Origin of the sequence: Bacteroides sp. BFG-606, from assembly GCF_024788145.1 — a bacterium.
Classification (GTDB): domain Bacteria; phylum Bacteroidota; class Bacteroidia; order Bacteroidales; family Bacteroidaceae; genus Bacteroides; species Bacteroides vicugnae.
Genome location: NZ_JANUIL010000001.1, coordinates 6344815 through 6402485, shown reverse-complemented (window position 1 = coordinate 6402485; position 57671 = coordinate 6344815). Strand labels below are relative to the sequence as shown.

Sequence of the window (57671 nt, the reverse complement as noted above, 5' to 3'; positions counted from 1 at the left end):
TGCTTACGGATGTTCGGAATGGAGAAATGGATGTACTTTCCGGAAAAATTTCTAATATAAAAGGGGGAAGATAATTGGGAGTAAAAAGACCGTCATATCACGAAGAGAGTGAGAGATGGAGGTTCTGCAATTAACAGGTTAGATTTAATCTGCATTATATGAATGCGGCCTCTTTATTATGCTGCATTGAAACAAATTAAGTGTGTTTGCAGTCCAGACAAATTTCCTACCTTACTATTGCTTTTTACTGATTTATTTTGTATCTTTAGTGGTTTCATCCTTTCAGAGATAGATGGTCACCTTATAGAATGATTAATATCACCTTATAAAGTGACATTAGTCATTCTATAAGGTGACCATTGTCCCGTTGTAACGTGACAACTACTCGAGTACATAAAAGATTCTAGTTTTCTGCATAGAAAATCTTAAATCTATGCATTGAATAATCTTAAATACAATAAAGGTTATGGAGATATTACTTTATGGAAGTAGAATATCTTACTTGATCTTTATACGAATTTTATTTCGTTCCATAGCTGTTATCTTGTGATTAATGTCTTCTTGCACTGGTGAATTTCATTTTATATGCTGCCATACGATGACAAGGTAAAGTACACTGCTGAAAATAGTTAAGTGAAAAGCTACCTGGTTTGTTGAAAAATACTATATTTGTACACAACTCTAAATGTTCTATTTATGAAACACGACTGTCAACCAAAACCCATTGATACGGATTATATGGTATTGGTGCATGATATGATACGATTATCAGGACAAATAGCTCGAAATGTACACAATATGGGCAGAACCTGTATGTTTTGCCATCAATAAGTTATAAGCATGAACCGTTTTATAAACTACTACAAGAAGATATTCTCACAAGAGTATATGGATCGCACCATTTCGGGGGGTATCAAGTCGCAGCTCACCCTGTTACTCGTTACTATTGCTACGGTGCTGGCTATCTTCTTTATCATCGTGATGTTCTTCTCTATCCAATTTTATGGACATGAGGAATGGGGCGAAAGGCTCTGGGTGGTGTACAACAACTTTGTGGATCCTGGTAACCAAATGAACGAGACAGCTTGGTCCAGCAGGCTATTGCTGGGAATTGTTAGCTTTTCGGGATCCATTTTATTGGGCGGTGTGCTCATCTCTACCATTTCTAACATTATAGAGCGGCGTGTGGATGTGGTAAACACGGGGCGAATGACTTACTGCAATATAACTCAACACTATGTATTGATAGGCTTCAATGAACTATCTATCAATATGATACGCGAACTATATAACGAATGTCCTTCGGCACGTATCTTGCTGATGAGCGGTATAGAGGCAGCAACGGTGCGCCATCGCATACAGTCTGCCTTGCCCATCGAAATAGAGCGGCAGGTGCTTGTTTACTTTGGCAACATTGAGTCGGTCGAAGAACTTCAGCGGTTGAACATAGTGAGCGCGAGTGAAGTGTATGTATTGGGTGATGAAGAACGTTGCGGACGTGATGCTAAAAATATAGCGATTGTGCATTTGGTGAGTGCTTTGCGTGGCAAATGCCCCGATGGCAAGGTGATGCCTGTGTATGTACAGTTCGACAGCATCCCTTCGTACTCTAACATACAGAAAATGAATCTGCCGCCGGAGGTGTTTTGCATTGAGGGGAAACCTAATATCTTTTTCCGTCCCTTTAACCTCCACGAGAATCTGGCCCGGCAACTATGGAGTCTCTATGCTGCCGATAGTGAAAGATATTATGATCCGCTAGACTATCGCCCCATAAGCATAACGCAACAACCTGATGGAAGCTGGAGTGCTACTAGTCAAGACTATGTGCATCTGGTTATTGTGGGATTCAACCGGATGGGACGCTCGCTGTTGCTTGAAGCACTACGTATCTGCCATTATGCCAATTACGATGACCGTCTGCCGGCAGATGAACGCATACGTACCCGCATCACTTTAGTAGATCGAGAGATGGAGTCACAGAAAGACTACTTCAAAGCTCAATTTCCTTATATAGAGAGTCAGATAGACGATATTGAGGTAGAATATTGCCATGACGACATTTGTAGTACTGCTATGCGCACCCGTCTACAACAATGGGCACAAAATAAACACTGTATGCTTACAGTGGCTATTTGTGTGCATGATCCCGATTTGAGTCTCTCATTAGGACTCAATTTACCGCATGAGGTTTATCAGCATCAATGTCGTGTACTTATCCGTCAGGATTTCAATAACGATTTGTCGTCGATAGTGGATGATGAGCAAGGGCGTTATCGTTATGTCAAGGTGTTCGGCATGGTAGATAGGGGGATGAAGAAAAACATCTTGCAGGATAAACTCGCTTTGTATGTGAATTACCTCTACGATTGTTGCTATACGGATGAAAGCCTCAAGCAGAAAGAGGTGTTGAAGAAGATGTATGAATCTTATAGCAGCCACTCTGCCGACTTCATTTTGATGAATCACCAGGCACACTATCTGTGGAATAAATTGAGCGAGCCGTTACGTTGGGCTAACCGCTATCAACTGGATGCCTATAGTGTGTTTTGTCGCACGTTAGGCTACGGTATTAAGCGGAGCGACCGTTCGCCGGCGCGTATATCCGTATCTATGTTCAATGAGAATCTACCGTCTCAAGTTTTGTATCTGTTGGTGCGCATGGAGAAATACCGATGGAATGCCGAGCGTACGGTGGCTGGCTGGAGACGTGCCGAGGTGAAAGATAAAGTTTTCTTGCAACACCCTCTCATTATGCCTTTCAACGAATTGTTGCAAAAGTACCCCGAAGAGGTGGAGAAGGATGCCGACGTTATTCTTAATCTGCCCTATGTACTGGCATTGGGAGGATATGAACTTTATAAACTGGCGTAACCCTTATACGTTGAAAACCTAAAATTTCTTCCTGCATTGAATAAATGCCTTTTTTTCATTAAAATCATCTTTCTTTTGAGGAATAATTGTGGTGCATTTGTTCTTATTATAAATAAGAAGATCAATTATTTAAATAGAATGAATATGAAGAAAAAATTAGCAGGAGTTGCATTGGTGTTGGCTACCGTCTCTTTGATGAGTATACAGCCTGTAGAAGCATGTACGCGTGCGGTGTATATAGGCCCTGACCAGATGGTGGTAACGGGACGTACAATGGACTGGAAAGAAGATATCATGACGAATATCTATGTATTTCCGCGTGGCATCCAACGTATGGGACATAATAAGGAAAAAACAGTGAACTGGACTTCCAAATATGGAAGTGTGATTGCTACAGGATATGATATAGGTACTTGTGACGGAATGAACGAGAAAGGATTAGTAGCTAGCCTGCTTTTCTTGCCGGAATCCATTTATTCTCTTCCCGGCGATACCCGTCCGGCAATGGGCATCAGCATTTGGACACAGTATGTGCTTGATAACTTTGCCACAGTACGCGAAGCGGTGGATGAATTGAAAAAGGAGACTTTCCGCATTGATGCTCCCCGTATGCCGAATGGAGGACCGGAGTCTACCTTGCATCTGGCTATCACTGATGAAACAGGCAATACGGCCGTATTGGAATATCTGGATGGGAAATTGAGCATTCACGAAGGAAAAGAATACCGGGTAATGACAAATTCTCCTCGATATGAATATCAGTTGGCCATTAATGATTACTGGAAAGAAATCGGTGGCTTGCAGATGTTGCCGGGAACTAACCGGGCAAGCGACCGTTTTGTACGGGCTTCATTTTACATTCATGCCATTCCGCAGATTGCGGATGCAAAGATTGCAGTTCCCAGCGTATTGAGTGTGATGCGTAATGTTTCCGTGCCATTTGGTATTAATACACCGGAGAAGCCTTATATATCTTCTACCCGTTGGCGTTCCGTATCCGATCAGAAGAATAAGGTATATTATTTCGAATCTACCCTGACTCCGAATTTGTTTTGGCTGGACTTGAAGAAAATTGATTTTAGTCCGAAAGCCGGTATTAAGAAACTGTCTCTGACAAAGGGCGAAATTTATGCAGGTGATGCAGTGAAGGATTTGAAAGACAGCCAATCATTTACCTTCCTTTTCGAGACTCCGGTCATGTAATTTGTCAGTGTGATAGATATATAAAAGAGTGGTGGACAAATGCTTGTAATCAAGCTTGTCCACCACTCTTTTATATGTATCGTTTATAACTTGATTGTTATTTATCCGCTTTATCGTCTGGCATATTCCTGATGAAACTCTATGACTGCCTCTATCCCTTTCCGGAAGATCTCCAATGAGCAATTCTCATTTGGAGAATGAATCGCATTCGATTCGAGTCCAAATCCCATCAATACGGTTTTGATTCCCAATACCTGTTCGAAAATAGAGATGATGGGGATACTTCCGCCACGGCGTACCGCCAACGGCTTTTTCCCGAAAGCGATTTCGAAACCTTTCTCTGCTGCCTGATAGGCAGGAAGTGAAATCGGGCACACATATCCTTGTCCTCCGTGCATGGGAGTCACTTTCACCTGTACTGTATCAGGAGCGATACTAAGAATATAATCTGCGAACATTTGCGAAATCTTATGGTGATCCTGATGCGGCACTAACCGGCAAGAGACTTTAGCATAAGCCTTTGAAGGCAGTACGGTTTTAGAACCTTCTCCTGTATATCCGCCCCAAATGCCACATACGTCAAAAGACGGACGGCAACTGTTACGTTCCAATGTGCTATATCCTTTTTCTCCGAAAAGCTCTTTTACACCGATTGCTTCTTTGTATTTCTTTTCGTCAAAGGGAATATGGGCTATCATTTCCCGTTCGGCTTGCGGCACTTCTTCCACATCATCGTAGAATCCGGGAACAGTGATACGTCCGTCGGCATCCGTTACTTTGCTGATAATCTGGCAAAGCACGTTGATCGGATTGGCTACCGCACCTCCGAAATGTCCGGAATGCAAGTCACGATTCGGTCCCGTCACTTCTATTTCCCAATAAGCCAGCCCGCGCAGACCAGTAGTCAATGAGGGAAGTTCGGCTCCTAGCATACTCGTATCCGACACTAGAATAACGTCTGCTTTCAGCAATTCTTTATGTTCTTCGCAGAAAGCTTCCAAGCTGGGCGAACCTATTTCTTCTTCACCCTCGAAGATGAACTTCACATTATTCTTCAGTAATCCGTTTTTGACGAGATATTCAAATGCTTTCACCTGAATGAACGATTGTCCTTTGTCATCATCCGCTCCACGTGCCCAGATATGTCCGTCACGTATTTCCGGTTCAAACGGTTCGCTTTTCCAGAGTTCCAATGGTTCGGCCGGCATCACATCGTAATGAGCGTAGATTAATACAGTCTTTGCATCCGGGTCTACGATCTTTTGAGCGAAAACAACCGGATTGCCCTGTGAGGGCATTACCAATGCTTCGTCCACACCTGCTTCCAATAACAGCTGTGCCCAGCGTTCCGCACAAGCCAGCATATCGTCGTGGTGCTCCGGCAAAGCACTGATGCTGGGGATGCGGATGAGGCTGAACAAGTCATCCATCATCTTAGGTTCGTGTGCCGCTATGTATTTCTGAATCTCGTTCATTAGAGTTGCGTCGTTTTATCCAGTAAGTAATAATCGAGTATAGTCATGGCGGCCATTGCTTCTACGATAGGTACGGCACGAGGTAATACGCAAGCGTCATGACGTCCGCGTGCTTTCAGAGTGGTGTCGACGCCATCAATGTTGACAGTTTCCTGTTCCATCAGCAGCGTGGCAATCGGTTTGAACACTACACGGAAATAAATATCCTGACCATTACTCAATCCTCCCTGAATACCTCCGGAGTGATTGGTGTGCGTCTCGATCCGTCCGTTATTGTTATAGAAAACATCGTTCTGTTCGGAACCTTTCATTTTCAATCCCTTGAATCCTTCGCCGTATTCGAATGCTTTGGCAGCGTTGATGCTTAACATGGCGTTACCCAAGGCAGCATGAAGTTTACCGAAAACAGGTTGTCCCAATCCGATGGGGCATCCCTTAATGACACAGGTCAGTGTACCTCCGATGGTATCGCCTTCACCTTTTACCTTATAGATAAGGTCTGCCATTTCTTTTGCTTTTTCAGGGTCCGGACAACGTACATCGTTGGTTTCTATCAGGTCGAAATTATAGTCCGAGTAAGTACCCTCAAGCTTGATAGGACCTACCTGCGAGGTATAGGCAGTGATGTTGACTCCCAGTTGGCGGAGTGCCAGCTTAGCCAATGCACCGGCTACAACGCGCGAAATCGTTTCGCGTGCAGAGGAACGTCCGCCGCCGCGATGGTCACGGATTCCATACTTCACCGTGTATGTGTAATCAGCGTGTGAAGGACGATATACATTTTTCAGATTGTTGTAGTCATTGGGGTGTTGGTTTTCATTCCAAACGATAAAACCGATAGGACACCCGGTTGATTTCCCCTCAAAAATACCTGAAAGAAACTCTACTTTATCAGCTTCTTTGCGTGGGGTGGTAAGGATTGATTGTCCCGGACGACGGCGATTTAGTTCTTGTTGTACAAATTCTTCGTCGATGGTAATTCCTGATGGGAATCCGTCAATCACTCCTCCAATTCCTTTTCCATGAGACTCACCGAAACTTGTGAGTCGAAAGATATTGCCAAATGAATTAAACATAGTTGTGGCTTTTTAAAAATTACTATATGCAAATATAACAAAGTTTTCGGTAAGAAAGTTGCGAACTCGAAATAACTTCGAAAAAGGAAGCATATTGAACCTTTTTTCTTCTTTTTAGTTTATAAAGGACGAATTTATTGTAATAACTAAACCAAAGACGTATGAAAAAGAATCTATTGTATTTATTGGCATTGGTATGTGCTCTAACTTTCTTTGCTGCTTGTAGCAGTGACGATGACAACAGTGATAACAGGAATAACGAGAATCCTCCCGAAGAGGAAGCTGTGATAACGGCTCCGGATGTAATCGGAACGTATTGGGGAAATCTGGATATATCCATGATACCGGATGGTTCTGACCAGGAAATTGTCATCGGCGACGGAATAGAGAAGTTTATCACGCTCTCGCAGGTCAGCAATACGGAAGTGAAGATTGAACTGAAAGATTTTGAATTGTTCATCAATCAGCAGATACTAAAGTTTGGAGATATTGTCATTGATAAATGTGAAGTGAAGAAGGGGGAAGGTGTGTCTACATTCACCGGACAGCAAGACCTTACGTTTGAAGGAGATGCCGCCTCTTTGGGTACTTGCCCTGTGACAGTTACGGGAACTGTAGAAGATGGAAATGCAGACATGACTATTAATGTGAAAGTGCCTGCATTGCAACAGACGGTGAAAGTAACCTACTCCGGAGTGAAGCAGGTGGCAGAGCCTAGTGGGACTTAAAAAGCATACCCGAAACCTATATTCAAGTAGATGGGGTACATGGCAAAAGTGATCGTATTAAAATCGTTTTTAAATATATCATTCAATCCCCAGGTAAGATCGGCGTACACATTGAGGTGTTTGAAGGCTCGCCATCCGGCTCCTACTTGTAGTCCCCATTGGAAATGTCTCAAATCGTCAGAGAAATCGTATGTTGCAATTTTGCCGTCGGTAAACTCTACTTTCGGACCGGTGGGATTATCTTCCCGCAAATATCCTTCGTATACGTGACCTGAAAATTCTCTTGAAAGCAGATAGGAGAAATAAGGCCCGGCTTTGATGTTCCACCGGTTGGTTAGTTTGTAGGTAGCCATTAGAGGTATTGTCAGTCCGGCGGTATGTACTTTGGTTTTTACTCCGCCTGTCCATACTCCGCTGATTCTTTCACCTCCTTGCCCGAGAATCTCCATATTATAATTCTTCACAGTGGCTTCGGTAGTCATTGCTTTGTTTTCAAGCCGCAATCCGACTATAATTCCGAGCTTGTTCTGAACGGCAATCCATTTGGTCACTTCACCTCCTATACTGATAGCTAATGTCGGGTTATATCCGTCAATGGAACGGATTTCCACCGGAAGAGGAAGCGGGGCTGTGCCGCCAATGCTGAAACCTGCTTTTATCTCATATTCCAGTCCGTGAAGGGCGGAACGGATCAGTGTTTCATTTCGATCAACCTGTGCATAGCCGGGGAGGGCTATTCCTATACAGGTTAGTAAGCTGAATATATACGGATAGATTTTCATCGTTCTTGTTGTTATAAAGTTATTTAGTTTTACTAATTTTCCGAGTGATAGATTAACTCGGCCTCGTCAATGAGCAACGTACTTCCGATTGCTCCGTTAAAATGATCTCCTTCCAGACTTGAGGTGAACACTATGGCTATATTATATTTTCCATCCCTTAGCTTTTCCTTATCTATGAATTTGCCGGGGAGAGTGGTGAAAGGCAGCTTAAAGTAAGTCCATTCATTTGTTTCTTTGGCATTATCAATCCGTGCTGTTGAAATTAGATTTGGGCTGGTAAACGCGTTCGTCCCATCAAGAGTTGGAACAGATTCGCTGGTTTCGTACATGATGGCATATATGTCACAGATATCCCGTTTCCCATTTACAGGTTTGCCTCCTTCTGTAAACTGATCTCCTGCTTTATATTTATAATAACCTGCCAGATAAGTAGGTACATGCCGGAAAGGAAGACCGAATTTAGTTGCTTTAAGCGGATTACTCATCGCATTGTTTACATCGAAGGAACCGATAAACAGATTTCCTGCCGCAATGGGCATTCCTGCTAACTGTCCGAAGAATCCGGTACTGCGTGTCACTAAAGAAAGGCATTTGCCGGCTTTTCCGTCCGTTATTTGGAAAGTAGGATAATCATCAGCTGTTTTAGCTACGCCGGTCATGGCATAGCCCGCATTTCCGCTGGCCCATTCCATAACGACTTTATCTCCTTCGCGTTCTACAAATATGTAGTACTTCTTTCCGCCAAGCGTATCTTCGAAATTATAGTTCGTGGCAAGTTCGGTGTCGATAACCGATACGATATACGTTTTCTTCCAAACACCATCGGCGGCTGTAACAGTATATTCTTGTGGAGTATTGAAATTTCGCTCCGTACCGCTAAGGGGACTAATTGTAGCTCCCGGAGTCAATGTAAATTCAGGTGTAAGTTCTGAAATATCAGTTCCCGGACCGACGAAGATAGTGATGGAATTATTGTTAATAATAGGACTGGTTGTCATGGCTACTCCCGGTAGTATGCAACTTAATATGTCTGCTTCTGCATTGAGAGCTTCTTCGCGGATACAAGAAGAGGAAACAATAGCCAGCAGCAAATAGAGAATCACGTGTTTTGCTTTCATATTTCTATCAATTCATTCTGTTAAAGTTTGGTATATGGAAGGTTTTATAACAATATGAGATTTTATTTGTTCATTATAGAATGCTGGAAAAGAAAGAATTTCTTATTTTTGTGGAACTAAAACTTATAAGTCCATGACTGAATCAGAAAGAAGGCAAATTATAGAATTGATTAAGAAAGAAGTCATTCCGGCTATTGGATGTACGGAACCTATCGCAGTAGCGCTTTGTGTAGCTAAGGCTGCTGAAACGCTGGGAGTGAAACCGGAGAAGATAGACGTCTTGTTAAGTGCTAATATATTAAAGAATGCCATGGGAGTCGGAATCCCGGGGACGGGTATGGTAGGGCTTCCCATAGCTGTAGCTTTAGGTGCGTTGATTGGCAAATCAGACTACCAGTTGGAAGTGTTGAGGGACTGTACGCCGGAAGCGGTGGAGCAGGGAAAACTGTTTATTGCAGAAAAACGGATTTGTATTTCTCTGAAAGAAGATATTACGGAAAAGCTTTATATCGAGGTGAACTGTAAAGCGGGAGATAAAACAGCTAAAGCTATCATTGCCGGTGGACATACCACCTTTATATATATAGCCAAGGGTGAACAGATATTGCTCGACAAGCAACATACAGTCAGCGAGGAAGAGGAAGATGCTTCGCTCGAATTAAACTTGCGTAAAGTCTATGACTTTGCACTGACTGCTCCGCTGGATGAGATCCGTTTTATCCTTGATACAGCCCGTTTGAATAAAGCTGCTGCCGAGCAAGCCTTTAAAGGTAACTACGGACATTCTCTAGGTAAAATGCTTCGAGGAACTTACGAACATAAAGTGATGGGTGACAGCGTATTTTCTCATATTCTCTCTTATACATCAGCTGCTTGCGACGCCCGGATGGCGGGTGCAATGATTCCTGTCATGAGTAATTCCGGCAGTGGTAATCAGGGGATATCCGCTACACTCCCTGTCGTTGTCTTTGCCGAAGAGAACGGAAAGAGCGAAGAAGAACTTATCCGTGCTTTAATGCTAAGCCATCTTACTGTTATATACATCAAACAAAGTTTAGGACGTCTGTCCGCTTTATGTGGCTGTGTGGTAGCTGCCACCGGATCCAGTTGTGGAATCACCTGGTTGATGGGGGGAAACTACAATCAGGTTGCCTTCGCCGTTCAAAACATGATTGCTAATCTGACAGGAATGATTTGTGACGGTGCAAAACCGAGTTGTGCTTTGAAAGTAACTACCGGAGTTTCGACAGCTGTATTATCTGCAATGATGGCAATGGAAGACCGTTGTGTGACTTCCGTAGAGGGAATTATCGACGAAGATGTAGATCAAAGTATCCGCAACCTGACAAGAATCGGCTCGCAAGCCATGAACGAAACGGATAAAATGGTGCTTGACATCATGACGCATAAAGGATGCTGATTTCAAGTATTAAGTATTAGCTCAAATAACGGCATAAAAAAAGTATTAAGTATTAAAGCCCGGCTGTGTCCGCACGGAATTAATACTTAATACTTTATATTTAATACTTTATTTAGTGACAGTGTCCGCCTTCGCAACCGCAGTCGTCTCCGCAGCCATCACCGCAGCTGTCGCATCCGCAACCGCAGCCATCACCACCACTCATCATTTTCACAAGTTCCTGAATTTCTTCGTTCGTAGCAGGACGGCTTTCCAGTATTTCACCTTCAAAGATCAGGTCGGCACCAGCCAACGGGTGGTTGAGGTCGACTACTACAATATCCGGTTTGATTTCTACTACGCTGGCATTTACGCGTTGACCGTCACCAGTCATCAAAGGCACGATGTTACCCTCTTTAATACGTTCACTGTCAAATTTGCCATCTATTTCAAAGATATTTTTGGGGAGGTCAATAACGTGTTGTTCGTCATATTGTCCGTAAGCCTTATCTGCCGGAATGGTAAAGTCAAATTTATCACCTTTAGAAAGAGCAGTTATCTGATTTTCGAAATCTTCGAGTGTTGTTCCTAATCCTGAAATGAATTGAAAGGGATGTTCTGCTTTTGCTTCTTCGAACAACTCTTTTTCACCATCTTCCATTGTATATAGTTTGTATGCAACGGTAATGTACTTGTTTTCTACTGTTTCCATCTGATATTTTTTGTTTCTGATTAATAATTCCCGGTAATCCGGGTCGACAAAGATACGAATTATTTGCTTTTACTCCGGTATAGGGAGGGTAAATTTCAGATTATTAAGTGCTTTTGTCAGAAAAGAAAAGTAGGACACATCCTTTGATAATAGTTGTAAATTCAACCTTTAAGTGATAAAATAGAGAAATAACACCACTCTTCTCTTACAATTATTAGCTTTTAAGTGATTTTTTTCTTCGATTTGTTTGGAGTTAATAAAAAAGCCCTTACCTTTGCAGCACGAAAATAAAGAAAAGAAGATATGAATATGTTACATACATCTATTAACCTAGCAGTCCTGCATATTATTCGCGTCGTGGTGGTCCCATCAAGAGCGTGAGAAAGGTTTTTGTGTTGTATGTGTTCGTACCATAAAAGATAGAATTTAGAGCCTTTCTCACTTGTGTGAGGAAGGCTCTTTAATTAAAAGATAGATTGAAATGAAAAAGCAATTACGCAGTTCGTTTAGTACACAAGGCCGTCGGATGGCGGGAGCCCGTGCATTATGGGCAGCCAACGGTATGAAGAAGAATCAGATGGGTAAACCCATTATCGCTATCGTCAATTCGTTCACACAGTTTGTTCCGGGACATGTGCATCTGCATGAAATCGGTCAGCTGGTGAAGGCAGAGATTGAGAAGCTGGGATGCTTCGCTGCGGAATTCAATACAATAGCTATCGACGACGGTATAGCAATGGGACATGACGGTATGCTTTACTCGCTTCCTTCACGTGACATCATTGCAGACAGTGTAGAGTATATGGTTAATGCGCACAAGGCAGATGCAATGGTATGTATCAGCAATTGCGATAAGATCACTCCCGGAATGTTGATGGCAGCTATGCGTCTGAATATTCCTGCCGTATTTGTATCGGGCGGTCCGATGGAAGCCGGAGAATGGAATGGTCAGCACCTGGATTTGATCGATGCGATGATTAAATCGGCCGATGAAAGTGTCAGCGATCAGGAAGTAGCGAATATCGAGCAAAATGCTTGTCCTACTTGCGGATGTTGTTCCGGTATGTTTACCGCCAACTCAATGAACTGCCTGAATGAAGCAATCGGACTGGCTCTTCCCGGAAACGGAACCATCGTAGCTACACACGAGAATCGTACGCAGCTTTTCAAAGATGCAGCAGAACTGATCGTGAAAAATGCAAAGTTATATTATGAAGAAGGAGACGAAAGCGTACTTCCCCGTAGTATTGCTACCCGTCAGGCTTTTTTGAATGCCATGACGCTGGATATAGCGATGGGGGGATCGACCAATACAGTTCTTCACCTGTTGGCTATTGCTCATGAAGCAGAGGTAGACTTCAAGATGGACGATATCGACATGCTTTCCCGCAAGGCTCCTTGTCTCTGCAAGGTGGCTCCCAATACACAGAAATATCATATTCAGGATGTAAACCGTGCCGGTGGTATCATTGCTATCATGGATGAACTGGCAAAAGGAGGTCTGATAGATACATCCGTTCGACGGGTAGACGGAATGTCATTGGCGGAAGCTATTAATGAATATTCAATCACCAGTCCGAATGTAAGTGAAAAAGCAATTAAGAAATATTCGAGCGCAGCCGGAAATAGATTCAATCTCGTACTTGGTTCACAGGGTATGTACTATAAGGATTTGGATAAAGACCGTGCAACCGGATGTATCCGCGATTTGGAGCATGCTTATAGCAAAGACGGTGGATTGGCCGTGTTGAAAGGTAACATTGCGCAAGACGGTTGTGTAGTAAAAACAGCAGGTGTAGACGAAAGTATCTGGAAGTTTACCGGACCTGCCAAAGTATTTGATTCGCAAGAAGCAGCCTGTGAAGGCATTCTCGGAGGCCGAGTCGTCAGTGGCGATGTCGTCGTCATTACGCACGAAGGTCCGAAGGGTGGTCCTGGTATGCAGGAAATGCTTTATCCTACCTCTTATATTAAATCTCGTCATCTCGGAAAAGAATGTGCTTTGATTACCGACGGACGTTTCAGTGGCGGAACTTCCGGATTGAGTATCGGACATATTTCTCCTGGAAGCGGCAGCTGGAGGCAATATCGGAAAAATTGTAGACGGAGACATCATAGAAATCGATATTCCGGCCCGGAAGATTAACGTGCGACTGACGGATGAAGAATTGGCAGCCCGTCCGATGACTCCTGTCACTCGTGACCGTTATGTGCCGAAGAGTCTGAAGGCTTATGCCAGCATGGTAAGTTCTGCCGATAAGGGAGCAGTGAGATTAATCTGATATAGTTCATTTATCAACTATCAACTAATATGAAAGATTTAATAACAGGTGCAGAGGCTATGATGCGCTCTTTGGAACATCAGGGAGTGACTACCATCTTCGGTTACCCCGGTGGTTCCATAATGCCGGTGTTTGATGCCTTGTACGATCATCGAAATATATTGAACCATATTTTGGTTCGTCACGAGCAGGGAGCTGCCCATGCGGCACAAGGTTATGCCCGTGTATCAGGAGAAGTGGGCGTTTGCCTGGTGACGAGCGGTCCCGGAGCAACTAATACGGTAACAGGTATTGCAGATGCGATGATCGATAGTACACCTATCGTAGTGATTGCCGGACAGGTAGGAACAGGGTTTCTTGGAACAGATGCTTTTCAGGAAGTTGACTTGGTAGGTATTACGCAACCAATCGCCAAATGGAGCTATCAGATCCGTCGTGCGGAAGATGTGGCCTGGGCGGTCGCACGTGCGTTTTATATTGCCCGTAGTGGTCGTCCCGGTCCGGTGGTACTGGACTTTGCCAAGAATGCGCAAGTAGAAAAAACGAAATATGAACCGACGAAAGTCGATTTTATCCGCAGTTATGTTCCTGTTCCCGATACGGACGAGGAGTCTGTAAAGGCAGCTGCCGAACTGATTAATAACGCCGAACGTCCGCTTGTATTGGTAGGACAGGGTGTTGAATTGGGAAATGCACAGAACGAATTGCGTGAATTTATCGAAAAGGCGGATATGCCTGCAGGCTGTACGCTGCTCGGACTGTCTGCTTTGCCGACAGAACATCCGTTGAATAAAGGAATGTTGGGTATGCACGGTAATTTGGGGCCGAATATCAATACCAATAAATGCGATGTGCTGATTGCCGTTGGTATGCGCTTTGACGACCGTGTGACTGGCAATCTGGCTACTTACGCCAAACAAGCGAAAGTGATTCATTTTGATATTGATCCTGCGGAAGTGAATAAGAATGTAAAGGTAGATGTAGCTGTTTTGGGAGATTGCAAGGAGACTTTGGCTTCTGTGACTAAACTCCTGAAAAAGAGAACTCATACCGAATGGATTGATAGTTTCAAAGAATATGAGAAGGTAGAGGAAGAAAAAGTAATCCGCCCTGAACTTCACCCTGCAACAAACTCTTTGAGTATGGGAGAAGTGGTACGTGCGGTAAGCAATGCTACTCATCATGAAGCAGTTTTGGTAACAGATGTAGGTCAAAATCAAATGATGTCTGCACGTTACTTCAAATATACGAAAGAACGCAGTATCATCACTTCCGGAGGACTTGGAACTATGGGCTTCGGTCTTCCCGCAGCTATCGGGGCAACTTTTGGAGCACCGGAACGTACCGTATGCGTATTTATGGGAGATGGCGGACTGCAAATGAATATTCAGGAACTGGGTACAATTATGGAGCAGAAAGCTCCGGTGAAAATTATCTGCCTGAATAATAATTACCTTGGAAACGTACGCCAGTGGCAAGCTATGTTCTTCAATCGCCGCTATTCGTTTACTCCGATGTTGAATCCGGATTACATGAAGGTTGCTTCGGCTTATGATATTCCTTCCAAACGTGCTTTTACCCGTGAAGAACTGAAAGAAGCCATTGCAGAAATGCTGGCGACGGATGGTCCGTTCCTGCTCGAAGCGTGCGTAGTGGAAGAAGGCAATGTTCTGCCGATGACTCCTCCGGGTGGTTCGGTCAATCAGATGCTGTTGGAATGCTAGGAGAAGTTGAATATTGAGAATGGAAGATTGAAAGTTCGCAATTAAAATTTAGGATTATGAGTGACAAGACATTATATACGATAATAGTTCATTCCGAAAATATAGCCGGATTGCTGAATCAGGTAACTGCTGTATTTACTCGTCGGCAAATCAACATCGAGAGTCTGAATGTATCTGCTTCTTCTATTAAAGGTGTACACAAGTATACGATTACAGCCTTGACAGATAAGGACACCATTGAGAAGGTGGTGAAACAGATCGAGAAGAAGATCGATGTGATTCAGGCACATTATTTCACCGAGGATGAAATATACTTCCATGAGATTGCACTTTATAAGGTATCTACCCCTGCTTTTCAGGAAACTCCGGAAGCATCCAAGTTGATCCGCAGATACAATGCCCGTGTAGTGGAAGTCAATCCGGTATTTTCTATTGTTGAGAAAAATGGCATGAGCGAAGATATAACCTCACTCTACGGTGAACTGAAGGCTTTAAATTGTGTTTTGCAGTTTGTTCGTTCGGGACGCGTAGCGATTACTACCAGTTGCTTTGAACGGGTGAACGAGTTTCTCGATGGACGGGAAGCCATGTATAACCAGAGTAAAAACCAACAAGAATAATGAGTGAAGAAAATAAAATAGGAACTTATCAGTTTGTGGCAGAACCGTTTCATGTTGACTTTAACGGACGTCTGACTATGGGCGTACTGGGAAATCATCTGTTGAATTGTGCAGGTTTTCACGCAAGTGACCGTGGCTTTGGTATTGCAACACTGAACGAGGATAATTACACTTGGGTACTTTCGCGTCTAGCTGTTGAGTTGGATGAAATGCCTTATCAATATGAGAACTTTTCAGTTCAAACATGGGTGGAAAATGTCTACCGCTTGTTTACTGACCGTAACTTTGCTATTATTGATAAGGATGGGAAAAAGATTGGTTATGCGCGTTCCGTATGGGCAATGATTAATCTCAATACCCGCAAACCGGCCGATCTATTGACCTTGCACGGAGGAAGTATCGTAGATTATGTCTGTGACGAACCTTGTCCTATTGAAAAACCTTCACGTATCAAAGTGACAAGCGATCAGTCAATGGCTACCCTGACGGCAAAATACAGTGATATTGATATTAACGGTCATGTGAACAGCATCCGTTACATTGAGCATATCCTTGATTTGTTCCCGATAGAGTTGTACAAGACCAAACGTATCCGCCGTTTCGAGATGGCGTACGTGGCCGAAAGTTACTTTGGTGATGAGCTCTCTTTCTTCTGCGACGAAGTGAATGCAAACGAGTTTCACGTAGAAGTAAAGAAGAATGGCAGCGAAGTTGTTTGCCGTTCGAAAGTGATATTTGAATAAATGTGAGAATACAAAATTAATTAATAACGGATGACGTAAGTCATCAAAAACTAAAAACAAAAAGAAAATGGCACAGTTGAATTTTGGAGGTACTACTGAAACTGTAGTAATCCGTGACGAATTTCCATTGGAAAAAGCTCGTGAAGTATTGAAAAATGAAACAATTGCTGTAATCGGTTATGGCGTACAGGGACCTGGACAGGCACTGAACTTGCGTGATAACGGTTTCAATGTAATCGTTGGTCAACGTGAAGGAAAAACATACGATAAAGCAGTAGCAGACGGATGGGTTCCGGGCGAAACTTTGTTCGGCATTGAAGAAGCTTGCGAGAAAGGTACTATTGTAATGTGCCTGTTGTCTGACGCAGCAGTAATGTCTGTATGGCCTACTATCAAACCTTACTTGACTGCCGGAAAAGCTCTTTATTTCTCACACGGTTTTGCTATCACTTGGAATGACCGTACAGGTGTAGTTCCTCCTACTGATATCGACGTTATCATGGTTGCTCCTAAAGGTTCGGGTACCTCTTTGCGTACTATGTTCCTCGAAGGACGTGGCTTGAACTCTTCTTATGCTATCTATCAGGATGCTACAGGCAAAGCAATGGATAGAACCATCGCACTGGGTATCGGTATTGGTTCCGGTTATCTGTTTGAAACAACTTTCCAACGTGAAGCTACTTCTGACTTGACAGGTGAACGCGGTTCATTGATGGGTGCTATCCAAGGTTTGTTGCTGGCACAGTACGAAGTATTGCGTGAAAACGGTCATACTCCTTCTGAAGCATTCAATGAAACAGTGGAAGAACTGACACAGTCATTGATGCCGTTGTTTGCAAAGAACGGTATGGACTGGATGTACGCTAACTGTTCTACTACTGCTCAACGCGGTGCTCTTGATTGGATGGGCCCATTCCACGACGCTATCAAGCCGGTAGTTGAAAAGTTGTATAATAGCGTGAAGACTGGTAACGAAGCACAGATTTCTATCGACAGTAATTCACAACCTGATTATCGTGAAAAATTGAATGAAGAGCTCCGTCAACTGCGTGAAAGCGAAATGTGGCAGACTGCTGTTACTGTTCGTAAACTTCGTCCGGAAAACAATTAAACTGGATAAATTATACAAGTTTGTAAAAGGGAGAGGGCTGTTTGCTTTCTCCCTTTTTGGGTTAAAAAGAGATTTAGAAATGAATAAATGAAGCTTTCCGAAATTATTTTTCAAAAATATATTGATTATATGGACAAAAAATGCAAGTTTATGTTTATCTTTGCGTCATCAGATAAAATAAACGAGAAGTATGAATTAACTTAACCAGCCCTGAAGAATGATTAACATCACTAAATAAATAAACGAATGACGCTGCTTTTGATTTCTCAGAAGTGGTGATTTAGTGTGTTTTATCTTTATGGGAGTTGATATTTCTTTTTGAAATCTGCATTTGTATATTGAAAGTAAAAGTCTTTTTAATGGCTTCTTAAATAAAGAATAGTACTGACGTAAAATAAAATATTGTTTGTTTTGTTTGTGTTAAAACGAAGTGTGGTTTCGTGAGAAAGTGCACTTTGTTAAAAGGAGGATTAAGTATTTAATCCTCCTTTTTAATGAATAACATCAGCCTTTTGTAAAAAGGATGTTTGGTAAGGGTAGAGGTATCTCCTAATATAACAAGCTTCATTCGTGCCCTTGTAATCGCTACATTCATTCTTCGCAAATCATTCAGGAACCCAATCTGCCCATCCTCGTTGGCACGTACAAGACTGATGAAAATAACGTCCCGCTCCTGTCCCTGAAAACCGTCTACCGTGTTTACAGTGATGAGGCTGCGGAAGGGGCGTAAAAAGCTGCTCCCTTTGATCTTTCCCCTCAAATATTGCACTTGCGCCTTGTAGGGTGAAATCAGACCGAAATCAATTCTTTCATCCAATATCCGTTCTTTGCCGATCCGTTCGATATATGCTTCCAGTTCCTGTAGTAATAGATTGGCTTCCTGCTTGTTGATGCGTCCGAAACTCTCACCTACAAAATCTTCGTGAAAGTCCATTTCCGAAGTATCAATCCAATTCATAGGGGTGTCAAAATCAAGAATACCCCGGTAGCGCACTTCCGGAGCAGCTTCCAGTTCTCCGTGGTAGAACCAGTCGGAGGGAAACTGCATGATGGCTTCGTGCATTCTGTACTGCACTTTTAATAAAGAAACAGCAGAAGGCTTTTGCTGAACCACTTTTTCCATTAACGTGTGATCCAGTCCTCCACGAGCGGCTTCTATACATTTGATAGTTGGTGGGAGCTGGCAATGGTCTCCTGCAAGGATGACGCGGTCTGCCTTACGGATGGCAATCCAGCAGGCAGCTTCGAGCGCTTGAGCAGCTTCATCAATGAACAAAGTAGGAAAGCGACGCCCGTTGAGCAGACGATGGTTGCTGCTGACCAGTGTAGAAGCAATCACACGGGCACTATCAAATAGATCGGCATTGATTTGTATTTCCAACTCTGTGGCACGATCGCGGAGATGGCTCATGCGATTACGCATACCTTCCCGTTCAGAATAACTTCCCCGGCGCATCCGGCTACCCATTTCACGGATAGATTTGCGAATTCCCCAAAGTTCCGGATAGGCAGGATGGCTTTCAAACCGGCGTTCGTAGGTGGATGAAAGCATTCTGTCGTTGACCCGGGTAGGATTCCCGATGCGGAGTACGGGTACTCTCCGGTCTACCAGTTTCTCACAAATCCAGTCGACAGCAGTGTTGCTTTGTGCACAGACAAGCACTTGCGGTTCCCGGTGCAATGTTTCGTAAATTGCTTCGACAAGAGTCGTTGTTTTTCCGGTTCCCGGAGGACCGTGAACGATGGATACATCACGTGTGCAGAGTACCTTGTTGACAGCTGTTTCCTGGGTGCTGTTCAGCCAGGGGAAGCGGACAGGATATAACTCCCGGAATCCCGGTTTTTGTGTGCCAAGCAAAATATCACGCAGTTCTGCCAGACGATTATCTTTAGCGCGTATGGTGTCTTCCAGTGCCTCGAACATGGCCCGGTAGGATGTTTCGTCAAAATAAAGTTGCACCCCCAGTATGCCGTCAGTTTGCAGTTCCGCTAAAGCTCCCGCTCCGGGAAGTACAACTACCATTCGCTCCTCATCTGCAAAGCTGACAGTAGCGATGAAATTCATGTACTTCACTTTTCCTTCGAATGACTGGTGGAAAAAGCAGACGGGGCGGCCGAACTCGAAGGAATGCTCCATTTCTTTATTTTCGGTTCGTGTAATATCTATTACAAGCTGATTCAGAGAATTGTAGTAACTTCGGCCAAGAGAGACGGGATACCAGCAGAGACCGCGTTTCACTTTACGGGCAACGCCCATTGTTTCGGTCTGCCGTTTAAATTCTTCCTTTTCGTGTTCATACTCCATCCGTAGGAGGAGTTGCTGTTGCTGAAGGTCGATGATTGGACTTTTCGGATTATTACTCATAATAGGCGCAAAGGTAACAAATCTTCGTTCCGGGTAGAAAAAATATTTCATTTTGTTAAACATTACTCGAACGCCGTTCGTTATTTTTATAGATAGACTCATAAAAGATAAAACAATATGGTATATGATGTGACTATGTTAGAAGCTTTCTACGCTGCTTATAAAGGAAAGGTAGAACACGTACGGGCTATATTGAAACGCCCCTTGACGTTGGCCGAGAAGATTTTGTATGCTCATCTGTATGATGTAGCCGATTTAAAAGATTACAAACGGGGAGAAGATTATGTGAACTTCCGTCCCGACCGTGTAGCTATGCAGGATGCGACTGCGCAGATGGCATTGCTTCAATTTATGAATGCAGGTAAGGATCAGGTGGCTGTGCCCTCAACAGTACATTGCGATCACTTGATACAGGCGTATAAAGGTGCAAAGGCGGATATTGCTACGGCAAGATTGACCAATGAAGAAGTATACGACTTCCTTCGCGATGTATCTTCCCGTTACGGCATCGGTTTCTGGAAACCGGGAGCAGGTATTATCCATCAGGTAGTACTCGAAAACTATGCTTTCCCCGGCGGTATGATGGTAGGAACGGATTCCCACACTCCTAATGCAGGCGGACTGGGCATGGTAGCTATCGGTGTTGGTGGCGCGGATGCTGTGGATGTGATGACAGGAATGGAATGGGAACTGAAAATGCCGAAGATTATAGGTGTTCGTCTGACCGGAAAACTAAGTGGCTGGACATCTCCGAAAGATGTAATCCTGAAACTGGCCGGCATCCTTACCGTAAAAGGAGGAACAAATGCTATTATCGAATATTTTGGTCCTGGAACCGAATCCCTTTCTGCTACCGGGAAAGCTACCATTTGTAATATGGGTGCCGAAGTAGGGGCTACTACCTCTCTGTTCCCGTTTGACGGGCGCATGGCTGCCTATTTGAGGGCTACCGGAAGAGATTGTGTGGTCGATTGGGCGGAGGCTGTCGATGCCGATCTTCGTGCGGATGATGTAGTGACCGACGAACCATCCAACTATTACGACCGTGTGATTGAAATAGACTTGTCGGAACTCGAACCTTATATAAACGGACCGTTTACACCGGATGCCGCTACTCCTATTTCCGAATTTGCAGAAAAAGTGTTATTGAACGGCTACCCCCGCAAAATGGAGGTGGGCTTGATCGGTTCATGTACCAATTCTTCTTATCAGGATTTGAGTCGTGCAGCTTCTTTGGCGAAACAGGTCACTGAAAAGAACTTGAGTGTCGCTGCTCCGTTAATCATCAATCCGGGTTCGGAACAAATTCGGGCTACTGCCGAAAGAGATGGGATGATTGAAGCTTTTGAACAGTTGGGTGCCACGATTATGGCAAATGCCTGTGGCCCTTGTATCGGTCAATGGAAACGCGAGACGGACGATCCGACACGGAAAAATTCAATCGTTACTTCTTTCAACCGTAACTTTGCCAAACGTGCTGACGGTAATCCGAATACCTATGCGTTTGTGGCTTCTCCGGAACTGACAATGGCATTAACGATTGCCGGCGATCTCTGCTTCAATCCGTTGAAAGACAGATTGGTGAATCATGACGGAGAAAAGGTGAAACTATCCGAACCAGTAGGAGATGAACTCCCTTTGAAAGGTTTTACATCCGGAAACGAGGGGTATATTGCCCCGCACGGAGCAAAAACGGAAATCAAGGTGAAGCCTGATTCTCAACGTCTCCAGCTCCTGACGCCTTTCCCGGCATGGGACGGACAGGATTTACTGAATATGCCTTTACTGATTAAAGCACAAGGAAAATGTACTACCGACCATATCTCTATGGCAGGTCCGTGGCTCCGCTTCCGGGGACATTTGGAGAATATTTCCGACAATATGCTGATGGGAGCTGTCAATGCTTTCAACGGTGAAACGAACAGCGTTTGGAATCGTTCAACAAATACTTATGGAACAGTTTCCGGTACGGCAAAAATGTATAAGTCTGAAGGTATTTCGTCTATAGTTGTTGCCGAAGAGAATTATGGAGAAGGTTCCAGCCGTGAACATGCAGCCATGGAACCGCGCTTTCTCAATGTGCGTGTCATTCTGGCTAAGAGTTTTGCCCGTATCCACGAAACGAATCTGAAAAAGCAGGGAATGCTTGCTCTTACTTTTGTAGACAAGGCAGACTATGAGAAGGTTCAGGAACACGATCTTTTGTCAGTAGTAGGTTTAGTCCATTTCGCACCGGGTCGCAATTTGACGATTGTTCTTCATCACGAAGACGGAACGAAAGAAAGTTTTGAAGTACAGCATACCTATAATGAACAGCAGATAGCCTGGTTCCGTGCCGGCTCTGCTTTAAATGCAAGATAAAATATGAGCAAGATAACCATGCAAGCAGATGGTACGTTGCTGGTGCCCGATGTGCCTACCGTACCTTATATTACCGGCGATGGAGTAGGAGCGGAAGTGACTCCTGCCATGCAAGCCGTAGTGGACGCAGCTATCCGGAAAGCTTATGGCGGCAAACGTCGGATCGAATGGAAAGAAGTGTTGGCTGGAGAACGTGCTTTCCATGCAACAGGTTCCTGGTTGCCGGATGAAACAATGGAAACCTTTCAGGAATACCTGATAGGAATCAAAGGCCCGTTGACAACTCCTGTCGGAGGTGGAATCCGGTCGTTGAATGTAGCGCTGCGTCAGACACTTGATTTATATGTCTGTCTTCGTCCAGTTCGTTGGTATCAGGGAGTACAGTCGCCTGTCAAATCACCTGAAAAAGTGAACATGTGCGTGTTCCGTGAAAATACGGAAGATATCTACGCAGGTATCGAGTGGGAAGCTGGTACTCCGGAAGCTGAAAAGTTCTATAAATTCCTGAAAGACGAAATGGGAGTAACAAAAGTCCGTTTCCCGGAAACCTCTTCTTTCGGTGTGAAACCTGTATCACGTGAGGGTACTGAACGTCTGGTACGTGCTGCCTGCCAGTATGCGCTCGACCATCATTTACCTTCTGTAACGCTGGTGCATAAAGGAAATATCATGAAGTTCACGGAAGGTGGCTTCAAGAAATGGGGTTACGAGCTGGCACAGCGTGAATTTGCCGATGCTTTGGCAGATGGCAGACTGGTGATAAAAGATTGCATTGCCGATGCTTTCTTGCAAAATACACTCCTGATTCCCGAAGAATATTCCGTGATAGCTACCTTGAATCTGAATGGAGACTATGTTTCCGACCAACTGGCGGCCATGGTAGGCGGTATCGGTATTGCTCCGGGAGCAAATATCAACTATCAAACAGGACATGCCATTTTTGAAGCGACTCATGGAACAGCTCCCAATATTGCGGGAAAAGATGTGGTGAACCCTTGTTCTATTATACTTTCGGCCGTAATGATGCTCGAATATTTTGATTGGAAAGAAGCGGCTGCTCTGATAGAGAAAGCCTTGGAACAAAGCTTCCTGGACGCTCGCGCTACACACGATTTGGCTCGTTTTATGCCGAATGGAACCTCCCTCTCTACTTCCGCTTTCACTCGTGAGATCGTGGAAAGAATTGAAAAACAAAAGTAACGAATAAAAAACGAAGAAAGATGAAAAAAGAGTACCTGATTTACAAACTTTCCGAGGAGATGAAGGAAGCTACCCGGATTGATAATGAATTGTTCCCAAAGTTTGATGTGAAACGCGGATTGCGTAATGAAGACGGCACAGGTGTATTGGTAGGTTTAACCAAAATCGGTAATGTAGTAGGCTATGAACGTATTCCGGGTGGTGGATTGAAACCGATACCGGGAAAATTATTCTATCGTGGTTATGATGTGGAAGATATTTCGCATGCCATTATCAAAGAGAAACGTTTCGGTTTTGAAGAAGTGGCTTACCTGTTGCTTTCCGGACGTCTGCCGGATAAAGAAGAATTGCTTTCTTTCCGTGAATTGATTAACGACAATATGCCGTTGGAGCAGAAAACAAAAATGAATATCATAGAGTTGGAAGGAAACAACATCATGAATATTCTTTCACGCAGTGTGCTTGAAATGTACCGTTTTGATGCGAATGCGGATGATACTTCCCGGGATAACCTGATGCGTCAGAGTATTGAACTGATTTCGAAATTTCCCACTATCATTGCTTATGCGTACAATATGCTTCGCCATGCTACTTTCGGACGTTCTCTGCATATCCGCCATCCGCAGGAAAAACTCTCTATTGCCGAGAACTTCCTGTACATGTTGAAAAGAAATTATACCGAACTTGATGCTCGTACCCTCGATTTGTTGCTGATTCTTCAGGCAGAACATGGGGGCGGTAACAACTCCACTTTCACTGTTCGCGTTACTTCTTCTACCGGAACGGATACTTATTCGGCCATTGCCGCAGGTATCGGTTCATTGAAAGGCCCGCTTCATGGAGGTGCAAATATTCAGGTTGCCGATATGTTCCAGCATCTGAAAGAGAATATCAAAGACTGGACAAGTGTGGATGAGATAGACACTTATTTCACCCGAATGTTGAATAAGGAAGTATATAATAAGAGCGGATTGATCTACGGTATAGGACACGCCGTTTATACAATCTCCGATCCCCGTGCTCTTCTGTTGAAAGAATTGGCTCGTGACCTTGCCCGTGAAAAAGGAAGAGAAAGTGAATTTGCTTTCCTCGAACTGTTGGAAGAACGGGCCATCGCTACTTTCGGACGTGTTAAAAACAACGGAAAGACAGTATCCAGCAATATCGACTTCTATTCAGGCTTCGTGTATGAAATGATCGGCTTGCCGCAGGAAATCTTCACTCCTCTGTTTGCTATGGCACGTATCGTAGGCTGGTGTGCACACCGTAATGAAGAATTGACCTTCGAAGGTAAACGAATTATCCGCCCGGCTTATAAGAATGTACTCGATGATTTGCCTTATATTCCAATCAAGAAACGCTGATAAAAACAAATCCTTTTATTGAATATATAAGTGATCCCGGATGTATGCCTCGTAATTTCAGGTATGCGTTCGGGAATGCTGTTTTTTTATGTTCTTAAAGGAATGTATTTCAGATTCTTTCTATTTTTTGTACCGTCATTCGTTTCATTTTTGTTATTTTTGCGTGTTACAAAAAAAGATCGACATGAATATAGCTGCTTTTAATCTGTTTCTGGGCGTGATGAGCCTGATTGCCCTGGTTGTTTTTATCGCCCTTTACTTTGTGAAAGCCGGATATGGCATTTTCCGTACGGCATCGTGGGGCGTAGCTATATCCAATAAACTAGCCTGGATATGGATGGAAGCTCCCGTTTTCCTAGTGATGTGTGTAATGTGGATATATTCCGAGCGTCGGTTTGAACCGGTAATCTTCACTTTTTTCCTGTTCTTCCAGATTCATTACTTTCAACGTGCTTTCATTTTTCCCCTGCTACTGACGGGGAAAAGTAAGATGCCGCTGTCAATCATGTCGATGGGTATTCTTTTTAATTTACTGAATGGCTATATGCAAGGTAAATGGATCTTTTATCTTGCTCCCGAAACGATGTATCAATCCGGTTGGTTCGCTTCACCGTGGTTTATTATAGGCACACTGCTTTTTTTCACAGGTATGCTGACGAACTGGCATTCGGATTATATCATCCGGCACTTGCGCAAACCGGGAGATACCCGGCACTATCTGCCTCAAAAAGGTATGTACCGTTATGTCACTTCCGCCAACTATTTCGGTGAAATAGTGGAATGGGCAGGATGGGCGATACTCACCTGTTCACTTTCCGGACTTGTTTTCCTTTGGTGGACGATTGCTAACCTTGTTCCTCGTGCCAATGCCATCTGGTGCCGTTATCGCGAAGAATTCGGCGATGCAGTGGGAGAACGGAAACGAGTGTTCCCTTTCCTTTATTAGGTATTAGGGCATTTTTCATTACGACTTAAATATGACTCAATAAATATACTACTATGGAATCTAAACTTTTTAGTCCGGTCACCTTTGGCCCTTTGACGTTGCGGAATCGAACAATCCGTTCGGCAGCTTTTGAGAGCATGTGTCCGGAGAATACTCCTACGCAGATGTTGCTGGATTACCATCGTTCGGTAGCTGCGGGAGGAGTGGGTATGACAACAGTGGCTTATGCTGCCGTGACGCAAAGCGGACTTTCTTTCGACCGTCAGTTGTGGTTGCGTCCGTCTATTATTCCCCGTTTGCATGAATTGACAAAAGCTGTGCACGATGAAGGTGCAGCAGTGGGTATACAAATCGGACATTGTGGGAATATGTCCCATCGAAATATTTGTGGTGTCACTCCTATATCCGCATCTTCGGGTTTTAATCTTTACTCTCCTACATTTGTGCGTGGAATGAAAAAGGAGGAGTTGCCGGAAATGGCACAAGCGTATGGAAATGCTGTCAATCTGGCGAGAGAAGCAGGATTTGACGCTGTTGAAGTGCATGCAGGACATGGTTATTTGATTAGCCAGTTCCTTTCTCCATATACCAATCATCGGAAAGATGAATATGGTGGTTCGCTCGAAAACCGGATGCGTTTTATGGACCTGGTGATGGAAGAAGTGATGAAAGCGGCAGGCAATGATATGGCCGTTTTGGTAAAAATGAATATGCGTGACGGTTTCAAAGGAGGCATGGAGATTGACGAATCGATACAAGTGGCTAAACGTCTATTGGAACATGGCGTTCATGGATTGGTGTTGAGTGGAGGCTTTGTGAGCCGTGCACCGATGTATGTGATGCGGGGTGCCATGCCAATCCGTTCGATGTCTTACTATATGAATTGCTGGTGGCTGAAATACGGAGTCCGTATGTTTGGTAAATGGATGATCCCCTCTGTACCTTTCAAAGAAGCATATTTCCTTGAAGATGCACTGAAATTCCGGGCAGCTCTTCCGAATGCGCCGCTGATTTATGTCGGCGGTCTTGTTTCTCGTCAGAAAATAGATGAAGTGCTCGATTCCGGTTTTGATGCCGTACAGATGGCGAGAGCTTTGCTCAACGAACCGGGATTTGTGAATCGGATGAAAAAGGAGGAACAAGCACGCTGTAGCTGTGGACACAGTAATTATTGCATCGGTCGTATGTATACGATAGAAATGGCTTGTCATCAACATTTGAAAGAACAAATCCCTTTGTCTTTACAAAAGGAGATTGATAAATTGGAGAAAAAATGAGTGAAATGAAATGGGCGATTATCACCGGTGCGGACGGAGGAATGGGGACAGAAATAACACGTGCCGTAGCCAAAGCCGGTTATCGAATCATAATGGCATGTTATAATCCGAAGAAAGCGGAGATTGTCCGCGAACATTTGAGCAAGGAAACCGGAAACCCGTATTTGGAAGTAATAGCTATTGATTTGTCTTCCATGCAATCGGTAGTTTCTTTTGCCAACCAGATTTTGGAAAGAAACCTCTCCATTGCTTTGCTGATGAATAATGCCGGAACGATGGAAACAGGTTTTCATACTACTTCTGATGGGTTTGAGCGAACGGTAAGTGTGAACTATATGGGACCTTATCTGCTTACTCGGAAATTGGTTCCGCTGATGGTGCGTGGAGCGCGTATCGTCAATATGGTTTCTTGTACATACGCAATTGGTAAACTCGATTTTCCCGATTTCTTTCACAGAGGAAAAACGGGGAGTTTTTGGAGAATTCCTGTTTACAGTAACACCAAACTGGCTTTGTTACTATTTACTTTCGAACTCTCCGGGCAACTTCGTGAGAAAGGAATCACCGTCAATGCTGCCGATCCGGGAATTGTTTCTACCAATATCATTACGATGCATAAGTGGTTTGATCCGTTGACGGATATTTTTTTTCGTCCTTTTATCCGCAAACCGAAGAAAGGGGCTTCTACGGCAGTCGGTTTATTGTTGGATGAAAAGGAAGCAGGCGTGACAGGACAACTGTATGTCAATAACCACCGGAAAAACTTGTCTGATAAATACACGAATCATGTGCAGAAAGAGCAGTTGTGGGAGGTGACGGAACGGTCGTTAGCGCAGTGGCTGACATGATTCATTATGACATTTTTCGAATTCAGTTGTCATTATTTCTTTGATCTGTTGGATCTCGTCGCTTAATATTGAGTTTTTCCGATGTCCGATGTAGAGTGTATTTTTCATCTCTACATATCCTTTCCACAGGCATATAATATCTCCTCGTTCTATAGAATCCCGGCAGATAGAATGAGGCATAAGTGCCAGGCCGACACCTTTTTCCAGACAGCGGAGAATGGTGTTCTTGTCAGGCATCACATAATTGGGTGCGAAATCGCTCTCTTTTTTGAAATTGAGTTTCCAAAAACGCGCCCATATATTTTTTTCGTTGCTGTACCAAAGTTGAGATTGTAACCATTTTCTTACCTGACCCTTATTCTCAATATCCAGCTGCTGGAATTGAGAGATATCGGTTTCTTTTCCTGCAGCGACGATAAATTCGGAGGTTCCGAGAACTTGATATGAAATATTGTGAATGGGCGTTTCGATTGAAGTGATAATAATGTCTACCGAACCGCTTTCCAGAAGCTCACTCAATTTGTCGTTGTCTCCGAATTGTACGATGAGATTAAAATCTAAATCGGCGATATGAGGAGCTATTAGTTGAGAAAATAGTCCCGAATATACTCCAAGGCAAAGAGTCATTCTCTCTTTTCCACTTCTCTTGCGGACACTGTTTTCTACTTCTTCTAATTTGGTGAGTGAATAACATATTTGCCGGTATAGCTTTCTTGCTCGTTCATTGGGAATCATTTTCCGGGTGTTACGTTCAAATAACGGATGTCCGATATAATTTTCCAGTGAACTTAAATGCAGACTGACGCCAGGTTGAGAAATATTCAACTCTTTGGCGGCGTCGCTCATAGTTCCCGTATCAAATATAGCTTTAAAGGTTCTAAACCACTCCAGATCTGCTCTCATCTTGTCTTATTTATTAGAAAAGTTTGGGTGATACCAAATTTTTATGATTTTTATAATTAATGCTTGTTATATACTTTTGCACCCGCAAATGTAATTCTTATTTAGAATAAATAAAAATATGAGTCGGGTGAAAAAGATTGTTTGTTGTGAAATAAAGAGGATGACAGGTCTACTGTTGTTGATGTTAATTCTTTCTCTATCAGCTTATTCGCAGCATGGGGGATCCATGATATCGGGTCGAATAATATCTACGGAAAAAGAAATAGTTGATTTTGCTACTGTTCACCTGAAAGGGACTGGTTTCGGTTCTGCCACTAACCGTGAGGGGCTTTATCATATTAAAGCTCCCGGTGGCGAATATACATTAGTTGTTTCCGCTATGGGATATAAAACGATAGAAAAAAAAGTGGTTTTAAGAAGGGGAGAACGGATAAAGATGAACTTTACCATCACTCCTGATGTGAAAGAACTTAGTGAAGTGGTGATTTCTACTTCCGGAGTGAACCGAGTGAATAAATCAGCTTTTAATGCTGTAGCGATTGATGCAACCAAACTTCATAATAGTACGCAGGATTTAGCCAGTGCTTTAACGAAGGTGCCTGGTGTGAAGTTGCGTGAGTCAGGCGGGGTGGGTTCGGATATGAATCTTTCTTTAGATGGAATGAGTGGAAAAAACATCAAGTTATTCATTGATGGAGTGCCGCAGGATGGAGTAGGAGGCTCGTTCAGCCTGAATAATATTCCGATTAATTTTGCAGAGCGTATCGAAGTATATCGTGGTGTGGTACCCGTTGGCTTTGGTACGGATGCTTTGGGCGGTGTGATAAATATTGTCACTGGAAATAAGCGGCGTACATTTGTCGATGCTTCATATTCTTATGGATCTTTCAACACCCATAAATCGTATGTGAATGTGGGACATACGGCTGATAATGGGTTTACATTCGAAATCAATGCTTTTCAGAATTATTCGGATAATAATTATTGGATTGATACTCCGGTGGAACATTATGATGAAGTGGTCGATGAAGATGGCTGGGTATCCGGCTGGGATTCGGAAAAAATAGAACGGGTGAAACGCTTTCACGACACTTATCATAATGAGGCTGTTGTGGGTAAAGTGGGGCTTGTGAATAAACCGTTTGCCGACCGTTTGATGCTTACCTTTACCTATTCGCAAAATGATAAGGAAATCCAGAACGGTGTTGTACAGGAAATTGTATACGGACAAAAACGGCGGAAAGGCCATTCATTTATGCCTTCGGTGGAATACCGGAAAAGAAACTTATTGCTCAAAGGTCTGGATGTGAACCTGACTGCAAACTATAACCGTAATATTACTCAAAACATTGATACGGCAACTTATGAATATAACTGGCTGGGACAAATGCGGTATAAAAAAGGTAAGTTGGGCGAGCAGAGTTATCAAGACTATAAATCAAGTACCGATAACTGGAACGGTACCTTTACTGCCAATTATCATTTGGGTGAAAGCCATGCTTTCGTGCTTAATCATGTGTTGATGGGGTATGAGCGTAAACCTACTTCTTCTGCTAATATAACAGATGCTACGGGTGCCGCCCAGTATAGCAAAATTGAAAAGAAATCAAGGAAGAATATCACAGGACTTTCTTATCGTTATAGTCATAAGGATTTGTGGAATGTTTCTGTGTTTGGTAAATACTATAACCAGTACAGTAGTGGGCCGAGAAATACCAACAATGATGATAGTTCTTCCAATAATAGAGTCAGTTATGAAGAGTCTGCCGGTAGTACCGGAGCCTTTGGCTATGGGATAGCTGCTACGTATTTGTTTTTGGATGGATTTCAGGCAAAGTTTTCGTATGAAAAGGCGTTACGCCTTCCTACAGCCGATGAATTGTTTGGTGATGATGATATGGAACTGGGAGATGCAGGATTGAAACCGGAACACAGTCATAACGTAAATGCGAGCTTGTCTTACTCACACGAATTTGGAAAACATTCTATATATGTCGAAGGAGGATTGGTGTATAGAGATACGAAGGACTTTATCCGGCGTTTGACCGGAACGTTTTTGGCAGGTTCATCACAATATGCAGCATACATGAACCATGGACGTGTAAGGACAATGGGCTGGAATGCGGAAGTACGCTATAATTATTCTAAATGGTTTTCTATCGGTGGAAATTTTACCGATTTGAACACGCGTGATTACGAGAGGTACGGATTGAATGGGAGTGAATCGACTACCTATAAAGTAAGGATGCCGAATATTCCTTATTTGTTTGCTAACGTAGATGCTTCCTTTTATGCGCATCATCTTTTTGGAAAGGGCAATTTGCTGACAGTAACATATGATAATTATTATGTGCATGAATTTCCTCTCCATTGGGAAAATCATGGGGCTTCCAATAAAAAGGGAGTACCAAGTCAGTTTTCTCATAATCTTAGTTTGGTTTATAGTCTGAAGAACTCCCGCTACAACTTTTCTCTGGAATGTAAGAACTTTACAGATGAGAAGCTTTATGACAACTTTAGTCTACAGAAAGCCGGTCGTGCTTTTTATGGGAAAATCAGATATTATTTCAACAGATAAAAAATGAACAGGCTCTTTGAGCTTAATCTTTAAATATTAGTCAATTTTTAATAGGAACAAAAAATGGTAAGAAAGAATTTTTTATGGATGCTTGCAGTGTCTATGGTTATGGGATTGACAGTTTTGTCTTGTAGTGATGATGAGCCGGGAAATCAGGGAGACGACGGTGAAGGAACAGGTAGTGACTCTCCCAAATATGGGGTCAATTTTACCCTTATTGATTCGGATCAGCAGAGGTATAAAACTTCCACTCTGGTAACCGAAGATTTGGTTGGAAACGGAGAATATTTTACCGTATCCGGCTTTGAATCCATAGGTGATAAAGTGTATACAGCCTTGTGTCCGTTGGGTTTCAGTGATTATGGAATTGAGTCGGGAGCAGCAGAGGGATATGAAGACCTGATTGCGGAAGATGAAGAAACCGGAGAGAAGTCAATAAGTGCAACTGTACACCCTAATCAAGTTTGGATTGGAATTTATGACGGAATTAATAATTTTGATAAGAAGCCGACTATCATCACTGATAATCGTATCAGCTATGCAACTTCACGTTATCGTTCTCAATTCTACCCAACTATTTGTGCGGCAGATGACGGTTATTTGTATGTCTTCTCAAACAGTGTAGCAAAGAGTCAAAGTAATGAAAAAAATAAAACGACTCTTGATGCAGGAGTGCTTCGTGTCAACACAACAACTAACGAGTTTGACAAGTCTTATTATTTTAATATAGAAGATGCGGCAAATGCTACATTTGGAAAGAAACTCTCTTTCTTCCAGGTATGGCATATCACAGGTACTAAATTTTTGTTGAGAATGTACGCTACAGAAGGAAAATATGACTCTACGAGTGATGCAAAAATGATGGCAATTTTTGATTCTCAAAGCGGAACTTTAACTAAGGTGACCGATTTCCCGGTTGCTGAAGAATTGGCGGATATGGGAAGATTTGTTTATGTTGAAAATGGTAAAGCCTATATTCCGGTCGTATTCCAGAAATCTGCTTCGGGTTCATCTACAGTTCAACAACCCGCCATTTATATTATTGATGCTGCGGCTGCTAAGGCTACTAAGGGAGCGACTGTTCAGGCTGACGGAGGTATTACCGCTATTTGTAAAATGAATAATGGGACGTTGGAGAAATATGTAATTGCTGCTGCAAGTTCGGAAGCCTCTTATTTGGTTCCGGCAACAGAAGCGGAAATAAATGATCCGGATGCTGTATTAACTATTAAAGTGGAAGGTGGTAGTACGGAAACGGATGCTGCAACTCATTGGCTCTTCCCTAATCAAAAATATGCATACGGTTTGGGATACCGTCAAGGTGATGCCGGAGTTTCATATTCTTTCGAACTGAAAAGTGACGGTACATTGGGCAAGCGTTCGGCAGAATTTACCATGCCGCGTTTTACGGCATTCGGAACTAGAGATCAATATTTGATTCTGGGTGCTGCTGCTGAAACAAGTTTATAAAACAGTATAAAAATAGATAAAGGCCGGTTCTCTCTCTTCTTTTTTAGAGGGACTGGCTTTTTACCACTCCAAATACAATGAAGAAAATTTTCAGACAAATACATTTGTGGCTTTCCGTCCCTTTCGGACTGATAATTACTCTTATCTGTTTCTCCGGTGCTATGCTGGTATTCGAGAATGAGGTAAATGAGTTGTCCCGTCCTGCACTTTACTATGTAGAAACAGTAAAAGAGGAACCTATTCCTATCGATAAGTTACTTGAAAAAGTGGCAGCGACATTGCCGGACAGTGTATCTGTGACCGGTGTTAGCATTTCTTCTGATCCCGGGCGTACTTATCAGGTCAATCTTTCCAAACCACGCCGCGCATCTTTGTATGTAGACCAGTACACGGGTGAAGTAAAAGGAAAAAGTGAGCGCAGTAGTTTTTTTACGTTTATGTTCCGGATGCACCGCTGGCTGTTGGATAGTATGAAACCGGGAAATGATGGAATATTTTGGGGTAAGATGATTGTAGGTGTCAGTACACTGTCATTGGTTTTTGTATTGATCTCGGGAATCGTTATTTGGTGGCCTCGTACACGTAAGTCTTTGAAAAACAGTCTGAAAATAACAGCAACAAAAGGTTGGAAAAGATTTTGGTATGACTTGCATGTGGCGGGAGGAATGTACGCCCTGATTTTTCTGTTAGCTATGGCATTGACGGGATTGACATGGTCCTTTCCGTGGTATCGGACAGCTTTTTATAAAGTCTTCGGGGTAGAAATGCAAGTGCATACCCTCCAAGGACATGAACAGAAGGGTAATCCCCAAAAGGGAGATGTCAGACTGGCACATCAAGAAAAGAAGAGAGAAGGCAATGATGCACAAAATGGTGAAAGAGGTGGGCGTCCGAAAGGTCGGAAGGACAATGGAGAACATGGAGAGAGGCCACATAATGGTAAAGAACAATCAGGAAATCATAAAAAAGATAGAGAGCATGCCGGAAATCAGGGGGCTGGAGAATATCCACGGAGGCAGTTGGACAGTAAGGAATATCCGGAAAACGATCACAGTAATCGGTATTCTGCGGCTTTGCCATTCGCTTATTGGCAGGAAGTGTATGATAAACTAAGGTATCAAAATCCGGAATATAAGCAAATCAGTGTTTCTTCCGGTACGGCAAGTGTATCTTTCAACCGCTTTGGAAATCAGCGTGCGTCTGATCGTTATTCTTTTAATACGGATACTGGTGAATTTACAGAAACAAGTCTTTATCAACATCAAGACAAGTCAGGGAAGATTCGCGGCTGGATTTATTCGGTACATGTCGGTAATTGGGGAGGGATGTTTACCCGCATACTTGCCTTTATTGCCGCTTTGATTGGGGCTGCATTACCACTGACCGGCTATTATTTATGGATAAGGAAATTCATCAGGCAATTAATAGGTACGAAGAAATAAAGGCTGTATAATGGTAGGCCATTGTCAATAATGGCATCTTAACTTTATTTCTATTCCGATTTGAGCAAAATCATACGATTTTGTTTAGAATACATTATGATTTGTACTCTTTTTATTGTCAATCTGTCAGAATAACACTCAAGTGGTTGAATATCAATTCTATATATCCTGACAATAGATGCTGATAATAGGCTGACAATAAAACATATATACTTTTATTGTCAGTGCTGACTCCTTATCAGGTAGCTTGTTTGCAGGCTGATAAAGTGGGGGGAATAGGAAAAGAAACTGGTATAGTTACGTTGGGATACCGGTATTGTTCTATTAAAGTACCGGTATCATTAATTTCCCACGGCCGTGACAAGATCTTCTCACGGCCGTGGTAGGAACTCTTCACGGCTGTGGTAGGAACTCTTCACGGCTGTGGGAAGAAGCTACCACGGCTGTGGTGAATTAGCTATATCGGCATCCTAATCGAACAATAGTTACTGTATGATGGAAGTATTGCAGTTGTATAACGGTAGTTTAATGGATATTTGTCGCGAAAGGTAAGTAGCACTGGAGGATGGAATTCATATATGTGAACGCACTTGGTGTTGTAGTTGCGTTCATCTCTATCATATTATATAAATAAAAGAGCCATGAATAAATGGGTTACTCCATCATTCATAGCTCTTTATCGTCATATATCAGTATAAATAAACTCTTTAGAATAAAAAATTAGATCGAAAGCTCTTTCAATACAGTGACGAGGTCTCTCTTGATCGGTTTGTCATTCTTAATAGCCTTGCTGAACGGCACGTAAACGATTTCATCATGTTCGATTCCGATCATAACATTGCGTTGATCTTCCATAATGGCATCGATAGCAGCAGCACCAAGGCGGCTTGCCAGAATACGGTCGTGAGCGGTAGGACTACCACCACGTTGCAGATGACCTAAAATCGTCACACGTACATCATATTGCGGATATTCGTTTTTCACACGTTCGGCATAATGCATGGCTCCTCCTGTCAGTTCGCTTTCGGCTACTAATACAATGCTACTGTTTTTGGACTTGCGGAATCCGTTTTTGATAAACTCTTCCAGTTGGTCGACTTCCGTACTGAATTCCGGAATAATGGCAGCTTCCGCACCCGAAGCGATAGCTCCGTTCAAGGCAAGGAAACCGGCATCACGTCCCATAACTTCAACGAAGAACAAGCGTTCATGTGAAGTAGCTGTGTCGCGAATCTTATCTACGGCATCCAATATGGTATTCAATGCAGTATCATATCCGATGGTCGTATCTGTACCGTAAAGGTCATTGTCAATAGTTCCCGGCAGTCCGATACATGGAACATCAAATTCCTGTGCAAAGATACGCGCACCTGTCAGTGAGCCGTCTCCACCGATGATAACCAAAGCATCAATGCCTTCTTTTTTCATGTTGTCATAAGCCAACTGACGACCTTCCGGAGTCGTGAACTCTTTACAACGGGCTGTTTTCAGGATAGTACCACCCAACTGGATGATATTACTCACATTCTGACTCTTGAATTCTTTGATTTCACCTGTAACCAGACCTTTATATCCTCTGTATATACCTTTAACTTGCAATCCATTGTAGATGGCTGCACGTGTCACTGCACGTATAGCAGCGTTCATTCCTGGAGCATCACCTCCGGAGGTCAAAATTCCGATACACTTAACTGTTCCCATATAACAATCTCTCATTAATTAGTTTGACGCGGCAAATGTACAACAAAAAGTTGAAAGCAGTGGTTATGAAGTTTTTTTTCGTAAGAAGAAAACATTAAAAATGTTCAAATGACCTTTTTTTGCTTTCCTTTTATTCATTCGTGTTACTTTGCCGTTTCCTTATGTTGCTTTGCTATTATTCTTTGTCAGAATAAAGCTGTTATTCTTTGATAAGCGTCCGAATGTGATTGTAAATCTTCTCCATCAGCCATTTAGGAGTAGAAGTCGCACCACATACGCCAATTGAATTTACGTTTTGAAGGAGAGAAGGATCTATTTCTTTCTCATTATCTATCAAATGTGAATTGGTATTTACCTTCAAACATTCTTCAAACAGCATTTTTCCGTTTGAACTCTTTTTGCCACTGACGAAGAATATCAAATCGTGTGTAGCTGCAAACTCCCGGAGCTTAGGCATCCGGTTGGCAACCTGACGACAGATAGTATCATAATATTCGAAAGTCGCTTCCGGTGAAATATGTTGCTTGAAGTATTCCACGATTTCCTGAAACTCGTCCAGTGACTTGGTGGTCTGTGAGAAAAGACGGATGCTTTTGTTTAAATCCAACTGTTTGGCTTCTTCTGCCTTTTCAATGACAATTGCTTTTCCATCTGTTTGTCCCACCAATCCCAATACTTCAGCATGGCCGTTTTTGCCGTATATGACAATTTGTTTTTCTTTGTCACTGTCTGTCAGATACCCTTGTCTGATGCGTTTTTGCAAACGTAATACTACCGGACAGGTCGCATCGATAATCTCTATATTATTTTCACGGGCAATCATGTAAGTTTCCGGTGGCTCTCCATGTGCACGAAGCAATACTTTGGCATTCTTCAGCTGCTTGAATTCTTCCCGGTTGATCGTGATTAATCCCATCGTTTTAAGCCTTTCCACTTCCCGGCTATTGTGTACAATATCTCCGAGACAATAGAGAGTCTCTCCCTTTGCCAACTCTTCTTCTGCCTTATGAATGGCTGTCACCACACCAAAGCAGAAGCCGGACCCCTCGTCTATCTCCACCTTGATCATAAAGCAAACTATTTACTTACCTTATTAAATTGTCTGAAAAGCCATTCCTTTTGCTCTTCAATCGATAAGTGGGTGTTATCCAGAAGCAGGGCATCTTCAGCTTTGCGAAGCGGACTTACTTCCCGGTTCTGGTCGATATAATCCCGTTGTTTCACGTTTTCCAGAATTTCGTCGAAGCTGGCTTCCTGTCCTTTTGCTTTCAGTTCGTCATAACGGCGTTGAGCACGGATTTCGGGAGTAGCGGTTACAAATATTTTCAGTTCCGCATCAGGGAAAACGGTGGTTCCTATATCCCGGCCATCCATCACAATTCCTTTTTCCTTTCCCATAGCTTGTTGCTGCGCCACCATTTCTTCACGTACGAAGTCAAGCGTACTGATAGGACTCACTTTGGAAGAAACCTCCATCGAACGGATTTTATTCTCCACATTCACGCCGTTGAGATACGTGTCGGGACGTCCGGTTTCCTTATTCAGCTGGAAAGATATACGAATGTTCTTGATTTCTTTTTTCAGTTTCTCCGTATCGATCACGTCTCCGTTGAAAATCCCGTTTTCTATGCTATATAAAGTGACCGCACGATACATGGCTCCGCTGTCAATGTAAATATAACCCACTTCGCGGGCAAGATCTTTGGCCATTGTACTTTTTCCACAAGAGGAAAAGCCATCGATTGCAATTGTTATCTTTTTCATATTCAGTTTATCTGATTTGTCCGCCAAAGATACGGTAAATTTGAAAATCAACCATAGGTTTGCTGTTAAAAGGGGCAAGACAAAGTACGAAAGAATTAAAAAAGTTAAAAAGCTGGATAAAAAAGAGATAAAGAGGAGAATGGATCTATGAAAATGTACTATATTTGCCCAGAGACACACGGAAGACACTTTTTTTTAATCATTATATTAATAAATTTATGGAAGTTAAAAAATCACCCAAGGCAGACTTGGAAGGCAAGAAGTCTACATGGCTGCTCGTTGGTTACGTGGTAGTTCTAGCTTTCATGTTCGTGGCGTTCGAATGGACCCAGCGTGACGTGAAAATAGATACAAGCCAGGCAGTAGCTGATGTTGTGTTTGAAGAGGAAATCATTCCTATTACTGAAACCCCGGAACAGGCAGCACCACCACCACCTGAAGCTCCAAAAGTAGCAGAATTGCTGGAGATTGTGGATGATAAGGCTGAAATTGAAGAAACAACAACTATTATTAATGAAGATAATCAAGCTCGTGTAGAGGTTAAATACGTGCCTGTACAGGTTGTTGAAGAAGAGCCGGAAGAACAGACAATTTTTGAGGTTGTAGAAAATATGCCGGACTTCCCGGGCGGACAAGCAGCTTTGATGCAGTATCTGGCAAAAAATATTAAATATCCGACTATCGCACAGGAAAACGGAACTCAAGGACGTGTTATCGTACAGTTCGTTGTTAATAAGGACGGTAGTATCGTGGATGCGAAGGTTGTACGTAGCGTTGACCCGTATCTGGATAAAGAAGCCCTCCGTGTGATTAACACCATGCCGAAGTGGAAACCAGGTATGCAGCGCGGAAAACCGGTACGTGTAAAATTTACGGTTCCTGTGATGTTTAGATTGCAGTAATTTGTAACACTATAAATTGGGAGGCTGCTTTCGGCAGCCTCTTTTTATTCATTCATTTTTTTATTCATCATGTTTACAGCTTCTCAATTACTCGATAAGATAAATAATCATATCTCTGAAATCCAGTTTACCCGGACGCCGAAAGGGCTTTATGAACCGATTGAATATATCCTTTCTCTGGGTGGGAAGCGGATACGTCCTGTATTAATGTTGATGGGATATAACCTGTATCGGGAGGATGTTGCGTCTATATACGATCCTGCCACTGCAATCGAAGTTTATCACAATCACACCTTGTTACATGATGATTTGATGGATCGTTCGGATGTGCGCAGAGGGAAACCTACCGTACACAAGGTCTGGAACGATAATACTGCTGTACTTTCGGGAGATGCTATGCTGATTCTGGCATTCCGGTATATGACGGGTTGTCCGCCGGAACACCTGAAAGAAGTGATGGATTTATTCAGCCTGACTACACTCGAAATATGTGAAGGACAGCAACTGGATATGGAATTTGAATCTCGCTGTGACGTCACAGAAGACGAATATATTGAAATGATTCGTTTGAAAACAGCTGTGTTGCTTGCGGGTAGCCTTAAAATTGGTGCAATTCTCGCAGGAGCGACTGCTGAAGATGCAGAGAATCTATATAATTTTGGAATGCATATCGGAGTAGCATTCCAGTTGCAGGATGACTTGTTGGATGTATACGGTGATCCGGAAGTGTTCGGGAAGAAGATAGGTGGAGACATCCTCTGCAATAAAAAAACATATATGCTTATCAAAGCACTGAACCGTGCGGATGAAAAGCAGCATACTGAATTGAATCGTTGGTTGAATGCGGAAGCTTTTCAGCCTTCTGAAAAAATCGAAGCGGTAACTGAAATCTATAATCAGTTGAACATCCGCAATATCTGTGAAAGCAAAATGCGTGAATATTATACGCTCGCTATGGAAAGCCTGGCGGCGGTAGCTGTTGCAGAAGACAGAAAAAAGGAACTGAAGAATCTGGTGAAATTGTTAATGTATCGTGAAATGTAGCTATTATGCCTTATAGACGATTACCAAATACAGATCAAGCAAGAGTTCGGGCACTGAAAGCGGCTGTCGAAAAGGGAGAGATGTATAATGTGCGTGACTTGGCTATTACATTGAAGACATTATTTGAAGCACGTAACTTCTTGCATCGGTTCGAGGCGGCGCAAATTTATTATACACAGTGCTACGATAATCAGTCACGTGCCAGCCGTAAACATCAGATGAATGTGAAGACTGCCCGGCTGTATATCTCTCATTTTATTCAGGTGCTTAATTTGGCAGTGCTTCGTGATGAAATCAAGGTGATACATAAAGAGTTATATGGCTTGCCTGCTTCTAATACCGTACCGGATTTGTTGAGTGAAGCCTCATTGGTAGAATGGGGGAAGAAAATAATCGAAGGCGAACAACTAAGAACCACTCAAGGTGGCATACCTATTTATAATCCGACTATTGCACGCGTGAAAGTGCATTATGATATTTTCCTGGATAGCTATGAACGGCAGAAGAATTATCAGGCATTAACCAATCGTAGTCTTGATGAACTGGCGTCCATGCGTGACCGTGCCGATGAATTGATTTTGGACATCTGGAACCAAGTAGAAGCCAAATATCAGGATGTCACTCCCAATGATACCCGATTAGAAAAATGTCGCGACTATGGGCTGATATATTATTATCGCTCCAGCGAAAAAATAAAAGAAGAAAAAGAAATATCATGTTGATCGATACTCATTCTCATCTTTTTGTTGAAGAATTTACCGAAGACCTGCCGCAGGTGATGGAACGTGCACGGAAAGCGGGAGTTTCCTGTATTTTTATGCCCAATATAGACAGTACGACCATTGATGCTATGTTGTCAGTTTGTAGGGATTATCCGGGATTTTGCTATCCGATGATCGGATTGCACCCCACTTCTGTCAATGAATCATATGAACAGGAATTAGCGATTGTCCGTAAATACCTGTCGACTTCCCATGAATTTGTGGCTATCGGAGAAATAGGTCTTGATCTTTATTGGGATAAGACTTTTCTGAAAGAGCAGATCTTGGTTTTTGAAAAACAAATAGAGTGGGCGCTAGAATATGATCTTCCCATTGTAATCCATTCAAGAGAAGCGTTTGAATATATATATAAGGTAATGGAATCCTATAAAAATACCCCATTGACCGGCATTTTTCATAGTTTTACCGGGACATCGGAAGAAGCGGAGAAAATGTTGGAATTCGAAGGATTTATGTTAGGTATCAATGGAGTTGTAACTTTCAAGAAGTCGACCTTACCGGAGACACTGGCGACTGTTCCTTTGGAACGTATTGTGCTCGAAACCGATTCTCCCTATTTGGCTCCCGTGCCGAATAGGGGAAAGAGGAATGAAAGTGCCAATGTGAGAGACACCCTTATGAAGGTGGCGGATATCTATCAGATGGACCCGGAGTACGTTGCACAGGTCACTTCTGTGAATGCGCTAAAAGTGTTCGGAATCCGCAAATAAGGTTCGAAAGGTTTTAAATTATATTAATTTGCAGTATTTATTCGAGATAAAAGAGTAAGAATGCTTCTTGAAAAAAAAAAAAGAATACATTTGTAGCTGAAAATGCTGAAAACGCAGAGGGAGAGGTGCTCGAGTGGTTGAAGAGGCACGCCTGGAAAGCGTGTATACGCCAAAAGTGTATCCGGGGTTCGAATCCCCGTCTCTCCGCAGAAATGAAAGAGAGATGAGAAGTAAATACAATAATAATCAATTAATTAATCTTAAAAATTAGACACACAATGAAAAAGTTATTTGCAATTGTTGCTGTGATTGGGGCCTTCACTTTTGGCTCAATTCAATTTGCTCAGGCTCAAGACGCTCCTGCAGCAGAACAAACTGAACAACAAGCTGCTCCTGCCGCTGAAGCTACTACTGCTGCTGCTCCTGCTGCAGAAGAGGGTGGTATTCACAAGGAAATCAAAGTTAAATTCATCGAAGGTACTGCATCTTTCATGAGTTTGGTAGCTATCGCTTTGGTGATCGGTTTGGCTTTCTGTATTGAACGTATCATTTATTTGAGCTTGGCTGAAATCAACACAAAAAAATTCATGGCATCTATCGAAGCTGCTTTGGAAAAAGGAGATGTTGAAGCTGCTAAAGACATTGCTCGTAACACCAGAGGTCCGGTTGCTTCTATCTACTATCAAGGTCTGATGAGAATTGATCAGGGTATTGATGTAGTTGAGAAGTCAGTTGTATCTTACGGTGGTGTACAGGCTGGTTACCTTGAAAAAGGATGTTCTTGGATCACACTGTTTATCGCAATGGCTCCGTCACTCGGATTCTTGGGTACTGTAATCGGTATGGTGCAGGCATTTGATAAAATCCAGCAGGTAGGTGATATCTCTCCGACGGTTGTTGCAGGTGGTATGAAAGTTGCCTTGATTACAACTATCTTCGGTTTGATCGTAGCATTGATCCTTCAAGTATTCTACAACTACGTACTTTCTAAAATTGAGGCTCTTACAAGTGAAATGGAAGATTCTTCCATCTCTTTGCTTGACATGGTAATCAAATATAACTTGAAATACAAAAAATAATCTAAAATGAGTAAGTTAACATATAAAGCATCGTATTACGCACTTTATGCGATGTTTGCCATTATTCTGATCGTAATAGGGCTTTTCTTTTTCGGAGGAAATGCTACAGGCGATGCAGTGATTGTGGGGGTAGATCCCGAAATGTGGCAGCCGGCTCAAACAGATGCCTTACTCTATTTGATGTACGTCTTGTTTGGTGTGGCTATTGCTGCTACAGTTCTTGGTGCTATATTCCAATTTGGTGCAGCTCTCAAAGATAATCCGGCAAACGCTATCAAGTCTTTGCTCGGTTTGGTTCTTTTAGTTGTTGTTTTAGTTGTAGCTTGGTCTATGGGTGATGGTACACCGATGCAGATCCCTGGCTATAGTGGTACTGACAACGTTCCTTTTTGGCTGAAACTAACAGATATGTTCCTTTATTCTATTTACATACTGTTGTTTGTGACTATTGTTGCAATCATTGCAAGTGGTATAAAGAAAAAATTATCGTAATCAATTGAGGACACTCAATCAAATAAGTGATTAAAAATGGCAAAAGGAAAAAGAAAAGTTCCTGATATTAACTCAAGTTCTACGGCGGATATCGCTTTCTTGTTGCTGATCTTCTTCTTGATTACGACATCAATGGATACGGACCGTGGTTTGGCAAGACTTTTGCCTCCACCACCTGAAGATCAAGATCAACAGAATACAGATAAGATCAAAGAACGTAACGTCTTACAGGTATACCTGAATAAGGATGATGCCTTGATGTGCGGAAATGATTATATCAGTGTTGATGAGCTAAGAGAAAGAGCTAAAGAATTTATTGCTAATGTTGCTAATGCAGAACACATGCCTGAAAAAACACAGAAGAATGTAGAATTCTTCGGCACATATCTGGTTAATGACAAGCACGTAATTTCTTTGCAGAATGACCGTGGATCTTCTTATCAGGCATATATCAGTGTGCAGAACGAATTGGTGGCTGCATATAATGAATTGAGAGACGAGTTGGCTCAGGAAAAATGGCAAAAGACATATGCGGAATTGAATGACGATCAACAAAAGGCGATTCGTGAAATTTATCCGCAGAGAATTTCTGAGGCAGAACCTAAAAAGTACGGAGATAAAAAGAAGTAAGTAATGGGAAAATTTAATAAGACTGGTAAACGTGAAATGCCGGCATTGAATACTTCTTCGTTGCCTGACCTTATCTTTACTTTGTTGTTCTTCTTTATGATTGTAACAACAATGCGTGAGGTAACATTAAAGGTGCAGTTTACACTTCCGCAAGGTACTGAACTCGAAAAACTGGAGAAGAAATCGCTGGTAACATTCATTTATGTAGGGGAACCTACACAAGAATATCGCGCGAAAATGGGTACTGAAAGTCGTATTCAGCTGAACGACAGCTATGCTGAAGTTGGTGAGGTACAAGACTTCATTTTCCAGGAACGTGCAAGTATGAATGAAGGTGATGCAGCTAAAATGACTGTGTCTCTGAAAGTAGATCAAAAGACAAAGATGGGTATTATTACTGACGTAAAAAATGCTCTTAGAAAATCTTATGCTTTGAAGATTAACTATTCAGCTACTAAACGAGGTGAGAAGTAATTAGTTAATTTAATATATAAAAGTGAAGGGTGTCCAAATCGGTTTGGACACCCTTCACTTTTATATATTCTTGAGATCAATAGAAGTAACTTTGCAGATTGAATTTTTATTAGCCTTTCTTCATATTGTATTTTTTACTCCGTATACTTCCGTATGAATTTTACTCTTGATTGTTTCAAAGTCCTTTTCACAATCCAATTCTCCGTGTACCATTAAATACATGGGGAGAAAATCATCTCCGGGTTTGTAAGGAGGTTGGCAATAGTCTTTTTCCCACAGCGTAAAGCTTTGACGTTGATAAAAGCTGATGCGTCGTTTTGCCATTTCCTCTATCGGACGTTCTACTTCCAATACGATCGGGCGTTTCAAATAATTGCACAAGTGTTCCAGCGTGCGTTTTCCATAGCCTCCATTTCGCAGGGCAGGATTGGTTGCAAAGTGTTCTACATAGTAGAAACTGTCAAAATCCCAATAGGTAATGAAGCCGACTGGCAGGTCATCATCAAAGATAATGTTATTATAGAAGTTGCCCGTACGATCAGTGTACTCGCGTAGTTGTTCCAACTGACGGTACTCTTCTGGTGGAAACGAGTCAATTAGAAGCTCTTCCATGAATTTGTAATGTTGCAGATCCGACGTACTAATTGGCTGAAGTCTAATCATGAGGTTTGGGTTTTAAGTTTGACAATAATATAATTGTATTCCATTAAGGAACATAAAATTCAATCATTCGACGGATGGCACGTTGACAAACCGGACAAAACTCCGGATATTCGTTTGTTTTCATGCGGCAGTCGTAAGCCGGACGATAAATACCTTTGGCAGAGTAGCCTCCTCCTTCATATACTCCTACCGGATATTTCTTTTTTTCAGCAACAGGGGTAGGGATCGGAGTACCTGGCGGAAGCATATCTTTCCATTTGGAAGCGAAGTTTACCCGTGTTGAAATATTCTGTTCCCACGGTTCGACATCCAGCGGATAAGTATCTGTCATCACATCATCATCATAGAAATATTCGTCGGCCAGTCCACCGAAACTGTGTCCGAATTCGTGCACTACTACCGGCTTGAACATCGGGTGATGGGCTGTGGTCAGCGTATACGAATTGTATATTCCTCCTCCACCATATACATCCGTGTTAGCCAGGATTATGATATGTTCATAGGGGATGCCTGCCAATGCATTGTGGATAGATTTTACCCGGCTGGTAGTCAGATAGCGGTCCGAATAAAAAGTATCGAAATGAGAATGAACTGCCGTTTGTTTCCATTGGTTTTCGCGGGGAACACTGACACCGCTGTCCGTAGAAGGGCTGGCTACGGCAACAATATTAAATTTGCCCTTCATGGAGCGGAACGGCTCATACGAAAACAAACTTTCGCAGGTGCGTTGTGCATCCTGATAGAAAATATCCATTTCTTTTTCTGTGTATCCTTCTGCAAGGATGGCAACGTCTATGCAGTCTTTTTCATTACCACTTTGAAGCATATACCGATGCGGAGTGACATGTGATACCCCCCGTTTATGAATCAATATATCATCCGGACGGATGATATGTTTGTAGGTAGCCAATCTTTTTTTTCGCGGAGAATATAAAGTGACTTCTACCTCCACGGGCTGTTTAGGATAAGGAAGAAGGAAAGTATTCTCAAATCCTTTGGCTGTTTCTTTGGCTTCGTCTGTAGACAGCCACTCTTGAAACAAAGAAGAGAATGACGTTTGGTAGATACACTGTTTGCTGGCAAGGTCTTTCACTATAATTTGTCCGTTGCCTTCCAAAGGAAGTTCCGAAAGATGATGTTGACGGCCTGCCCAAGTAGGAAGTTGTGATAGCTCATCCAGATAAATAGCCTGTTGTGTAGCATCCCCGGTAAAGATATAATCCACTCGCAATGTTTTGTTCTGAAAATAATCAGCAAAATTCTGTGCATAACTTCCTATAGAAGTACAGAAACACAGAATGATACAGCAAATATGTTTCATATAAACGGTATATTTATGTTTTTCGCAAAGGTACGAACTATTGTTGACTTATCCGCTTTCTGCAAATAAAAGTAATAGATTATAGTATTTGTTGTCGAAAAATCGCTAACTTTGCATAAAAGATTCATTGATAAAAACAATTTGATTCAAAAATGGGACATCATCAATTAGATGCTTTAGATGAGCAAATTCTGAAACTGATTGCAGGGAATGCGCGTATTCCTTTTTTGGAAGTAGCACGAGCTTGTAATGTTTCCGGTGCTGCAATCCATCAGCGTATTCAGAAGCTTACTAATTTAGGTATATTAAAAGGTTCGGAGTATGTCATCGACCCCGAGAAAATCGGATATGAGACTTGCGCTTATATTGGTATATATCTGAAAGATCCCGAATCCTTTGATTCGGTAACGAAAGCTTTAGAAGCTATCCCCGAAGTGGTGGAATGTCATTTCACTACCGGAAAATATGATATGTTTATCAAAATTTACGCAAAGAATAACCATCATTTATTGAGTATTATTCACGATAAGCTGCAACCATTGGGGTTGGCACGTACCGAAACATTAATCTCCTTCCATGAAGCCATTAAGCGGCAGATGCCAATCATGGTCGACATAGAAGATGAAGATTAATCGTTATTTTCTCACGTAATCAACAAAAGCATAGGAGCAGAGATGTTTCTCATCCGCAGGATGAGCTTCTCTGCTTTTTTCTTGCCACATCTCCGGTGATACTTCAGGAAAATAAGCGTCGGCTTCGGGAGCCGTGTTGTCTATCTCTGTCAGGCAAAGTTCGTCAGCAAAGGAAAGAGCCTGTTGATAAATACTTGCTCCTCCTATAATATAAATGTGTTCCTTCTCTTTACAACTTTCCAAAGCCGCTTCGAGTGAAAGGAAAACTTCCGCACCGGGACATTCTGTAGCCGGGTTGGAAGATAAAACGATGTTTCTGCGATTGGGTAATGCGCCTTTCGGTAGTGATTCGAAAGTTTTGCGTCCCATCAGTATCGTGTTTCCGGTAGTTAATGCTTTGAAACGTTTCAAATCATTGGGTAACCAGAAAAGAAGTTTGTTCTCGAAGCCGATAGCCATACGGCGGTCTACGGCAGCAATGATAGATATTTTACTCATAAAGTTACACGGCTACTATTCCTGCAATATGCGGATGCGGATCATAGTTCACTAATTCAAAGTCCTCAAATTTGAAGTCGAAGATACTTTTCACATCCGGATTGATCTTCATTTGTGGCAATGGACGAGGTTCCCGTGATAATTGGAGCTTCACTTGTTCCAAGTGGTTCAGGTAGATATGCGCATCACCAAAGGTATGGACGAAATCTCCGGCTTTCAATCCCGTCACTTGTGCCATCATTTGCAGCAATAATGCGTATGAAGCAATATTAAAAGGAACGCCAAGGAAAATATCAGCGCTGCGTTGATATAGTTGCAGGCTTAACCGTCCGTCTGCTACATAAAACTGAAAGAAAGCATGGCAGGGAGGTAAATTCATATGATTCAGGTCCGCTACGTTCCAAGCGCTTACAATGATACGGCGCGAATCCGGATTATGTTTGATTGTTTCCACCACTTCACTGATCTGGTCGATAAATCCACCGTTATAGTCAGGCCATGAACGCCATTGATAACCATAAATATGTCCTAAGTCGCCGTTTTCATCCGCCCATTCGTTCCAGATACGCACTCCATGTTCCTGAAGATATTTCACATTAGTATCACCTTGCAGAAACCAAAGCAATTCGTATATGATTGATTTCAGATGTAGTTTCTTGGTTGTCAGGCACGGGAAACCGTCATCAAGATTAAAACGCATTTGATGACCGAAAACGCTGATGGTTCCGGTTCCGGTACGGTCACTTTTTTCTGTACCTTCGGTTAGTACACGATTGAGTAAATCCAGATATTGTTTCATAATGAATAAGTTGTGGTGAAAATGATTCTCCGCACAAAATTACAAAAATGGAGTGAATAAATTAGCAAACCAGCCGACGAACTTCTTCCACGGGGAGCGCTTTTTCCAGAATTCAGGCGTCAATTGAGTGCAATGCTCAATATCATCCCGGAACATTGTATTTAATTCACCCGTTATTTGGGTATCAAAGATAAAGGCATTAGTTTCGTAATCATAGCGCAAGCTGCGGCTGTTCAGGTTGGCAGTGCCGACTGTACAGAACAAATCATCCACCATCATTATTTTAGAGTGATGAAATCCACCGTTGTACATATAGACAGTAGCTCCTCTTTTCATCAGTTTGTGTAACTTATAAAGTGCGGCATCCGGAGTAAACGGGATATCGGAGGCGGAAGAAACCATGATTGTAACATTTACGCCTCGGTCGATTGTCCGGTTCAACGCCTTTTTAATTGAAGAAGTCGGTACAAAATAAGGATTGACAATATGAACATTCTTTTGGGCCGAATAGATGCTCATAGCATAAGCGTGGCTCAACATACGGCTATTCTTTTTCGGGGTACGGTCTACGATTGCTACCACAATATTCGTACTGTCCGTTTGTTCCTCATGTTGGGGGAAATAAGCGGCTCCACCTACATTCTGTTTGGTTTCCTTATTCCAGATCGTTAGGAATATCTCCTGCAAATCATTGACGGCATCTCCCTCAATACGTGTGTGCATATCACGCCAGGTTCCGATTTTGGGTAGTCCGTTAATGTAGTAGTCAGCGATATTCATACCACCGGTATAAGCCACTTTTCCATCTATGACAGCTATTTTCCGGTGATCGCGATGGGCGGCGTGATTGATATAAGGGAAAGTGAACGGATCGAACTTGACAATCTCGATTCCTTGTTCACGTATTTTTTTGAGATGTTTCTTTTTGAGTGGTTTGTTGTTCGACCAGTTTCCGAATGCATCGAACATGGCTCGTACTTCGACCCCTTCCTTCACTTTTTCGGCCAGCAGAGCAAATAAAGCATTGGCGATGGAGTCATTTCGGAAGTTGAAATATTCCAGATGGACGTGGTGTTTGGCTTCCCGGATGGCTTCGAACAAATCGATAAATTTCTCCCGTCCGCTTTTTAGCAGTTTTACTTTATTATTATCAGATATGGGAATTCCCGATTCTTGTAAATAACGTAGCAAAAGGGAATCGCTGGTTAATCCGATTGAGTCCCTGGGATGTATCATCAGACTGTCGATGATACCTGCCTGAACACTCAATATAGGCAGGAACAGAAATAAAATAAATATACGTAATTTCAAAACTCTTCTCACTCTTTTAGTTTACAGAAGAACAAAGATACGATATCTAAGTTTGGGCTCCTTTGCTAGTTAGGGTAGATTTATCATTCTTTAACAAAATAAATCCTTTTTCAAGAGCTAATTATGCCATTGAAGCAACCTTTCGTGTAGCCATGAATAATAGTACAACAGCTGCGATAATAATTGATTTCGGATCAAGGCTGGCAGTGCCATGATTAATCATACCGATAAATACTTCTCTTATGGTTCCCCAAGCTGCTTCCAAACCGCCTAACCATACAAAAAGTGCGACCGCCACAGTCATCACGAAAGCGCTCCAGATACGAGCCAGGCGATTGCTACGACCGGGTAAGTGATGCATGACACGGCGACTGAATCCGTTATCTGCTATTTCCTGCTTGTTTTCTGCGAAGAAATCGCGCAAGAGCTTATCATTGTCTATTTCTGTCATAACCGTTTTGTTTTAAATACGTTGCTAACTTTTCTTTCCCGCGTGACAGATGGCTTTTCACTGTCCCTGACGGTACTCCTATAATCCCTGCAATTTTGTCGATACTAATGTCCTCCATATAGAACAACGTGATGCAGGTTCTTTCCACTTCTTTAAGCATTTTGAGTGACTGGTAGACATCCATTTTCTGCCCGATATTCTCCTGTTCGGTGCTGTTGATGGCGTCTATTTCTCTTGTATCCAAGTCAGCTGTCTCTTTCCGGCTGCGAATATAATCATAAAAAACATTATAAGCAATACGGTACAGCCACGTAGAGAAACTTGACAAGTTCCGGAAAGAGGCAATGTTCGTATATGCTTTGATAAATGTATCTTGCGCAAGGTCGTCACTCAATTCGCTGTCGCCGCAAGTCAGGTTCAGGAAGAATCGCCGGATGGGCGACTGGTACTCCTTCACCAACTGGTCGAAGGCCTTGGTGTTCTTGAACACCACGACCTGTGCGACTAACGATATATCATTGAGTTGGCTCATTTATTCTCGTCGTTCTTTTCTTCGTTTACTCCTTTGTCTTTCTCTTCGGATTCGGAAGGGATGATTTCGAAACTATCGGTTCTAACGTTATTCGGGTTCTTTTTTTCATCCTTATTACCCGTATACATCCGGGTAGCATTTGCGTCTTGAGTCTGTTGTTTACTACCGATAATCCATTGTCCGATACCCATGAATGTAACGAGTAAGCCGATAGCTCCCATTCCGAATTCACCGGTGATTGCCCAGAGGAAGATGAAAAGACCGATACCTGTAAAAGTGTTCTTGATGCCTTGTGAACGCGAATCTACAGTTTTGGTTTCGCGGATAAACTCTGCCGGAAGCGGTTGGCCGGCAGCAAGTGCCTGTTCGGCAAGGTGATAACGTGCTTTCCGGTTCTTATAACGGAAGAAGAAGATTACAAATAGAATGAATACCGGAAATCCGAATACAGCAACGATTGCTATGATTGTTACCAGAATACTACCAGCACCGACATTATTGAATGGGAAATCACTGTCATCCGATTCGAATGTGAAGCTGGCTTTACCATGAGTGCTGCTTACATTACTTGAGTTTGCATCAACGTCTGTAGAGTCGGCATCCGCTGTATCTACACCAATCACCGTGACAGCAGTATTATTCGTATTTGCTTTATTGTCTTTGGTCACAGTAACTTTTACTTTCCCGATGGAATCACGAACAACGGTAGTCTGGGCAACAGCCAGTGTGCAAGTGGTCAGTACAACCATCAATGCTAATAGAAAATTTTTCATATCTATAGTTTTTTAATTTATTTCTTTGTCTGTTAGACGTAGTTAATATCATAGAAAGTTGCAAAGAGACGAAATATTTTTGATATTTGCGGAAATTAATAAACGAAAGATGGAATTACCTGCTTCTTTTATAGACTACACCCGCGCTCTATTGGGCGATGAAGAATACGACAAACTGGCTGTTGCCCTCCAACAGGAACCACCGGTTAGCATCCGGTTGAATCAATTGAAAATCAATCATTCTTTATCGGATAAGGTACCTTGGTCTTCCGAAGGATTCTATTTGAATGAACGTCTTACTTTCACGTTCGATCCCTTATTTCATGCAGGCTGTTATTATGTTCAGGAAGCTTCTTCCATGTTTGTGGAGCAGGTACTCCGGCAATATATCACCGGACCGGTGAAGATGTTGGATCTTTGTGCGGCTCCCGGTGGAAAATCGACTCATGCCCGTAGTGTACTTCCCGAAGGGAGCCTGTTGGTAGCTAATGAGGTGATCCGGAATCGTTCGCAGATCCTTGCTGGAAACCTGACGAAGTGGGGACATCCGGATGTGGTAGTGACCAATAATGATCCGGCAGATTTTTCGGCTTTGCCCTCTTTTTTTGATGTGATTCTTACAGATGTTCCCTGTTCCGGTGAAGGTATGTTCCGTAAAGATCCGGTAGCTGTGGACGAGTGGAGTCCCGAGAATGTGGAAATCTGTTGGCAACGCCAGCGACGGATTATTGCGGATATTTGGGATACGTTGAAGCCCGGAGGTATTCTTATATATAGTACGTGTACATTTAATACGAAAGAGGATGAGGAGAATGCACGTTGGATTCAACAAGAGTATGGAGGCGAACCATTAACTGTTCAGGTGCAGGAGGATTGGAATATAACAGGAAATCTTTTGTCGGATAAAAGGGATCATTCCAAGTCTTCTATTCCCGTCTATCATTTTTTCCCTCATAAGACGAAAGGTGAAGGCTTTTTTCTGGTGGCTTTTCGTAAGCCGGAGACAGAAGAAGAGATTCCGGTATCTTCTTCTGCGAAAGAGAAAGCCTTCAAGAAGAAGGATAAGAAAGGGGCAGCAACATCTTTTCCTGTATCGAAAGAGCATCTGAATATGGCCAGAAGCTGGTTGAATGATGAAAATTCGGACAAGTATATTTTATTGGCGGAAGGAACAAATGTCCGGGCTTTTTCACATTACTATATTAATGAGTTGACGACGATGAAACAAAGCCTGAAAATCGTGTCGGCAGGGATTGAGATAGGCGAAGTGAAAGGAAAGGATTTAATCCCTGACCATGCGTTGGCGATGTGTACCTCGCTTTTGTGCCGGGAAGCATTTGCCACGGAAGAAATAAATTATGAACAGGCTATCACTTATTTACGAAAAGAGGCCATTGCCTTACCGGCAACAGCCCCTCGTGGGTATGTTTTGCTTACTTATCGGCATATCCCTCTCGGATTTGTGAAGAATATCGGCAATCGTGCCAATAATCTTTATCCGCAAGAATGGCGCATCCGTAGCGGATACTTGCCGGAAAATATACGCATCTTATCAGAAGACGTTACTGATTAAGGCAGTATTCCTGCAGGTATTTCCTGTTGGGAAAGGGTAAAAACGAGTTGTCTGCCTGTGCCTGCTTCGCCTCCTGTAAATTCTTCCAGCGTGTAGGAAGGAGGAGGTGCAGGTGATGTCCGCGTTTCTCCAATGGGCGGAGTGTTCCAGTTCAGATTTAGGCTTTTATCCAACCGGTGAAATAAGTACGAATTTCCCCATATAATGAATTTATGATCGGAAACAGGTGTTGCCATATCTTCCGAAAAAGTGAGGGTTAGTGTCACTTTCTCATCGTCTCCCTCTTCTTTTTCCAGTTTGTAACTTCCTTGGGTTATTAATTCAAGTCCGGATGAAAAGGCGGTCTGTTCTCCCTGTTTGAAAAAATAAGCATCCCGTGCGTGGTTGTTAATCAGAAAAATGTCGGAAATGCCAGGTAGAAGATTCGCGTCTCCGTTGGGTAAGTTAGACAAGTAGCTGCGGAGCAACTCTATATTTTCGTAATTATCGACCACCTTGATTGGTAAAGTGCAACTCTCTTGTGTGGCGTTGTCCGTTACTGTCAGATAAGTCGTTCCGGTGAGGATACCGGTTACGTAAATCATACGTCCGGCAGGTACTCCGCTCCAGCCAGTTTCAGTTCCGGCACTTGCGATGCGTGTGTCTTTCATTGCAAGTGAGTAGTCACCATTTCCGCTTTCCAGTCCGAGGTAACGTCTGCCACCCATAGGCACTTCGTATTCACTGTTGTAAAAACGTAGTGGATTGTCGTCATCATCTTTACAGCCACTTAGTAGCGTAAGGATGCAGCATAACATGAATAAATTGAAATGTTTAGGTCTCATAATTTAAATTTTATGTTCGTTGCAAATGTAATGTATTCTTTTGAAATATCCAGTCGGAAATTGAAGAAAGAGAGATGGAAAGAGAGATGGAAAGAGAGGAGATCTATTTAGGCACGAATTACACGGATTAACACTGCTGCTTTATAGTAATGACAACACTAAAGACCGTGAAATCCGTGTAATCCGTGCCTAATTTATTATATAAACATACTTATATCACTTAAAAATAGAAATTAGTATGTTCAGCATAGCCCATGCTTAAAGGGTTTTATGTACTATTTATAGCTTGCTTTTGTAAATCCGTGCCATTGCCTTTTGGTACTGATTTTCCAATTGCAGATAATTTTGATGACTTTGATAGATCACCGACACTTCAACGAAGTACTCGATCATACTAATTTGTCCACCTGTCAAAGCTTGTTTCAGCAATGCCAAATCTTGTTGCGACTGGAAAGTCTTACTATATTCTTCCATTGAAGCATGCAGCGTTTTCGCTTCCCGGTAAAGCTGTGCCAATTCAGATTCCACTTGCAGGGTAGCATTATCCTTTTGCAAGTCGATGTTGAGTGCCTGCGCTTTAGCGATTTTCACCTTATTCCGATTTTCGAAAAGAGGGAAAGAGAAGCCTACCACTACACCGTTGAAAGGCACACCTGTTTCCGTATTCCGACGGTAGCCGAGTTCTAGTTTCGGCAACCACTGGGATTTATTGACAGCGATTTGTTTACGGGCAACGAGACTCTCGTTGCCTAGTGCCATTAGAGTGCGGTCCGTTGCCATGACTTCCGATTTCAACATTTGGTAATCGCTTGGGAACGGTATAGCCGGATATTGGTTCTCTTCGAAAACCACCGGAATATTACCATTCAGTGTATTCAACTCCTGCTGCTTATTGCGGAGTGCTGTCTCGTTCAGAGACGCTTCCGTTTTGACATTCAGCAGCTCCAAGTTGATTTTATTGGTTTCGAGCGCATTTGCATCTCCCGTTTGGAGACGCTTGGCATACATTTTAGCCAGCTCTTCCGCATTGCGGAGACGTTCTTCCAAAATATGCTTTTGCTGACGGAGCATAATAATATCCAGGCAGAGTTCTTTTGCCTGTAACAGCTTCTCCTGACGAAAAACATCCGCCTGACTGTCAAAAGCTCCTGCCTTCAGTCGGTTCAACTTGTTACGTGTAGCATATAAACTGGGGAAATCGAAGCTTTGTGAAACAACCAGCTCACCGATTGTTTCGTTTTTATCTTTCGCTCCCCATAGATGCGCGTAAGAAAGAGTAGGATCAGGTAAGTTATTATCCGTTTTGGCTTCCAGCTTCTGCGAAGTAATCAGTTGCTCGTTTGCCTGCAGCTCTCTATTGTTCGTTTCGATATTTTTCAATACCTGGTCAATTCCGTTTTGAGCTTGCACTCCGCCTATGGCTAAGAATAGAAGTGCAGTGCTTATGATTATGATTTGTTTCATTCTTATTTTCTTTATTTGTTACAATCTATTGTTGATAGATACTTTATGATAAGGCATCTGTTATGTTCGGCACCGGGGAACACCCCTTTTCTCACCGAGGAACACTTGTTTCCTCACCGAGGAACGATGCTTTCCTCACCGAGGAAAAAGACCACCCTCTACAGGCTTTCCTGAGCCTTTTTCCGATGCATCATCAGATAAACGATCGGGACTATGAAACCGTTCAAAAAAGTTGACGTTAATAATCCTCCTAAAATCACTTTAGCCATCGGACTCTGGATTTCGTTACCGGGCAAATCGCCGGCAAGTGCCAATGGAATCAGTGCCAGTGCAGAAGACAATGCTGTCATCAAAATCGGATTCAGACGGTCAAGAGAGCCCTGAATCACACTGTCGTACACATTCAAACCCTCTACCTGTTGCAAATGGTTGTAGTGACTGATTAACAGCATACCGTTACGGGTAGCAATACCGAATAAAGAGATGAAACCGATGATAGCCGGAATGCTGACTTCCCCTGTTGTAATCACCAAGGCAAAGACACCACCGATCAGTGCCAGCGGAAGATTCAGCAAGATAACCCCGGATTCTTTCACGCTGCGGAACTCATTGTACAGCAACAGGAAAATGACTACAATACTGATAAACGAAGTCAACGCCAACGTCCGGCTGGCAGCCTGCTCACTTTCAAACTGTCCGCCATACTCGATATGATAACCTTCGGGTAATTGTACCGATGTATCGATGCGTTTCTGAATATCATTCACGACACTGCGCAAATCACGGTCAGCCACATTCGCGGAAATGACAATTTTACGTTTCACATTCTCGCGGTTGATCGTATTCGGACCCATGGCCGATACCACTTCCGCTACATAGCTCAAAGGAACCTTGCGGCCGTCGTTCGTGTCTACCATCAGGTTACGGATTTTCTCCATCTCATCCCGGGCATCATCCTTCACTTTTACGATCAGGTCAAAACTCTTGCCCTGTTCATAAACTTGTGAGATCACTTTTCCGGCCAAAGCCACATTCACATATTCCGAAAATTCCGGCAGGGTAATACCGAACTTAGCCAGCATTTCCCGTTTAGGCTGTATTTTCAGCTGCGGACGTTCGATCTGTTGTTCCACGTTCAGGTCGGCAACACCGGGAATGTCACTGATCGCTCCTTTGATTTGATTACCGAGTGAAAACATCTTATTCAGGTCATCACCGAATAACTTGATAGCGATATTCGCTTTCGTACCCGACAGCATTGCGTCGATACGGTGGCTGATCGGTTGTCCGATTTCTATGTTTGCTCCGGTGATTGTACCTAGTTTTTCACGTACATCCGCTACCAGTTCACTGCGCGAGCGGTCTTTCAATTCGAACGGAGCCTCTATTTCAGAAACATTGACTCCTAACGCATGTTCATCCAATTCGGCACGTCCCGTTTTCCGGGCTACCGTTTGTATTTCGGGAATCGTCATCAATAACTCTTCGGCGCGATGTCCCATTTTGTTGCTTTCTTCCAGCGAAATACCCGGCAGAGAACTGATATTGATGGTGAACGATCCTTCATTGAACGAAGGTAGGAAACTGCGTCCGAGTGTGAAAAACACTCCGAGCGCAACTACAAAAAGTCCGATTGTACTTCCGAGAGTCACACGCTTATGTGCCAGTACCCAAGTCAATGCTTTTTCATAAATCCCTTTCATCCAGCGGGCAACGGGAGCTTCTTTCAGTTTCTTGTTCGTCTTGTTGCTTCCTAATAGATAAGAGCAGAGCACCGGAGTCAGTGTCAGGGCGACTATGGTAGATGCAAACAATGCCACGATAAAAGCAACACCTAGTGGAACCAACATTCTGCCTTCCATGCCGCTCAAGAAAAATAACGGAACAAAGCTGACCACGATAATCAACGTTGAATTAAGGATAGGCATGCGCACCTCTTTCGACGCATTGAATACCACTTCGAGTGTACTTAGTCTTTCTGCTTCCGCTTTCAGGCGGTTCTCCCGCAGTCGTTTATATACGTTTTCCACATCGACAATGGCGTCGTCTACTAATGAGCCGATAGCTATCGCCATACCTCCAAGACTCATGGTGTTGATTGTCAGCCCCATGTAGTGTAAGGTCAGGATTGAAACGAGCAGGGAAAGAGGTAGTGTCACCAATGAGATCAGCGTAGTACGTACATTTGCCAGGAACAGGAAAAGCACGATGACAACGAAAATACCTCCTTCGAAGAGTGATTTCTTCACATTGCCGATGGAGCTTTCAATGAAGCGGCTTTGACGGAATATGTCCGTTGAAACTTTTACGTCCGGCGGCAGATTTTTCTGGAGATCTTTCAGAGATGCTTCCAGTTTGTCTGTCAGTTCCAGTGTACTGGTAGCCGGTTGCTTGGTAACAGTCATCAGGACGGCAGATTTGCCACGTTCTGAAGCAGTACCCAGTTTCGGAGCTTTCGGTCCGATGGTAACGTCTGCAATATCTTCCAGCGTGACAGGGAAGTTGTTCACCGTTTTCACTACCGCTTTGCCAAGTTGCTCTGTTTTAGAAGTGGAGAGTACACCACGTACAATATATTCATTTCCAAATTCATAGAGCACGCCTCCGTTTGCGTTCAGGTTCATATCCTGTGTCACCGCCATCACTTCTCC

49 protein-coding genes, 1 tRNA gene and 1 pseudogene (2 of these 51 only partly in view) are annotated in these 57671 nt (G+C 42.9%); 30 read left to right on the top strand and 21 right to left on the bottom strand.

The window, feature by feature from the left end:
• The 3 genes from NXV01_RS24830 to NXV01_RS24820 form a co-directional block, all read left to right on the top strand.
• On the top strand, window positions 1–55 hold the end of the coding sequence (locus tag NXV01_RS24830) for a DNA topoisomerase 3 (RefSeq protein ID WP_148365148.1). Its footprint begins 2120 nt before the window's first position; 55 of the gene's 2175 nt are visible here — the last part of the coding sequence; its start codon lies off the left edge, out of view; it ends in the stop codon at window positions 53–55.
• A gap of 785 nt (window positions 56–840) precedes the next feature.
• Window positions 841–2874 (top strand): hypothetical protein, encoded by a 2034-nt coding sequence (locus tag NXV01_RS24825; RefSeq protein ID WP_259023359.1) that lies wholly within the window; start codon window positions 841–843, stop codon window positions 2872–2874.
• Between the two features lie 144 nt (window positions 2875–3018).
• Complete coding sequence (locus tag NXV01_RS24820; RefSeq protein WP_074637587.1) at window positions 3019–4077, top strand: linear amide C-N hydrolase; 1059 nt, start codon at window positions 3019–3021, stop codon at window positions 4075–4077.
• Window positions 4078–4187: 110 nt separating this feature from the next.
• On the opposite strand, the gene NXV01_RS24815 is transcribed toward NXV01_RS24820, so the two are convergent.
• Both NXV01_RS24815 and aroC read right to left on the bottom strand, forming a co-directional pair.
• Window positions 4188–5552 (bottom strand): dipeptidase, encoded by a 1365-nt coding sequence (locus NXV01_RS24815; RefSeq protein ID WP_259023358.1) that lies wholly within the window; start codon window positions 5550–5552, stop codon window positions 4188–4190.
• Window positions 5552–6628 carry a chorismate synthase gene (gene aroC / locus NXV01_RS24810; protein ID WP_004306728.1) on the bottom strand — a complete coding sequence of 359 codons (1077 nt, stop codon included), beginning with the start codon at window positions 6626–6628 and terminating at the stop codon, window positions 5552–5554. The genes NXV01_RS24815 and aroC overlap by 1 nt, the downstream gene beginning before the upstream one ends.
• Window positions 6629–6789: 161 nt before the next feature.
• Between aroC and NXV01_RS24805 the strand changes: the two genes are divergently transcribed.
• On the top strand, window positions 6790–7356 hold the full coding sequence (locus tag NXV01_RS24805) for a calycin-like domain-containing protein (RefSeq protein WP_259023357.1): 567 nt from the start codon (window positions 6790–6792) through the stop codon (window positions 7354–7356).
• Here the strand turns inward: NXV01_RS24805 and NXV01_RS24800 are convergent.
• Entirely contained in the window at window positions 7353–8138 is a 786-nt protein-coding gene (locus tag NXV01_RS24800) for a porin family protein (protein WP_074637572.1), read from the bottom strand. The two genes, NXV01_RS24805 and NXV01_RS24800, sit on opposite strands and share 4 nt — an antisense overlap.
• 32 nt (window positions 8139–8170) lie before the next feature.
• Window positions 8171–9256, bottom strand: a complete 1086-nt coding sequence (locus NXV01_RS24795; RefSeq protein WP_074637574.1) for a PCMD domain-containing protein — start codon at window positions 9254–9256, stop codon at window positions 8171–8173.
• A gap of 133 nt (window positions 9257–9389) precedes the next feature.
• Between NXV01_RS24795 and NXV01_RS24790 the strand changes: the two genes are divergently transcribed.
• On the top strand, window positions 9390–10676 hold the full coding sequence (locus NXV01_RS24790) for a serine dehydratase subunit alpha family protein (protein WP_074557628.1): 1287 nt from the start codon (window positions 9390–9392) through the stop codon (window positions 10674–10676).
• Window positions 10677–10788: 112 nt separating this feature from the next.
• Here the strand turns inward: NXV01_RS24790 and NXV01_RS24785 are convergent, their stop codons facing one another.
• Window positions 10789–11367, bottom strand: a complete 579-nt coding sequence (locus tag NXV01_RS24785) for a peptidylprolyl isomerase (protein ID WP_004306740.1) — start codon at window positions 11365–11367, stop codon at window positions 10789–10791.
• 481 nt (window positions 11368–11848) lie between these two features.
• Between NXV01_RS24785 and ilvD the strand changes: the two are divergent.
• From ilvD to ilvC, 5 genes and pseudogenes are all read left to right on the top strand, one after another.
• Window positions 11849–13649: pseudogene (ilvD, locus tag NXV01_RS24780) on the top strand (dihydroxy-acid dehydratase).
• A 29-nt stretch (window positions 13650–13678) separates the two neighbouring features.
• On the top strand, window positions 13679–15373 hold the full coding sequence (ilvB, locus tag NXV01_RS24775; RefSeq protein WP_259023356.1) for a biosynthetic-type acetolactate synthase large subunit: 1695 nt from the start codon (window positions 13679–13681) through the stop codon (window positions 15371–15373).
• 56 nt (window positions 15374–15429) lie between these two features.
• The gene (ilvN, locus tag NXV01_RS24770; RefSeq protein ID WP_008650275.1) at window positions 15430–15993 is read left to right on the top strand and encodes an acetolactate synthase small subunit; all 564 of its coding nucleotides are present in this window, start codon (window positions 15430–15432) and stop codon (window positions 15991–15993) included.
• Entirely contained in the window at window positions 15993–16736 is a 744-nt protein-coding gene (locus tag NXV01_RS24765; RefSeq protein ID WP_195357647.1) for an acyl-[acyl-carrier-protein] thioesterase, read from the top strand. The genes ilvN and NXV01_RS24765 overlap by 1 nt, the downstream gene beginning before the upstream one ends.
• Before the next feature lie 67 nt (window positions 16737–16803).
• Window positions 16804–17847, top strand: coding sequence for a ketol-acid reductoisomerase (gene ilvC / locus NXV01_RS24760; protein WP_122136875.1), 1044 nt, complete (start codon window positions 16804–16806; stop codon window positions 17845–17847).
• A gap of 478 nt (window positions 17848–18325) precedes the next feature.
• Here the strand turns inward: ilvC and NXV01_RS24755 are convergent, their stop codons facing one another.
• Entirely contained in the window at window positions 18326–20263 is a 1938-nt protein-coding gene (locus tag NXV01_RS24755) for an AAA domain-containing protein (RefSeq protein WP_259023355.1), read from the bottom strand.
• A 66-nt stretch (window positions 20264–20329) separates the two neighbouring features.
• On the opposite strand from NXV01_RS24755, the gene NXV01_RS24750 reads away from it, so the two are divergent.
• The 6 genes from NXV01_RS24750 (at window position 20330) to NXV01_RS24725 (ending at window position 28208) form a co-directional block, all read left to right on the top strand.
• Window positions 20330–22573 (top strand): aconitate hydratase, encoded by a 2244-nt coding sequence (locus tag NXV01_RS24750; protein ID WP_259023354.1) that lies wholly within the window; start codon window positions 20330–20332, stop codon window positions 22571–22573.
• 3 nt (window positions 22574–22576) lie between these two features.
• Window positions 22577–23773, top strand: a complete 1197-nt coding sequence (gene icd, locus NXV01_RS24745; RefSeq protein ID WP_148365137.1) for an NADP-dependent isocitrate dehydrogenase — start codon at window positions 22577–22579, stop codon at window positions 23771–23773.
• Window positions 23774–23793: 20 nt separating this feature from the next.
• Window positions 23794–25137 carry a citrate/2-methylcitrate synthase gene (locus tag NXV01_RS24740; RefSeq protein ID WP_148365136.1) on the top strand — a complete coding sequence of 448 codons (1344 nt, stop codon included), beginning with the start codon at window positions 23794–23796 and terminating at the stop codon, window positions 25135–25137.
• Window positions 25138–25321: 184 nt separating this feature from the next.
• On the top strand, window positions 25322–26083 hold the full coding sequence (locus NXV01_RS24735; protein ID WP_074557642.1) for a DUF1295 domain-containing protein: 762 nt from the start codon (window positions 25322–25324) through the stop codon (window positions 26081–26083).
• A 53-nt stretch (window positions 26084–26136) separates the two neighbouring features.
• Entirely contained in the window at window positions 26137–27360 is a 1224-nt protein-coding gene (locus NXV01_RS24730; RefSeq protein ID WP_195650559.1) for an NADH:flavin oxidoreductase, read from the top strand.
• Window positions 27357–28208 (top strand): SDR family oxidoreductase, encoded by an 852-nt coding sequence (locus NXV01_RS24725; RefSeq protein ID WP_148365134.1) that lies wholly within the window; start codon window positions 27357–27359, stop codon window positions 28206–28208. Before NXV01_RS24730 ends, NXV01_RS24725 begins: the two co-directional genes overlap by 4 nt.
• Here NXV01_RS24725 and NXV01_RS24720 read toward each other — a convergent pair.
• Window positions 28188–29111: a LysR family transcriptional regulator gene (locus NXV01_RS24720; protein WP_148365133.1), complete on the bottom strand. Its 924-nt coding sequence runs from the start codon at window positions 29109–29111 to the stop codon at window positions 28188–28190. The two genes, NXV01_RS24725 and NXV01_RS24720, sit on opposite strands and share 21 nt — an antisense overlap.
• Before the next feature lie 118 nt (window positions 29112–29229).
• On the opposite strand from NXV01_RS24720, the gene NXV01_RS24715 reads away from it, so the two are divergent.
• The 3 genes from NXV01_RS24715 to NXV01_RS24705 all read left to right on the top strand — a co-directional run bounded on the left by NXV01_RS24715 (window position 29230) and on the right by NXV01_RS24705 (window position 34601).
• Window positions 29230–31689 carry a TonB-dependent receptor gene (locus NXV01_RS24715; protein ID WP_259023353.1) on the top strand — a complete coding sequence of 820 codons (2460 nt, stop codon included), beginning with the start codon at window positions 29230–29232 and terminating at the stop codon, window positions 31687–31689.
• A gap of 63 nt (window positions 31690–31752) precedes the next feature.
• Window positions 31753–33159, top strand: a complete 1407-nt coding sequence (locus tag NXV01_RS24710) for a DUF4374 domain-containing protein (RefSeq protein WP_259023352.1) — start codon at window positions 31753–31755, stop codon at window positions 33157–33159.
• 77 nt (window positions 33160–33236) lie between these two features.
• On the top strand, window positions 33237–34601 hold the full coding sequence (locus NXV01_RS24705; protein ID WP_259023351.1) for a PepSY domain-containing protein: 1365 nt from the start codon (window positions 33237–33239) through the stop codon (window positions 34599–34601).
• A gap of 720 nt (window positions 34602–35321) precedes the next feature.
• Here the strand turns inward: NXV01_RS24705 and pfkA are convergent.
• The 3 genes from pfkA to cmk form a co-directional block, all read right to left on the bottom strand.
• Entirely contained in the window at window positions 35322–36302 is a 981-nt protein-coding gene (pfkA, locus tag NXV01_RS24700; protein WP_004297914.1) for a 6-phosphofructokinase, read from the bottom strand.
• A gap of 199 nt (window positions 36303–36501) precedes the next feature.
• On the bottom strand, window positions 36502–37371 hold the full coding sequence (locus tag NXV01_RS24695; RefSeq protein WP_195650563.1) for a 4-hydroxy-3-methylbut-2-enyl diphosphate reductase: 870 nt from the start codon (window positions 37369–37371) through the stop codon (window positions 36502–36504).
• 8 nt (window positions 37372–37379) lie between these two features.
• Window positions 37380–38066, bottom strand: coding sequence for a (d)CMP kinase (cmk, locus tag NXV01_RS24690; RefSeq protein WP_217721690.1), 687 nt, complete (start codon window positions 38064–38066; stop codon window positions 37380–37382).
• Window positions 38067–38284: 218 nt separating this feature from the next.
• Here cmk and NXV01_RS24685 point away from each other — a divergent pair, with 218 nt between their 5' ends.
• From NXV01_RS24685 to NXV01_RS24645, 9 genes are all read left to right on the top strand, one after another.
• Window positions 38285–38968: an energy transducer TonB gene (locus tag NXV01_RS24685; RefSeq protein ID WP_148365127.1), complete on the top strand. Its 684-nt coding sequence runs from the start codon at window positions 38285–38287 to the stop codon at window positions 38966–38968.
• A gap of 69 nt (window positions 38969–39037) precedes the next feature.
• Window positions 39038–40012 carry a polyprenyl synthetase family protein gene (locus tag NXV01_RS24680; RefSeq protein ID WP_122136863.1) on the top strand — a complete coding sequence of 325 codons (975 nt, stop codon included), beginning with the start codon at window positions 39038–39040 and terminating at the stop codon, window positions 40010–40012.
• Between the two features lie 5 nt (window positions 40013–40017).
• Window positions 40018–40734: a hypothetical protein gene (locus tag NXV01_RS24675; RefSeq protein ID WP_148365126.1), complete on the top strand. Its 717-nt coding sequence runs from the start codon at window positions 40018–40020 to the stop codon at window positions 40732–40734.
• On the top strand, window positions 40728–41504 hold the full coding sequence (locus NXV01_RS24670; RefSeq protein WP_217721689.1) for a TatD family hydrolase: 777 nt from the start codon (window positions 40728–40730) through the stop codon (window positions 41502–41504). Before NXV01_RS24675 ends, NXV01_RS24670 begins: the two co-directional genes overlap by 7 nt.
• 119 nt (window positions 41505–41623) lie before the next feature.
• Window positions 41624–41711, top strand: a tRNA-Ser gene (locus NXV01_RS24665).
• Window positions 41712–41782: 71 nt separating this feature from the next.
• The gene (locus NXV01_RS24660) at window positions 41783–42583 is read left to right on the top strand and encodes a MotA/TolQ/ExbB proton channel family protein (protein ID WP_195650564.1); all 801 of its coding nucleotides are present in this window, start codon (window positions 41783–41785) and stop codon (window positions 42581–42583) included.
• Window positions 42584–42589: 6 nt separating this feature from the next.
• The gene (locus NXV01_RS24655; RefSeq protein WP_148365123.1) at window positions 42590–43075 is read left to right on the top strand and encodes a hypothetical protein; all 486 of its coding nucleotides are present in this window, start codon (window positions 42590–42592) and stop codon (window positions 43073–43075) included.
• A gap of 36 nt (window positions 43076–43111) precedes the next feature.
• Entirely contained in the window at window positions 43112–43705 is a 594-nt protein-coding gene (locus NXV01_RS24650; protein ID WP_195650565.1) for a biopolymer transporter ExbD, read from the top strand.
• A 3-nt stretch (window positions 43706–43708) separates the two neighbouring features.
• Window positions 43709–44179 (top strand): biopolymer transporter ExbD, encoded by a 471-nt coding sequence (locus NXV01_RS24645; RefSeq protein WP_004315772.1) that lies wholly within the window; start codon window positions 43709–43711, stop codon window positions 44177–44179.
• Between the two features lie 120 nt (window positions 44180–44299).
• Here NXV01_RS24645 and NXV01_RS24640 read toward each other — a convergent pair whose 3' ends face one another.
• Window positions 44300–44842: a GNAT family N-acetyltransferase gene (locus tag NXV01_RS24640; protein ID WP_259023350.1), complete on the bottom strand. Its 543-nt coding sequence runs from the start codon at window positions 44840–44842 to the stop codon at window positions 44300–44302.
• Between the two features lie 43 nt (window positions 44843–44885).
• On the bottom strand, window positions 44886–46163 hold the full coding sequence (locus NXV01_RS24635; RefSeq protein WP_195650505.1) for an IgA Peptidase M64: 1278 nt from the start codon (window positions 46161–46163) through the stop codon (window positions 44886–44888).
• Window positions 46164–46315: 152 nt separating this feature from the next.
• Between NXV01_RS24635 and NXV01_RS24630 the strand changes: the two genes are divergently transcribed.
• Complete coding sequence (locus tag NXV01_RS24630) at window positions 46316–46795, top strand: Lrp/AsnC family transcriptional regulator (RefSeq protein WP_004297952.1); 480 nt, start codon at window positions 46316–46318, stop codon at window positions 46793–46795.
• 3 nt (window positions 46796–46798) lie between these two features.
• Here NXV01_RS24630 and NXV01_RS24625 read toward each other — a convergent pair whose 3' ends face one another.
• The 6 genes from NXV01_RS24625 to NXV01_RS24600 all read right to left on the bottom strand — a co-directional run bounded on the left by NXV01_RS24625 (window position 46799) and on the right by NXV01_RS24600 (window position 51159).
• Window positions 46799–47293, bottom strand: coding sequence for a dihydrofolate reductase (locus NXV01_RS24625; protein WP_259023349.1), 495 nt, complete (start codon window positions 47291–47293; stop codon window positions 46799–46801).
• Window positions 47294–47297: 4 nt separating this feature from the next.
• On the bottom strand, window positions 47298–48092 hold the full coding sequence (locus NXV01_RS24620; protein ID WP_074557665.1) for a thymidylate synthase: 795 nt from the start codon (window positions 48090–48092) through the stop codon (window positions 47298–47300).
• Between the two features lie 39 nt (window positions 48093–48131).
• On the bottom strand, window positions 48132–49403 hold the full coding sequence (gene cls / locus NXV01_RS24615; protein ID WP_167511783.1) for a cardiolipin synthase: 1272 nt from the start codon (window positions 49401–49403) through the stop codon (window positions 48132–48134).
• A gap of 121 nt (window positions 49404–49524) precedes the next feature.
• Window positions 49525–49854, bottom strand: a complete 330-nt coding sequence (locus NXV01_RS24610) for a DUF5056 domain-containing protein (RefSeq protein WP_074560204.1) — start codon at window positions 49852–49854, stop codon at window positions 49525–49527.
• Complete coding sequence (locus NXV01_RS24605) at window positions 49835–50386, bottom strand: RNA polymerase sigma factor (protein ID WP_148365118.1); 552 nt, start codon at window positions 50384–50386, stop codon at window positions 49835–49837. The genes NXV01_RS24610 and NXV01_RS24605 overlap by 20 nt, the downstream gene beginning before the upstream one ends.
• Complete coding sequence (locus tag NXV01_RS24600) at window positions 50383–51159, bottom strand: DUF6249 domain-containing protein (RefSeq protein ID WP_148365117.1); 777 nt, start codon at window positions 51157–51159, stop codon at window positions 50383–50385. Before NXV01_RS24600 ends, NXV01_RS24605 begins: the two co-directional genes overlap by 4 nt.
• A 109-nt stretch (window positions 51160–51268) precedes the next feature.
• Here NXV01_RS24600 and NXV01_RS24595 point away from each other — a divergent pair, with 109 nt between their 5' ends.
• The gene (locus tag NXV01_RS24595) at window positions 51269–52732 is read left to right on the top strand and encodes an RsmB/NOP family class I SAM-dependent RNA methyltransferase (protein ID WP_259023348.1); all 1464 of its coding nucleotides are present in this window, start codon (window positions 51269–51271) and stop codon (window positions 52730–52732) included.
• Here the strand turns inward: NXV01_RS24595 and NXV01_RS24590 are convergent.
• The 3 genes from NXV01_RS24590 to NXV01_RS24580 form a co-directional block, all read right to left on the bottom strand.
• Window positions 52729–53556, bottom strand: coding sequence for a hypothetical protein (locus NXV01_RS24590; protein WP_259023347.1), 828 nt, complete (start codon window positions 53554–53556; stop codon window positions 52729–52731). The genes NXV01_RS24595 and NXV01_RS24590 overlap by 4 nt on opposite strands.
• 279 nt (window positions 53557–53835) lie before the next feature.
• Window positions 53836–55020, bottom strand: a complete 1185-nt coding sequence (locus NXV01_RS24585) for a TolC family protein (protein ID WP_259023346.1) — start codon at window positions 55018–55020, stop codon at window positions 53836–53838.
• Window positions 55021–55178: 158 nt separating this feature from the next.
• Window positions 55179–57671, bottom strand: partial view of an efflux RND transporter permease subunit gene (locus NXV01_RS24580; protein ID WP_217721682.1) — the 3' portion only. 606 nt of this gene lie beyond the right edge of the window; the window shows 2493 of its 3099 coding nt (coding positions 607–3099); its start codon lies off the right edge, out of view; the stop codon is at window positions 55179–55181.

Excerpts from the sequence above, each read along its gene's own strand:
- NXV01_RS24820 (WP_074637587.1), top strand. The coding sequence starts at position 3,019 with ATGAAGAAAAAATTAGCAGGAGTTGCATTGGTGTTGGCTACCGTCTCT.
- NXV01_RS24805 (WP_259023357.1), top strand. The coding sequence starts at position 6,790 with ATGAAAAAGAATCTATTGTATTTATTGGCATTGGTATGTGCTCTAACT.
- NXV01_RS24765 (WP_195357647.1), top strand. The coding sequence starts at position 15,993 with ATGAGTGAAGAAAATAAAATAGGAACTTATCAGTTTGTGGCAGAACCG.
- NXV01_RS24740 (WP_148365136.1), top strand. The coding sequence starts at position 23,794 with ATGAAAAAAGAGTACCTGATTTACAAACTTTCCGAGGAGATGAAGGAA.
- NXV01_RS24695 (WP_195650563.1), bottom strand. The coding sequence starts at position 37,371 with ATGATCAAGGTGGAGATAGACGAGGGGTCCGGCTTCTGCTTTGGTGTG.
- NXV01_RS24645 (WP_004315772.1), top strand. The coding sequence starts at position 43,709 with ATGGGAAAATTTAATAAGACTGGTAAACGTGAAATGCCGGCATTGAAT.
- NXV01_RS24640 (WP_259023350.1), bottom strand. The coding sequence starts at position 44,842 with ATGATTAGACTTCAGCCAATTAGTACGTCGGATCTGCAACATTACAAA.
- NXV01_RS24635 (WP_195650505.1), bottom strand. The coding sequence starts at position 46,163 with ATGAAACATATTTGCTGTATCATTCTGTGTTTCTGTACTTCTATAGGA.
- ilvN (WP_008650275.1), top strand. The coding sequence starts at position 15,430 with ATGAGTGACAAGACATTATATACGATAATAGTTCATTCCGAAAATATA.
- NXV01_RS24730 (WP_195650559.1), top strand. The coding sequence starts at position 26,137 with ATGGAATCTAAACTTTTTAGTCCGGTCACCTTTGGCCCTTTGACGTTG.
- NXV01_RS24825 (WP_259023359.1), top strand. The coding sequence starts at position 841 with ATGAACCGTTTTATAAACTACTACAAGAAGATATTCTCACAAGAGTAT.
- pfkA (WP_004297914.1), bottom strand. The coding sequence starts at position 36,302 with ATGGGAACAGTTAAGTGTATCGGAATTTTGACCTCCGGAGGTGATGCT.
- NXV01_RS24720 (WP_148365133.1), bottom strand. The coding sequence starts at position 29,111 with ATGAGAGCAGATCTGGAGTGGTTTAGAACCTTTAAAGCTATATTTGAT.
- NXV01_RS24670 (WP_217721689.1), top strand. The coding sequence starts at position 40,728 with ATGTTGATCGATACTCATTCTCATCTTTTTGTTGAAGAATTTACCGAA.
- NXV01_RS24755 (WP_259023355.1), bottom strand. The coding sequence starts at position 20,263 with ATGAAATATTTTTTCTACCCGGAACGAAGATTTGTTACCTTTGCGCCT.
- NXV01_RS24800 (WP_074637572.1), bottom strand. The coding sequence starts at position 8,138 with ATGAAAATCTATCCGTATATATTCAGCTTACTAACCTGTATAGGAATA.
- NXV01_RS24655 (WP_148365123.1), top strand. The coding sequence starts at position 42,590 with ATGAGTAAGTTAACATATAAAGCATCGTATTACGCACTTTATGCGATG.
- NXV01_RS24795 (WP_074637574.1), bottom strand. The coding sequence starts at position 9,256 with ATGAAAGCAAAACACGTGATTCTCTATTTGCTGCTGGCTATTGTTTCC.
- cmk (WP_217721690.1), bottom strand. The coding sequence starts at position 38,066 with ATGAAAAAGATAACAATTGCAATCGATGGCTTTTCCTCTTGTGGAAAA.
- NXV01_RS24715 (WP_259023353.1), top strand. The coding sequence starts at position 29,230 with ATGAGTCGGGTGAAAAAGATTGTTTGTTGTGAAATAAAGAGGATGACA.
- NXV01_RS24600 (WP_148365117.1), bottom strand. The coding sequence starts at position 51,159 with ATGAAAAATTTTCTATTAGCATTGATGGTTGTACTGACCACTTGCACA.
- NXV01_RS24790 (WP_074557628.1), top strand. The coding sequence starts at position 9,390 with ATGACTGAATCAGAAAGAAGGCAAATTATAGAATTGATTAAGAAAGAA.
- NXV01_RS24605 (WP_148365118.1), bottom strand. The coding sequence starts at position 50,386 with ATGAGCCAACTCAATGATATATCGTTAGTCGCACAGGTCGTGGTGTTC.
- NXV01_RS24685 (WP_148365127.1), top strand. The coding sequence starts at position 38,285 with ATGGAAGTTAAAAAATCACCCAAGGCAGACTTGGAAGGCAAGAAGTCT.
- NXV01_RS24785 (WP_004306740.1), bottom strand. The coding sequence starts at position 11,367 with ATGGAAACAGTAGAAAACAAGTACATTACCGTTGCATACAAACTATAT.
- NXV01_RS24610 (WP_074560204.1), bottom strand. The coding sequence starts at position 49,854 with ATGACAGAAATAGACAATGATAAGCTCTTGCGCGATTTCTTCGCAGAA.
- ilvB (WP_259023356.1), top strand. The coding sequence starts at position 13,679 with ATGAAAGATTTAATAACAGGTGCAGAGGCTATGATGCGCTCTTTGGAA.
- NXV01_RS24590 (WP_259023347.1), bottom strand. The coding sequence starts at position 53,556 with ATGAGACCTAAACATTTCAATTTATTCATGTTATGCTGCATCCTTACG.
- aroC (WP_004306728.1), bottom strand. The coding sequence starts at position 6,628 with ATGTTTAATTCATTTGGCAATATCTTTCGACTCACAAGTTTCGGTGAG.
- NXV01_RS24815 (WP_259023358.1), bottom strand. The coding sequence starts at position 5,552 with ATGAACGAGATTCAGAAATACATAGCGGCACACGAACCTAAGATGATG.
- NXV01_RS24620 (WP_074557665.1), bottom strand. The coding sequence starts at position 48,092 with ATGAAACAATATCTGGATTTACTCAATCGTGTACTAACCGAAGGTACA.
- icd (WP_148365137.1), top strand. The coding sequence starts at position 22,577 with ATGAGCAAGATAACCATGCAAGCAGATGGTACGTTGCTGGTGCCCGAT.
- NXV01_RS24710 (WP_259023352.1), top strand. The coding sequence starts at position 31,753 with ATGGTAAGAAAGAATTTTTTATGGATGCTTGCAGTGTCTATGGTTATG.
- NXV01_RS24750 (WP_259023354.1), top strand. The coding sequence starts at position 20,330 with ATGGTATATGATGTGACTATGTTAGAAGCTTTCTACGCTGCTTATAAA.
- NXV01_RS24705 (WP_259023351.1), top strand. The coding sequence starts at position 33,237 with ATGAAGAAAATTTTCAGACAAATACATTTGTGGCTTTCCGTCCCTTTC.
- NXV01_RS24675 (WP_148365126.1), top strand. The coding sequence starts at position 40,018 with ATGCCTTATAGACGATTACCAAATACAGATCAAGCAAGAGTTCGGGCA.
- ilvC (WP_122136875.1), top strand. The coding sequence starts at position 16,804 with ATGGCACAGTTGAATTTTGGAGGTACTACTGAAACTGTAGTAATCCGT.
- NXV01_RS24630 (WP_004297952.1), top strand. The coding sequence starts at position 46,316 with ATGGGACATCATCAATTAGATGCTTTAGATGAGCAAATTCTGAAACTG.
- NXV01_RS24595 (WP_259023348.1), top strand. The coding sequence starts at position 51,269 with ATGGAATTACCTGCTTCTTTTATAGACTACACCCGCGCTCTATTGGGC.
- NXV01_RS24625 (WP_259023349.1), bottom strand. The coding sequence starts at position 47,293 with ATGAGTAAAATATCTATCATTGCTGCCGTAGACCGCCGTATGGCTATC.
- NXV01_RS24660 (WP_195650564.1), top strand. The coding sequence starts at position 41,783 with ATGAAAAAGTTATTTGCAATTGTTGCTGTGATTGGGGCCTTCACTTTT.
- NXV01_RS24725 (WP_148365134.1), top strand. The coding sequence starts at position 27,357 with ATGAGTGAAATGAAATGGGCGATTATCACCGGTGCGGACGGAGGAATG.
- NXV01_RS24680 (WP_122136863.1), top strand. The coding sequence starts at position 39,038 with ATGTTTACAGCTTCTCAATTACTCGATAAGATAAATAATCATATCTCT.
- NXV01_RS24735 (WP_074557642.1), top strand. The coding sequence starts at position 25,322 with ATGAATATAGCTGCTTTTAATCTGTTTCTGGGCGTGATGAGCCTGATT.
- NXV01_RS24650 (WP_195650565.1), top strand. The coding sequence starts at position 43,112 with ATGGCAAAAGGAAAAAGAAAAGTTCCTGATATTAACTCAAGTTCTACG.
- NXV01_RS24585 (WP_259023346.1), bottom strand. The coding sequence starts at position 55,020 with ATGAAACAAATCATAATCATAAGCACTGCACTTCTATTCTTAGCCATA.